The organism is Kocuria sp. 2SI, assembly GCF_005502825.1.
Taxonomy (GTDB): Bacteria; Actinomycetota; Actinomycetes; order Actinomycetales; family Micrococcaceae; genus Kocuria; species Kocuria palustris.
The window spans coordinates 1-56,833 of the sequence record NZ_SCNB01000006.1; the positions used below are offsets into that span (position 1 = coordinate 1).

The 56,833-nt window shown below is 71.0% G+C and carries 50 protein-coding genes (1 of these 50 cut by a window edge); 19 read left to right on the top strand and 31 right to left on the bottom strand.

Translation table 11 applies throughout. The features are described 5' to 3' along the window. The 4 genes from FFS25_RS04760 to FFS25_RS04775 form a co-directional block, all read left to right on the top strand. A partial coding sequence (locus FFS25_RS04760) for a DUF4245 domain-containing protein (protein WP_212742717.1) occupies positions 1-708 on the top strand: 708 nt, incomplete at its 5' end. A gap of 53 nt (positions 709-761) precedes the next feature. Beyond that, positions 762-1,484, top strand: a complete 723-nt coding sequence (locus tag FFS25_RS04765) for a carbonic anhydrase (protein WP_235586797.1) — start codon at positions 762-764, stop codon at positions 1,482-1,484. A 57-nt stretch (positions 1,485-1,541) separates the two neighbouring features. After that, entirely contained in the window at positions 1,542-2,954 is a 1,413-nt protein-coding gene (locus FFS25_RS04770; RefSeq protein ID WP_006213409.1) for a class II fumarate hydratase, read from the top strand. 204 nt (positions 2,955-3,158) lie between these two features. Continuing rightward, positions 3,159-4,904: a pyruvate dehydrogenase gene (locus FFS25_RS04775; protein ID WP_058871772.1), complete on the top strand. Its 1,746-nt coding sequence runs from the start codon at positions 3,159-3,161 to the stop codon at positions 4,902-4,904. A gap of 62 nt (positions 4,905-4,966) precedes the next feature. Here FFS25_RS04775 and FFS25_RS04780 read toward each other — a convergent pair whose 3' ends face one another. Both FFS25_RS04780 and FFS25_RS04785 read right to left on the bottom strand, forming a co-directional pair. Further along, on the bottom strand, positions 4,967-5,485 hold the full coding sequence (locus FFS25_RS04780; RefSeq protein ID WP_024289988.1) for an NUDIX hydrolase: 519 nt from the start codon (positions 5,483-5,485) through the stop codon (positions 4,967-4,969). A 133-nt stretch (positions 5,486-5,618) separates the two neighbouring features. Further along, complete coding sequence (locus FFS25_RS04785; protein ID WP_006213412.1) at positions 5,619-6,131, bottom strand: prepilin peptidase; 513 nt, start codon at positions 6,129-6,131, stop codon at positions 5,619-5,621. Positions 6,132-6,225: 94 nt separating this feature from the next. Between FFS25_RS04785 and FFS25_RS04790 the strand changes: the two genes are divergently transcribed. Next, complete coding sequence (locus FFS25_RS04790) at positions 6,226-6,987, top strand: hypothetical protein (protein WP_006213413.1); 762 nt, start codon at positions 6,226-6,228, stop codon at positions 6,985-6,987. A gap of 96 nt (positions 6,988-7,083) precedes the next feature. Further along, on the top strand, positions 7,084-8,364 hold the full coding sequence (locus FFS25_RS04795; RefSeq protein WP_137802117.1) for a glycosyltransferase 87 family protein: 1,281 nt from the start codon (positions 7,084-7,086) through the stop codon (positions 8,362-8,364). Positions 8,365-8,403: 39 nt separating this feature from the next. Here FFS25_RS04795 and phoH2 read toward each other — a convergent pair whose 3' ends face one another. Further along, positions 8,404-9,801, bottom strand: coding sequence for an RNA 5'-3' helicase PhoH2 (gene phoH2, locus FFS25_RS04800; RefSeq protein ID WP_006213415.1), 1,398 nt, complete (start codon positions 9,799-9,801; stop codon positions 8,404-8,406). 195 nt (positions 9,802-9,996) lie between these two features. Further along, on the bottom strand, positions 9,997-10,758 hold the full coding sequence (locus FFS25_RS04805) for an isoprenyl transferase (RefSeq protein ID WP_006213416.1): 762 nt from the start codon (positions 10,756-10,758) through the stop codon (positions 9,997-9,999). Positions 10,759-11,024: 266 nt separating this feature from the next. Between FFS25_RS04805 and trhA the strand changes: the two genes are divergently transcribed. After that, on the top strand, positions 11,025-11,822 hold the full coding sequence (gene trhA, locus FFS25_RS04810; protein WP_006213417.1) for a PAQR family membrane homeostasis protein TrhA: 798 nt from the start codon (positions 11,025-11,027) through the stop codon (positions 11,820-11,822). 32 nt (positions 11,823-11,854) lie between these two features. On the opposite strand, the gene FFS25_RS13555 is transcribed toward trhA, so the two are convergent. Together FFS25_RS13555 and mca are read right to left on the bottom strand one after the other, a co-directional pair. Beyond that, the gene (locus tag FFS25_RS13555) at positions 11,855-12,223 is read right to left on the bottom strand and encodes a hypothetical protein (protein WP_006213418.1); all 369 of its coding nucleotides are present in this window, start codon (positions 12,221-12,223) and stop codon (positions 11,855-11,857) included. 55 nt (positions 12,224-12,278) lie between these two features. After that, positions 12,279-13,202, bottom strand: a complete 924-nt coding sequence (gene mca, locus FFS25_RS04820; RefSeq protein WP_051990387.1) for a mycothiol conjugate amidase Mca — start codon at positions 13,200-13,202, stop codon at positions 12,279-12,281. 197 nt (positions 13,203-13,399) lie between these two features. On the opposite strand from mca, the gene FFS25_RS04825 reads away from it, so the two are divergent. Both FFS25_RS04825 and greA read left to right on the top strand, forming a co-directional pair. After that, positions 13,400-13,831: a DUF4307 domain-containing protein gene (locus FFS25_RS04825; RefSeq protein WP_058871773.1), complete on the top strand. Its 432-nt coding sequence runs from the start codon at positions 13,400-13,402 to the stop codon at positions 13,829-13,831. Positions 13,832-14,062: 231 nt separating this feature from the next. Continuing rightward, complete coding sequence (greA, locus tag FFS25_RS04830; RefSeq protein ID WP_006213422.1) at positions 14,063-14,569, top strand: transcription elongation factor GreA; 507 nt, start codon at positions 14,063-14,065, stop codon at positions 14,567-14,569. A gap of 95 nt (positions 14,570-14,664) precedes the next feature. On the opposite strand, the gene ilvA is transcribed toward greA, so the two are convergent. Both ilvA and FFS25_RS04840 read right to left on the bottom strand, forming a co-directional pair. After that, the gene (ilvA, locus tag FFS25_RS04835) at positions 14,665-15,912 is read right to left on the bottom strand and encodes a threonine ammonia-lyase (RefSeq protein WP_006213423.1); all 1,248 of its coding nucleotides are present in this window, start codon (positions 15,910-15,912) and stop codon (positions 14,665-14,667) included. 193 nt (positions 15,913-16,105) lie between these two features. Continuing rightward, a complete protein-coding gene (locus FFS25_RS04840; protein ID WP_235044707.1) occupies positions 16,106-17,725 on the bottom strand; it encodes an AI-2E family transporter in 1,620 nt (539 codons plus the stop codon). 123 nt (positions 17,726-17,848) lie between these two features. On the opposite strand from FFS25_RS04840, the gene FFS25_RS04845 reads away from it, so the two are divergent. After that, positions 17,849-18,451, top strand: coding sequence for a nitroreductase family protein (locus tag FFS25_RS04845; RefSeq protein ID WP_006213425.1), 603 nt, complete (start codon positions 17,849-17,851; stop codon positions 18,449-18,451). A gap of 99 nt (positions 18,452-18,550) precedes the next feature. On the opposite strand, the gene FFS25_RS04850 is transcribed toward FFS25_RS04845, so the two are convergent. The 5 genes from FFS25_RS04850 to galU form a co-directional block, all read right to left on the bottom strand. Further along, positions 18,551-19,387 carry a Bax inhibitor-1/YccA family protein gene (locus FFS25_RS04850; RefSeq protein WP_006213426.1) on the bottom strand — a complete coding sequence of 279 codons (837 nt, stop codon included), beginning with the start codon at positions 19,385-19,387 and terminating at the stop codon, positions 18,551-18,553. Positions 19,388-19,537: 150 nt separating this feature from the next. Beyond that, positions 19,538-21,259, bottom strand: coding sequence for a CYTH and CHAD domain-containing protein (locus FFS25_RS04855; RefSeq protein WP_006213427.1), 1,722 nt, complete (start codon positions 21,257-21,259; stop codon positions 19,538-19,540). A gap of 134 nt (positions 21,260-21,393) precedes the next feature. Further along, entirely contained in the window at positions 21,394-22,251 is an 858-nt protein-coding gene (locus FFS25_RS04860; protein WP_137802118.1) for a hypothetical protein, read from the bottom strand. Positions 22,252-22,413: 162 nt separating this feature from the next. Next, complete coding sequence (locus tag FFS25_RS04865) at positions 22,414-23,049, bottom strand: GNAT family N-acetyltransferase (RefSeq protein WP_006213429.1); 636 nt, start codon at positions 23,047-23,049, stop codon at positions 22,414-22,416. After that, positions 23,046-23,975: a UTP--glucose-1-phosphate uridylyltransferase GalU gene (galU, locus tag FFS25_RS04870; protein ID WP_006213430.1), complete on the bottom strand. Its 930-nt coding sequence runs from the start codon at positions 23,973-23,975 to the stop codon at positions 23,046-23,048. Before galU ends, FFS25_RS04865 begins: the two co-directional genes overlap by 4 nt. Before the next feature lie 249 nt (positions 23,976-24,224). Here galU and FFS25_RS04875 point away from each other — a divergent pair, with 249 nt between their 5' ends. The 3 genes from FFS25_RS04875 (at position 24,225) to FFS25_RS04885 (ending at position 26,421) form a co-directional block, all read left to right on the top strand. Continuing rightward, positions 24,225-24,869, top strand: coding sequence for a 5-formyltetrahydrofolate cyclo-ligase (locus FFS25_RS04875; RefSeq protein WP_157796605.1), 645 nt, complete (start codon positions 24,225-24,227; stop codon positions 24,867-24,869). 102 nt (positions 24,870-24,971) lie between these two features. Continuing rightward, complete coding sequence (locus FFS25_RS04880; RefSeq protein WP_006213433.1) at positions 24,972-25,244, top strand: FmdB family zinc ribbon protein; 273 nt, start codon at positions 24,972-24,974, stop codon at positions 25,242-25,244. 142 nt (positions 25,245-25,386) lie between these two features. Further along, on the top strand, positions 25,387-26,421 hold the full coding sequence (locus FFS25_RS04885; RefSeq protein ID WP_137802119.1) for an SAF domain-containing protein: 1,035 nt from the start codon (positions 25,387-25,389) through the stop codon (positions 26,419-26,421). Here FFS25_RS04885 and FFS25_RS04890 read toward each other — a convergent pair. The 10 genes from FFS25_RS04890 to groES all read right to left on the bottom strand — a co-directional run bounded on the left by FFS25_RS04890 (position 26,390) and on the right by groES (position 41,494). Then, positions 26,390-26,611: a hypothetical protein gene (locus FFS25_RS04890; protein ID WP_006213436.1), complete on the bottom strand. Its 222-nt coding sequence runs from the start codon at positions 26,609-26,611 to the stop codon at positions 26,390-26,392. The two genes, FFS25_RS04885 and FFS25_RS04890, sit on opposite strands and share 32 nt — an antisense overlap. Further along, positions 26,608-30,765, bottom strand: a complete 4,158-nt coding sequence (locus tag FFS25_RS04895; protein ID WP_006213437.1) for a hypothetical protein — start codon at positions 30,763-30,765, stop codon at positions 26,608-26,610. The genes FFS25_RS04890 and FFS25_RS04895 overlap by 4 nt, the downstream gene beginning before the upstream one ends. 115 nt (positions 30,766-30,880) lie before the next feature. Next, a complete protein-coding gene (gene guaA / locus FFS25_RS04900; protein WP_006213438.1) occupies positions 30,881-32,539 on the bottom strand; it encodes a glutamine-hydrolyzing GMP synthase in 1,659 nt (552 codons plus the stop codon). Positions 32,540-32,583: 44 nt separating this feature from the next. Next, positions 32,584-33,171, bottom strand: coding sequence for a DUF3817 domain-containing protein (locus FFS25_RS04905; RefSeq protein ID WP_006213439.1), 588 nt, complete (start codon positions 33,169-33,171; stop codon positions 32,584-32,586). Next, positions 33,168-34,190, bottom strand: a complete 1,023-nt coding sequence (locus FFS25_RS04910) for an SURF1 family protein (RefSeq protein ID WP_058871778.1) — start codon at positions 34,188-34,190, stop codon at positions 33,168-33,170. Before FFS25_RS04910 ends, FFS25_RS04905 begins: the two co-directional genes overlap by 4 nt. 106 nt (positions 34,191-34,296) lie before the next feature. Next, on the bottom strand, positions 34,297-35,418 hold the full coding sequence (locus FFS25_RS04915) for a GuaB3 family IMP dehydrogenase-related protein (RefSeq protein WP_040560356.1): 1,122 nt from the start codon (positions 35,416-35,418) through the stop codon (positions 34,297-34,299). A 43-nt stretch (positions 35,419-35,461) separates the two neighbouring features. Beyond that, on the bottom strand, positions 35,462-36,988 hold the full coding sequence (gene guaB, locus FFS25_RS04920) for an IMP dehydrogenase (RefSeq protein ID WP_006213442.1): 1,527 nt from the start codon (positions 36,986-36,988) through the stop codon (positions 35,462-35,464). Positions 36,989-37,112: 124 nt separating this feature from the next. Further along, entirely contained in the window at positions 37,113-39,212 is a 2,100-nt protein-coding gene (locus tag FFS25_RS04925) for an acyltransferase family protein (protein WP_058871779.1), read from the bottom strand. 215 nt (positions 39,213-39,427) lie between these two features. Beyond that, positions 39,428-41,035, bottom strand: a complete 1,608-nt coding sequence (groL, locus tag FFS25_RS04930) for a chaperonin GroEL (protein WP_058871780.1) — start codon at positions 41,033-41,035, stop codon at positions 39,428-39,430. 162 nt (positions 41,036-41,197) lie between these two features. Further along, the gene (gene groES, locus FFS25_RS04935; RefSeq protein ID WP_006213446.1) at positions 41,198-41,494 is read right to left on the bottom strand and encodes a co-chaperone GroES; all 297 of its coding nucleotides are present in this window, start codon (positions 41,492-41,494) and stop codon (positions 41,198-41,200) included. Between the two features lie 404 nt (positions 41,495-41,898). Between groES and FFS25_RS04940 the strand changes: the two genes are divergently transcribed. From FFS25_RS04940 to FFS25_RS04960, 5 genes are all read left to right on the top strand, one after another. Beyond that, the gene (locus FFS25_RS04940; protein WP_006213447.1) at positions 41,899-42,903 is read left to right on the top strand and encodes a siderophore ABC transporter substrate-binding protein; all 1,005 of its coding nucleotides are present in this window, start codon (positions 41,899-41,901) and stop codon (positions 42,901-42,903) included. A 134-nt stretch (positions 42,904-43,037) separates the two neighbouring features. Further along, positions 43,038-44,036, top strand: coding sequence for an ABC transporter permease (locus tag FFS25_RS04945; RefSeq protein ID WP_058871781.1), 999 nt, complete (start codon positions 43,038-43,040; stop codon positions 44,034-44,036). 14 nt (positions 44,037-44,050) lie between these two features. Then, positions 44,051-45,088, top strand: a complete 1,038-nt coding sequence (locus FFS25_RS04950; RefSeq protein ID WP_137802120.1) for an iron chelate uptake ABC transporter family permease subunit — start codon at positions 44,051-44,053, stop codon at positions 45,086-45,088. Next, positions 45,085-45,840, top strand: a complete 756-nt coding sequence (locus FFS25_RS04955; RefSeq protein ID WP_006213450.1) for an iron ABC transporter ATP-binding protein — start codon at positions 45,085-45,087, stop codon at positions 45,838-45,840. The genes FFS25_RS04950 and FFS25_RS04955 overlap by 4 nt, the downstream gene beginning before the upstream one ends. 60 nt (positions 45,841-45,900) lie before the next feature. Continuing rightward, positions 45,901-47,229, top strand: coding sequence for a class I SAM-dependent methyltransferase (locus FFS25_RS04960; RefSeq protein WP_171004102.1), 1,329 nt, complete (start codon positions 45,901-45,903; stop codon positions 47,227-47,229). A 145-nt stretch (positions 47,230-47,374) separates the two neighbouring features. Here FFS25_RS04960 and FFS25_RS04965 read toward each other — a convergent pair whose 3' ends face one another. Next, entirely contained in the window at positions 47,375-48,835 is a 1,461-nt protein-coding gene (locus tag FFS25_RS04965) for a glycoside hydrolase family 3 N-terminal domain-containing protein (RefSeq protein ID WP_082676993.1), read from the bottom strand. Between the two features lie 107 nt (positions 48,836-48,942). Here FFS25_RS04965 and FFS25_RS04970 point away from each other — a divergent pair, with 107 nt between their 5' ends. Then, positions 48,943-50,085 carry a glutamate--cysteine ligase gene (locus FFS25_RS04970; protein ID WP_058871784.1) on the top strand — a complete coding sequence of 381 codons (1,143 nt, stop codon included), beginning with the start codon at positions 48,943-48,945 and terminating at the stop codon, positions 50,083-50,085. 73 nt (positions 50,086-50,158) lie between these two features. Here the strand turns inward: FFS25_RS04970 and tsaD are convergent, their stop codons facing one another. The 7 genes from tsaD to tsaE form a co-directional block, all read right to left on the bottom strand. Beyond that, positions 50,159-51,286 carry a tRNA (adenosine(37)-N6)-threonylcarbamoyltransferase complex transferase subunit TsaD gene (tsaD, locus tag FFS25_RS04975; protein ID WP_058871785.1) on the bottom strand — a complete coding sequence of 376 codons (1,128 nt, stop codon included), beginning with the start codon at positions 51,284-51,286 and terminating at the stop codon, positions 50,159-50,161. Next, positions 51,283-51,849, bottom strand: a complete 567-nt coding sequence (gene rimI, locus FFS25_RS04980; protein ID WP_137802121.1) for a ribosomal protein S18-alanine N-acetyltransferase — start codon at positions 51,847-51,849, stop codon at positions 51,283-51,285. Before rimI ends, tsaD begins: the two co-directional genes overlap by 4 nt. Then, complete coding sequence (gene tsaB / locus FFS25_RS04985) at positions 51,846-52,595, bottom strand: tRNA (adenosine(37)-N6)-threonylcarbamoyltransferase complex dimerization subunit type 1 TsaB (RefSeq protein ID WP_137802122.1); 750 nt, start codon at positions 52,593-52,595, stop codon at positions 51,846-51,848. The genes rimI and tsaB overlap by 4 nt, the downstream gene beginning before the upstream one ends. A 34-nt stretch (positions 52,596-52,629) precedes the next feature. Continuing rightward, complete coding sequence (locus FFS25_RS04990; RefSeq protein WP_137802123.1) at positions 52,630-53,469, bottom strand: polysaccharide lyase family protein; 840 nt, start codon at positions 53,467-53,469, stop codon at positions 52,630-52,632. After that, positions 53,466-55,031 carry an alkaline phosphatase D family protein gene (locus tag FFS25_RS04995; RefSeq protein WP_249933778.1) on the bottom strand — a complete coding sequence of 522 codons (1,566 nt, stop codon included), beginning with the start codon at positions 55,029-55,031 and terminating at the stop codon, positions 53,466-53,468. Before FFS25_RS04995 ends, FFS25_RS04990 begins: the two co-directional genes overlap by 4 nt. Before the next feature lie 140 nt (positions 55,032-55,171). Then, on the bottom strand, positions 55,172-56,353 hold the full coding sequence (locus FFS25_RS05000; RefSeq protein WP_249933779.1) for an amidohydrolase: 1,182 nt from the start codon (positions 56,351-56,353) through the stop codon (positions 55,172-55,174). A gap of 131 nt (positions 56,354-56,484) precedes the next feature. Further along, positions 56,485-56,833 carry the 3' portion of a tRNA (adenosine(37)-N6)-threonylcarbamoyltransferase complex ATPase subunit type 1 TsaE gene (gene tsaE, locus FFS25_RS13715; protein ID WP_058871790.1) on the bottom strand. 251 nt of this gene lie beyond the right edge of the window, so the window shows 349 of its 600 coding nt (coding positions 252-600); its start codon lies beyond the right edge, outside the window — the gene reads right to left on this strand; the stop codon is at positions 56,485-56,487.

Consider the following 56,833-nt stretch of genomic DNA (forward strand, 5'->3'; position numbering starts at 1 on the left):
CCCACCGACCCCGCGCCCCGACGGACCCCCGAGGGGCGGCCCGTGCAGACAGCAGGCCCGGAGCCCGAGGCGCAGGAGGCTCAGCCGCAGCAGGCCGGCCAGGACCGCAGCAGCGGCGCCGACCAGGAGCCGCCGGTCGTCCCCCAGCTGACGCAGAAGCAGGCCAAGCGCGTCAATGCCCCGGCACGGGCCATGGTGCTGTCCATGGTGGTGCTCATCGCGATCGTGCTGGTCTTCTTCTTCCTGCAGCCGCGCCCCGATGCCCAGACCTACCGCCCGGACGTCGACGTGCAGCGCGAGGCCGGCTACGCGGCCGACGTCGCGGACTTCGATCCCCTCGTCCCCGACCTCGGCGAGGGCTGGAGCCCCAACTACGCCCGCTGGGAGGGCCAGCAGTCCGACGGCGTGGACTCCTGGGACGCCGGCTGGGTGACCCCGCGCGGCGGCTTCATCGGGCTGATCCAGACCGATCAGGCCAACCCCACCTGGACCCTCGAGCAGATCGACTCGCTGCCGCAGGCGGACACCGTTGAGGCCGGAGGCATCGAGTGGGAGGTGCACTTCGGCGAGGACGATGACGACGAGCAGCGCACCGCCTGGATCGGCGAGGTCGAGGGCACCACGGTGATCCTGCAGGGCACCGCCCCCGACTCCGAGTTCGACCACGCCGCCCAGGCCGTCGCGGACGCCGCCGACGACAGCGCCTGAGCCGCGCCCTTTCCCTTACACCCGCCTATTTCCATCCAACCCAGGAGGATCCCATGACCGCCGCAACGCCCACGGACGCGCAGACCGCCCCCGAGCAGCCGACGGCGACCGCGCCTACTGCCGCCGCAGCGCAGCTGACCCCTCGCCAGGCCTTGGAGAAGCTGCAGGCCGGCAACCTCCGGTTCGTGGAGGGCACCTCGGAGCACCCGAACCAGAACGCCTCTCGGCGCGAGTCCCTGACGCAGTCGCAGAACCCGTTCGCCACGATCTTCGGCTGCTCGGACTCTCGCGTAGCCGCAGAGATCATCTTCGACCTGGGCCTGGGCGACACCTTCGTGGTCCGCACCGCCGGGCAGGTCATCGACGACGCCGTGATCGGAACTCTCGAGTACTCGGTCGAGGTGCTCAACGTCCCGCTGATCGTGATCCTCGGCCATGACAGCTGCGGAGCCGTCACGGCCACGCGCGAGTCGGTGCGCAGCGGCGAGATGCCGCGCGGCTTCCAGCGCTCGCTCGTCGAGCGCATCACGCCGGCCGTCCTCGACAGCCAGCGCGCGGGCCGGGACTCGGTCGACGAGATCGTGGAGGCCAATGTCGAGATGGTGGCCCACCGCATCCTCGATCAGTCCCGCTCGATCGCCTCCGCCGTGTCCACGGGACGGGTCGCGATCGTGGGCATGTGCTACAGCCTGCAGCACGGCCGCGCCAAGCTCACCTTCGGCCACGGCTCGTGGCTGGACGTCCCCGAGCACGGCGGCGTCGAGCACCAGGGCTGATCTGCGGCCGGGCCGCTCCGCCCAGCGAGCGGCCCGGCGGGACTCTAGACTGGCCCCATGACTGAGAACACGTCCGAATACCGCATCGAGCACGACACCATGGGCGAGGTCCGCGTACCCGCGGACGCCCTCTACAGCGCTCAGACCCAGCGCGCCGTCCAGAACTTCCCGATCTCGGGCAAGACCCTGGAGCGCCAGCACATCCGGGCGCTGGCCCAGGTCAAGAAGGCCGCCGCCAAGGCCAACCAGGAGCTCGGCGTCCTGGACGCCCAGCGCGCCGAGGCGATCCGCAGCGCCGCGGATCGCGTGGCCGCCGGCGAGTTCGACGACCAGTTCCCGATCGACGTCTTCCAGACCGGCTCCGGCACCTCGTCCAACATGAACACCAACGAGGTCCTCTCCAAGCTGGCTTCGGACGAGCTGGCCTCCGCGGACGTCACCGTGCACCCGAACGACCACGTCAACGCCTCGCAGTCCTCGAACGACGTCTTCCCCACCTCCGTGCACGTGGCCGTGACCTCCGCGCTGAGCAACGAGCTGATCCCGGCCATGGAGACGCTGGCCGCGTCGCTGGAGAAGAAGGCCGAGGAGTTCTCGGGCATCGTGAAGTCCGGACGCACCCACCTCATGGACGCCACCCCGGTGACCCTGGGCCAGGAGTTCGGCGGCTACGCTGCGCAGGTGCGCTTCGGCATCGAGCGCGTCCAGTCCTCGCTGCCGCGTGTGGCCGAGGTCCCGCTCGGCGGCACCGCTGTGGGCACCGGCATCAACACCCCGGACGGCTTCTCGGCGCGCGTGATCGAGCTGCTCGGCGAGGAGACGGGCCTGCCGATCACCGAGGCGCGCAACCACTTCGAGGCGCAGGCCAACCGCGACGGCCTGGTCGAGGCCTCCGGGCAGCTGCGCAACATCGCGTACTCCTACATGAAGATCAACAACGACCTGCGCTGGATGGGCTCCGGTCCCAACACCGGTCTGGGCGAGATCGCCATCCCGGACCTGCAGCCGGGCTCGTCGATCATGCCGGGCAAGGTCAACCCCGTGATCTGCGAGGCCGCGATCCAGGTCAGTGCCCAGGTCATCGGCAACGACACCACCGTGTCGCTGTCCTCCACCAACGGCGCGTTCGAGCTCAACGTGGGCATCCCCGTGATGGCCGCCAACCTGCTCGAGTCGATCCGCCTGCTGGCCAACACCTCCACGGTCATGGCCGAGAAGATGATCGACGGCCTCACCGCCAACGAGGACCGCTGCCGCTTCCTGGCCGAGGCCTCCCCCTCGATCGTGACCCCGCTGAACAAGGCGATCGGCTACGAGTCCGCCGCCAAGATCGCCAAGTACGCGGTGGCCAACAAGGTCACGGTCCGCGAGGCGACCGTCGAGCTCGGCTACGTGGACGGCGAGAAGCTCACCGAGGACCAGCTCGATGCCGCCCTGGACGTCACCACCATGATCGGGCAGTACAAGTGATCATCCCGCTGAGCTGACCCGCGCAGCCCCACGGCCGCCCCTGCCGCGCTCACGCGAGGCAAGGGCGGCCGTCGTCGTCCGCTGACAGCGTGATGTCAGCCGCCTCACGATCGTCCCGTCGCCGATCGCTGCGTGCTTACGATGGTGTCATTCCAGACTCTGCGCGGGCCGCCCCCTGAAGCGACCGCGCCCGAAGGAGACGATATGAAGCTCGCAGACCAGATCGTGGCCCAGCTCCAGCAGGCCGGCGTCCGCCGGATCTACGGGATCGTGGGCGACAGCCTGAACCCCGTGGTCGATGCCGTGCGCCGCACCGGAGGTGCCGCCCACGGCGGGATCGACTGGATCCACGTCCGCCATGAGGAGGGCGCGGCCATGGCCGCGGCCGCCGACGCCCAGCTCACCGGTGAGCTGGCCGTGTGCGCCGGTTCCTGCGGCCCCGGCAACCTGCACCTGATCAATGGGCTGTACGACGCACAGCGCACCGGGGCGCCTGTGCTGGCCATCGCCTCGCACATCCCCTCGGCGCAGATCGGGCAGTCCTTCTTCCAGGAGACCCACCCGGACCGCCTGTTCAACGAGTGCTCCGTGTACTCGGAGATGATCTCCACGACCGACCAGTCCCCGCGCGTGGTGCGATCGGCGATCCAGAAGGCCACGACCCTGCACGGCGTGTCCGTCGTGACCCTGCCCGGCGATGTCGCCGATCTCGAGGCGACCGCCGAGACCCCGCAGTGGAAGCCGGTCATGGGCGCCAGCGTGGTCCCGGACACCGACTGCCTGGTCGAGCTGGCCGGGGTCCTGAACAAGGCCGACAACGTCGCCCTGTTCGTCGGCGACGGCGTCCGCGACGCCCACGACGCCGTGATCGAGCTCGCCGATGTGCTGGGCGCTCCGATCGGGCACTCGCTGCGCGGCAAGGACGCGATCCAGTTCGACAACCCGTTCGACGTCGGCATGACCGGCCTGCTCGGCTACGGCGCGGCCGCGGAGGGCATGGAGGATGCCGATGTCATGGTCATGCTCGGCACCGACTTCCCCTACGACCAGTTCCTGCCGGACACCCTGACCATCCAGGTCGACCGCGACGCCTCCGTGCTGGGGCGCCGCACCCAGGTCGACTACCCCGTCCACGGCGACACCCTGGCCACCGTGCAGGGGCTGCTTCCGCTGCTCAAGCGCAAGCGCAGCCGGTCCTTCCTCAAGAAGACCCTCAAGCGCCACGACCGGATCATGAACCATGCCGTGGGCGCCTACACCCGCAACGTCAAGAGGCTCTCCCCGATCCATCCGGAGTACGTGGCCAGCGTGCTGGACGAGGTCGCCGCGCAGGATGCGGTGTTCACCGCCGACACCGGCATGACCAATGTGTGGCAGGCCCGTTACATCCGCCCGCTGGGAACCCGCCGGATCATCGGCTCCTTCAAGCACGGCACCATGGCCAACGCCCTGCCGCATGCGATCGGCGCGCAGTTCGCCTACCCGGACCGGCAGGTCATCTCCATGTCCGGCGACGGCGGCCTGTCCATGCTGCTGGGCGAGCTCGTCACGGCGGCCACCTACCGGCTGCCGCTGACGGTCGTGCTCTTCAACAACTCGACGCTCGGCATGGTCAAGCTCGAGCAGCTCGTGGACGGGCTGCCCGACTTCGGCGTGGACGTCCCGGACACGGACTACTCCCAGGTCGCAGCCGCCATGGGCTTCCAGTCCCGGCGCGTGGTCAAGGCCAAGGAGGTCGAGCCCGCCCTGCGCGAGGCGCTGGCGCACCAGGGTCCCTCGCTCGTGGAGGTCATCACCGACCCGAATGCCCTGTCCATGCCGCCGCAGATCTCCTCGGACCAGGTCTTCGGCTTCGCGACCGCGATCAGCAAGGTCGTGATGAACGGCGGAGCCGGCGAGGCCGTCTCGATGGCGCGCTCCAACCTGCGCAACATCAACGCGCTGCGCTGATCCGACCGGCAGACCGCGAGCCGTCCCCGTCCTCTTCGGAGGCGGGGGCGGCTCTTCTGCTCTCAGCTCCGAGGCGGCTCGTGGGCGCCCGTGGGGTCCTGGGAGGGACCGGGCTCCGTGGAGAACCGCGTGGTGCCGTCGAAGTCCATGGCGCAGCGGATGCGTCGCAGCAGGTCCTCGCGCATGGGCGGCAGGTCGTCCAGGTCGAACCAGTCGATCTCCGTGGACTCGTCGTCGTTCACGCGCGCGGTGCCGCTGACGTAGCGGCAGCGGAAGGTGTGGTCCAGGAACCGGCATCGGTCGCCGTTCGGGAAGACGACCTCTCCCCCGGCCTTCACACCGGCCAGGCCCTCGACTTCGCAGACCACGCCGGCTTCCTCGAGGCACTCGCGCACGGCAGCGGCCGCGGGCTCCTCGCCAGGATCCACGATGCCGGTGATCGGCGCCCAGTTCCCGTTGTCCGCACGCCGCCCCAGCAGGATCCGACCCTCGTGCAGGACCACGGCGGTCGCTCCGGGAAGCCAGAGCAGATCATGACCGATCTTCTCGCGCAGGGACAGGATGTACTCGGGAGTGGGCACGGACTCCTCCTTCGATCAGTGGCGGGCCGCCCGACGACGGCCCGCGCAGCGGCAGCACCTCAGCGTCCCACAGCAGCCCGGGCGCCGACCGAGAGGCAGCGCCTCGTCCGCGATGTACGCTCGGGCCGCGCTTTCAGACCACGACGAGCGCGGCGGAAGCACCCGCGATCATGGCCGGTCCGAACGGTATGCGCGTCTGCAGGTCGCCGCGATCGCGCACCACGACCACCAGAGCGGCCAGCCCCCCGAGCACGAAGGCAGCCGCGGTGGCCCACAGCAGCAGCCATAGCGAGTCGAAGCCCAGCACGGTGCCGAGCAGCCCGGCCAGACGGACGTCGCCGGCGCCCAGAGCCCCGCTCGAGCCGCGGCGCAGCAGCCAGTACAGCCCCCACAGCGCAGCCGCCCCGATCACCATGGCGAGGATCCGCGCGGGCTGCCCGGCCAGCAGCCCGGCTCCTGCCAGCCCCGCCGCGGCGGCGATCCACGCCGGGCGCACGATGTCCCCGGGCAGACGGTGCTCGCGCAGGTCCACCACCACGAGCCAGGTGCCCACCACGGCGAGTCCGGTGAGCACGAGCAGCAGCAGAGCCGCAGCAGCCCACTGCGCGGCCCCGCCGTCCAGAACTCCACCCAGGATCGCCCCCATGGACTCGAAGCTAGCCGAGGCGGCAGCTGCGAGGGAGGCCGTGCGAGCAGCTGTGGACAGCAGTGACCACGCTGCGAAGACCTAGGATGGTTGCATGACCCCGTCTGCGAGCGGTCGTCCCTGCGCCGCCCCCGCCACCGATCCGGCCGAGTTCGCCGCCCTGTGCCGGTCCTCCCCCTGGCGCTGGGGCACGGTGCGCTTCACCCTGAGCTGGCTGGGCCCCGAGACCGCCCCCGTGCGCTGCTGGATCCGCCGCCCGGAGGATCTGCGCGTGGAGGCACTGGACGGCACCGCGCTGTACACCTCCACGGATCTCGTGGGCTCGCGCGACGACTTCTACGTCTCCGCTCGCCCCGAGTCCTGGCTCGTGCCTCCTGGACTGCTCAGCCCCATCTACACCCGCTCGGGGCTCGTCGAGCGCCGTCCGGAGGCGGCCTACGGGGACCCGGTCTTCGGCGGCGGCCGGTGGCAGGCCGTCCTCGATCCGGTCGAGCTGGCAGGGCCCGCCCCGCAGCCGCTCTACCTCGCGGAGCGGGCCCCAGCGGCCCTCACCGAGATCCGCAGCGCCGTCGATGACGACGGCCGCCCCGTGCGCCGGGCCGTCGTCCGCCCGCTCGTGGGCTATCGTCCTGTGGAGCCCGGGCATCCGCTGGCTCCCGCACCCACCGCCGTGAGCATCGACGAGCAGACCGGGATCTGCACCGCGTCGGAGGTGCTCGAGGGCCCCGAGGCCGGCTCCGGTCACCGGCTGCGGATCGAGGCGGTCGACGACTACCTCAACGACGACCTGTTCACCCCCGTGTCCTTCCGGCTCACCGACGTCTCCCAGCACCTGCCGTGGAGGCTGCGGGGCTGAACAACTTCCGAGTCGCCCGCACGCCTGCCCGAGACCAGAGCTGCCGGCCCGGAAGCTCCACCGAACGATCCGCTCCCCACCGAAGGCGCCGCGCCCATGCCCCCTGCCGTCCTCGCCGACGAGTCCTCCCCGTCGGCCCCGTCCGTGCTCCAGCGCCTGCTGATGTGGGCGGGGCTGCTGATCTTCACCGCCGTGTTCATCCTGGTGGTCCACAGCCAGCGTGAGGCCCCCGGGCTGGACATGCAGGTCTACTGGCGCGCGGCCCAGATCCTGCACGGCCAGAACCCGACGACTGACTACCTCTATGCCCCGAGCCTCGTGGAGGCCGGGAAGATCGAGCTGCCGTTCACCTACCCGCCCGCGGCCGCGATCCTCTTCCATCCGCTGGGGGCCATGTCTCTGGAATCGGCGTGGTCCGTGCTCAAGGCGGTCAATGCGGGGCTGATCGGGGTGTTCGTCGGAGTCGTGCTGCGCCTGGCCCCGATCTCGCGCGGCTGGTTCCTGCTGCGCCCGGTCCCCACGCTGCTGGCCTATGCGACGGCGCTGGGTCTGGCCTGGCACCTCTACCCCGTCTGGTTCACGTTCATCTTCGGGCAGATCAATGTCCTCCTGGCCGTGCTGATCCTCGCGGATCTCGGCCGTCGACGCAGCGGGGGCGCCGGCTCGGGCGTGCTCACCGGTCTGGCCGCCGGCCTGAAGATCACCCCGGCGGCCATGGGCCTGGTCCCGCTCGTGCTGGGCCGGTGGCAAACGATCATCGGCATGGTCCTCGGCGTGCTGATCACGGTCCTGGGCGCGGCCGTGGTCCTGCCCCGCGAGGTGCTCGACTACTTCACGCACCAGCTGTTCTCGACAGATCGTGTGGGCGACGCCGGACGGATCTCCAATCAGTCGCTCAACGGCATGCTGCATCTGTGGGGTCTGCCGGATGCCCTGGTCACCCCCCTGTGGCTGCTGCTCTCGGTCGCCGTGATCATGCTCGGAGGGCTCGGCATCCGCCGCGCGGCGCGAGCCGGCGACCCGTTCTCCGCCGTCGTGCTGGGCGCGCTCGTGATGCTGCTGATCTCCCCGATCTCCTGGGAGCACCACTGGGTGTGGGTGCTGCCGCTGCTGTTCGCCCTGGTCCCGGACCGCCCGCGCAGCGCACCGCCTGCCGAATGGGCACCGGCCGCGGTGCTGGCGCTGATGATCCTGGTGGCCTTCAGCGACAATCCGTCGGTCATGGCCGCCGAGTACCTGGGCGACCGCGGGGCCGACGTGGTCTTCAACGGTCCCCCTGCGCTCGAGCGGCTCGGAACCGTCCCCCTGCTCGTCTCCATGGTCGCTGGAGCCTGGGTCGCGCTGCGGCCCCGGCGGGCATCGGCCGAGGACGCCTGAGCCCCGGCACGAGCTCCGGCCGGGGCTGAGGCGGTCGGCTCAGACCTCGGTGCGCTCGAGCACCTCGGTGACCAGCGCCGCGATCGGCGAGCGCTCGGAGCGGGTCAGGGTCACGTGCCCGAACAGCGAGTGGCCCTTCAGCGCCTCCACGACCGCCGCGATCCCGTCGTGACGGCCCACGCGCAGGTTGTCGCGCTGGGCCACGTCGTGGGTGAGCACGACCTTCGAGTTCTGCCCGATGCGAGACAGCACCGTCAGCAGCACGTTCTTCTCCAGGGACTGCGCCTCGTCCACGATGACCCAGGCGTCATGCAGGGAGCGGCCGCGGATATGGGTCAGGGGGAGCACCTCGAGCAGCCCGCGCGCGCTGATCTCGGCCATCGCGTTCTCGGAGACCACCGCGCCCAGGGTGTCGTAGACCGCCTGGCCCCACGGGCTCATCTTCTCCTCCTCCGAACCGGGCAGATAGCCCAGCTCCTGGCCGCCCACCGCGTGCAGCGGGCGGAACACGATGATCCGGCGGTGCTCCTGTCGCTCCAGGACCGCCTCGAGCCCGGCGCACAGCGCGAGCGCCGACTTGCCCGTGCCGGCGCGCCCGCCGAGGGAGACGATGCCGACCTGCGGATCCACCAGCAGGTCGATCGCCATGCGCTGCTCGGCGGAGCGGCCGCTGAGCCCGAAGACCTCGCGGTCCCCGCGCACCACGCGGGTGCCGCCGTCGGGGCGCAGCCGGGCCAGAGCGCTGCCGCGGTGCGAGTGCAGGATCAGTCCGGCGCCCGAGGGCAGCCCTTCCGAGCCGGGGACGCGGACGTCCTCGTCGGCGTAGAGGCGGCTCACGAGCTCGTCGTCGACGTCGAGCTCGACCATGCCCGACCACTCGTGCTCGTCGTCGCCGATCCACTCGGCGCGGTACTCCTCGGCGTCCAGGCCCAGCGCAGAGGCCTTCACGCGCATGGGCAGGTCCTTGGAGATCACGCAGACATCGTGGCCCTCATCGGCCAGGTTCCGGGCCACGGCCAGGATGCGCGAGTCGTTGTCGCGCAGCCGGAAGCTCAGCGGCAGCACGGTCTCGCTGATGTGGTTCAGCTCGATGCGCAGCCGACCGCCGTGATCGCCGAGCGGGATCGGGCGATCCAGCCCACCATGATCCACGCGCAGCCGGTCCAGCAGCCGCAGGGCCTTGCGCGCGAAGTACCCGAGCTCAGGGTCGTGGCGCTTGGCCTCCAGCTCCATGACCACGACGACCGGCAGCACCACGTCGTGCTCCGCGAAGCGCAGCACGGCCCGGGGATCCGAGAGCAGGACCGAGGTGTCCACCACGTAGCAGCGCACTCCCGCGCGCGGGGTCTCAGCGCTCGGCTCAGGCCGCGGCGGCGCCTGCTCCGACGCTTGCACGGGGCCCTGCTGACCAGTGGGGTGGGTGGTGGTGCTCGTCATCGCCGCATCCTCCTGCCGTCGGGGCGCCCGGATGGCTCATCCTCCGGTCCGCCTGGCTCCAACGTGGCACAGCGGCGCAGTGCCCGGACTCCGCTGGCATGAACGCAGCATGAATTGCACGTGTGTGATTCACCGGAGCGGGACAGGGTGCTCCCGCGATCGTCGGGCGCGGACCGGCCGCGTCAGCCGCGCTGATCAGCCGCCGAAGCGGCGATGGCGGTTCGCGTAGTCGCGCAGCGCGCGCAGGAAGTCCACGTAGCGGAAGTCCGGCCACAGGGCCTCGCAGAAGTGGTACTCCGAGTAGGCGGACTGCCACATCAGGAAGCCGGAGAGCCTCTGCTCCCCCGAGGTGCGGATCAACAGGTCCGGATCCGGCTGCCCGCGCGTGTAGAGGTGCTCGGAGATGTCATCGACGCTCAGCCGCTGGACGAGCTCGGCCACGTCCTCGCCGCGCTCGAGCGCCCCCGCGAAGATCTCCCGCACGGCGTCGACGATCTCCTGGCGCCCGCCGTAGCCCACCGCGATGTTCAGGTGAGGGCCTTCGTTCCCCACGGTCGCGCGCTCCAGCTCGCGGATGGAGCCGCGGAGGTCGTCGGGGAGCATCTCGAGAGCGCCGACCGCCTGGACCTGGCACAGGCTGCGGGTCTGCAGCGAGCTCATCAGCTCAGCGATGATCTCCAACAGCGGTCCGAGCTCCTCGGCCGGGCGCTTGAGATTCTCGGTGGACAGGACGTACAGCGTGACGTGCGGGATCTCCAGATCCCGACACCAGCCCAGGAACTCGATGATCTTCTCGGCTCCGGCACGATGGCCGTCTGCGGTCGAGCCTCCGGACTGCTCCGCCCAGCGCCGATTGCCGTCCACGAGCACCCCCACGTGCCCGGGCAGCTGCTCGGGCGGCAACCCTGCCTCGAGCCGCTGCTCGTACAGGCGGTACAGCGGGCGGGTCTTGGACACGCAGTCCCTCCATCTGGCGGTTCGGCTGCGGGCCTTGCGGCCCGGCACCCCTGTCCGGCCCCGCACGGTCTCTCATGGACCGGTGACGCCGCTGCCCCAAAGATAGCGCGGGCGCTGCTGGAGCAGCGGCGCATCGACCGCGCCGCCCATCCCGTCCTCTCTCGGCTGACGATGCACCCAGCTCGATCGCAGGCCGTCGGCCTAGCATGGACAGGATCCGCATCGCACCGCTGCGCAGATCCTCAGTGACGTCCCCGGGAGGCTCCATGTCACCGCACACCGCCGAGGCGCCGCAGGGACGCCGTGTGCAGAATCACCGCGACGAGAGCCGGGCCTCGGGCGGGCGCAGGCGCCGTCGGCTCGAGCTGCCCACCGTGACCCGCTCCGTGGCCGCGTCCCGTCTGCTCTCGCGGCTGGGCTTCTCGGAGCGGCATCCCCCGGTCGAGCGCAAACCGCTGATGCGCGGCTGGATCCATGCGGCGTTCACCCCTGTCGTGTTCGTGCTGGGTTTGATCGCGGTGCTGCTGGCGCCGAGCCTGGAGCTGCGGTTCGCCTGCGCGATCTTCGGCGTGACCGGGCTGCTGCTGTTCGGGGTCTCCGGCATCTACCACCGCAGCTACTGGTCCCCCCGGGTCACGGGCTTCCTGCGCCGGTTCGATCACTGCAACATCGCCCTGCTGATCGCGGGGACCTACACGCCGCTGGCGATCGCCCTGCTCGAGGATCCGCGGGCGCTGCTGATCATCATCTGGTCCTGCGCCGCGGGCCTGATCGCCTTCCGCCTGCTGTGGATGGGCGCCCCGCGCTGGCTCTACACGCCGCTGTACATCGTCATGGGCTGCATCGCGGTGGCCTACCTCCCGGTGTTCTGGCCCGTGAGCTCAGCGGCCACCGTGGCGCTGTCCGTGGGTGGGATCGCCTACATCGCCGGCGCGGTGGTCTACGCGCTGAAGCGCCCGGCGATCGCGCCGCTGCACTTCGGCTTCCACGAGGTCTTCCACTCGTGCACCGTGATCGGATTCGTGTGCCACTGGAGCGCGATCGTCGTCGCGATGTCCGCCTGAGCGGCACTGGCACGACTGCTCCGCGGGCGGCTTCAGGGCCGCTCGCCCGGAGCGTCCCTCTCGGCGCGCGCATCGTCCTGCTCGCGGGCACCCGGAGGTCCGCCGCGGGAGGTGCCCGTGGACGCGGCTGATCCGGCGGGCTCGTCCTCCTGCGCCGCCTCCGGGGACTGGAGCGCAGCCCCCGACTCGGCCTCCTCGCGGGCGCGCGCGTAATCGGCGCGGTAGCGGAGGCGGCGCTGGCGGCGCACCATGTCGACGATCAGCAGCACGACGACGGCGACCATCACGAAGGTGATCAGGAAGCCGAGCAGCCCGGGGCTGACCTGCTCGGCCTCCAGGCCGGGGCGCAGCTCACCCGGGTCGGTGGCATCGTTGTAGTTCTGCAGCGGCAGGCTGAGCATGGAAGCGGTGATCTCGTCTCTTCGAAGGTTCTGGGGCTCCGCGGGCGCGGGCCCCTCAGATCTGCCAGGAGGGGGCGTCCTCGGGGTCCGGGTGGACCTCGTCCACGATCCCGGTGAACACGCAGGTCTCCGGCAGCTCGGCGTCCACGCGGGTGTCGGCGAGCACGTAGTCCTCCCACGGCCAGGCCGCGGCCTGGTCCTGTGGGGACATGGCGAAGAACCACGACTCCGGGGCCACCTGGGTCGCATGCGCCCGCAGGGCCTCGTCGCGCACCGGGAAGCAGTCGGCGCAGTGGATCTTGGTCGTGGTGACGTGCTTGTTCGGCGCGGAGTCGTTGCCCTCCGTGTCCCGGGCCTCGAGCCGACGCGCGATGCGCTCGGCGAACGGGGACTCCAGGCCCTTGGCGGTCAGGGCCTCGTGCAGCGCCTGGAGGCGATCCAGGTCGAAGGCGCGGTCGTAGTAGAACTTCAGCGGCTGCCAGGCCTCGCCCAGCTCCGGCAGGTGCTCGGGATCCCCTGCCTTCTCCCACGCGCGCATGGCGACGTTGTGGGTCTGGATGTGATCCGGGTGCGGATAGCCGCCGTTCTCGTCGTAGGTGAGGATCACGTGCGGGCGGAACTCGCGGACCAGCTGGATCAGCGGGGCGGCGGCTCGGTCCACCGGCTGCAGCGCGAAGCATGCCGGCGGCAGCGGCGGCAGCGGATCGCCCTCGGGCAGCCCGGAGTCCGTGTAGCCGAGCCAGCGGTGGCAGATGTCCAGCGCCTTGGCCGCCCGGTCCATCTCCTGGCGGCGGTAGCCCGCCAGGTCGCGCCGGGCGTGGGGCACGGACTCCATGGCGGAGTTGAGGATCGAGCCGGAATCGCCGCCGGTGCAGGTCACGACCATCACGTCGACGCCCAGACGGCGGTAGTGCGCCATCGTGGCGGCGCCCTTCGACGCTTCGTCGTCGGGATGGGCGTGGACGGCCAGCAGACGCATGTCGGAGTACGAGGGCAAGGTCCTGAGATCCTTTCCGGTGAGGGGCGCTGAGCACGAAGCATTCGTGATCAGCGGGCGACGCGCTTCCGGCTCCGGCCGACAGCACGCACACCCTGCGATCCTACGCGCCTCGGCCGGGCCTTCCCTCGGTGCCCGGACCGACCGGGACGTCCGAGGCCGGCACTAGACTGGAAGGCATGCCGCACACGAGACAGCCCGCAGCCGCGAGCGAGACGTCGGTGCTGCAGCAGCGCTATGGCCTCCGTCCCCGCCGCCGGCTGAGCCCTCGTGCTCGCTGGGGTCTGATCGGGGCCGCGCTGCTGGTGGCCACCCTGTTCGTCGTGTGGATCGTGCAGGCCCGGTCCGCAGCGCCGAGCTCCAAGGACGTGGGCTTCGACCTCATCTCCTCGGCCCAGGTCACCGCCGACTTCGAGGTCACCCGCGATCCCGATCAGGCGGTGCGCTGCGGCGTCGAGGCGCTGAACGAGGACTGGGCCGTCGTCGGCTACGAGGAGATCTCGCTGCCCGCGAACTCCCAGGCCGAGCGCACGACCGCCCACCGCCTGGCCATCCGCACCACCAATCCGGCCAACACCGCCCGGGTCGACAGCTGCTGGAACCTGGGCTGAGCCCCGGACGCGAGCACTCGGCCTGACACGTGCGCCGTGGATCGGTGTGCCGAAGATCGCACCCCTTTCCGATAAGATGAGCCTCCTGCCTGTTCCGCCGCGCCCGCATCCCAGCGATGCGCAGCGCAGCCCCCTCAGGCAGCGGCACCGCCCGAGCAGACCGCAGAGGCCCCGCGCCCCGGCGTCGGGTGCCGTGCCGGCAAGACCACCGCAGACAGAGAGAAGAGCACCGTGTCCGAGACCCCCGAGACCGAGGGCGCCTGGCTCACCCAGGAGGCCTACGACCGCCTCAAGAAGGAGCTCGACCACATCTCCGGGCCGTACCGTCAGGAGATCGTCGACCGCATCGAGGCGGCTCGCGATGAGGGCGACCTCAAGGAGAACGGCGGCTACCACGCCGCCCGCGAGGAGCAGTCCAAGAACGAGGGCCGCATCCAGCAGCTGACCAATCTCCTGGAGAACGCGACGGTCGGCGAGTTCGCCGAGGACAACGGCGTCGTCGAAGCCGGCATGATCGTCACGGCGAAGATCGCCGGCAACGAGATGACCTTCCTGCTGGGCTCCCGCGAGGTCGCCGAGGACCTCGTCGGGGACTCCGACCTGGAGGTCTACTCCCTGCGCTCCCCGCTGGGCGCGGCCATCGCAGGCCACAAGGCCGGCGACAAGGTGAGCTACGAGGCCCCCAACGGCAAGTCCATCGAGGTCGAGATCCTCGAGGCCAAGCCCTTCCGCGGCTGAAGCCCCGCACACGGCGAAGGCGCCGTCTCCCGTTCGGGAGACGGCGCCTTCCTCATGCCGACCCGCAGCGGGTGCGGGCTGCGGGAGCGCTCAGCTCAGTGCACGACGACGGGCTCGTAGCCCTCGGCCTCCAGGGCGGCGATCACGGCGCGCGAATGCTCGTGGCCCTTGGTCTCCATGTCGATAGTGATGGAGACATCGCCCATGGACAGCGAGCCGCCGATGCGGGTGTGGTCCACGCCGGTCACATTGGCGTCCAGGCCCGAGATGATCCCGGAGATGCGGGTCAGCTCGCCGGGGCGGTCCACGAGCATCATCTTCAGGGTCTGATAGCGCCCAGCCGCCGCCAGACCGCGCTGGATCACCTTGAGCATGAGCATGGGATCGATGTTGCCGCCGGAAAGCACCACAGCCGTGGTGCCGAGGTCTCCGTGGACCTCCTGGAGGCGTCCGTCGAGCAGCGCGGCCACGCCGACCACACCGGCCGGCTCGACCACGAGCTTGTTGCGCTCGAGCAGGAAGATCAGCGCCTCGGCCAGGCGGTCCTCCGAGACCGTCACGACGTCGTCGACGAGGTCGCGGATGATCTCGAAGGGCAGCTCTCCGGGCTTGCCCACGGCGATGCCGTCGGCGATGGTCGAGACCCTGTCCAGGGAGACGATGGCGTCCCCGGCCAGCGAGGGCGGGTAGGCGGCGGCGTTCTCGGCCTGCACGCCGATCAGCCGCACCGGGCGTCCGCCGTTGGCGGCTCTGGCCTTCAGGGCGACAGCCAGACCCGCAAGGAGCCCACCTCCGCCCACACCCGTGAGCACGGTGTCCACTTCCGGGACCTGCTCGAGGATCTCGAGGCCCAGCGTTCCCTGACCGGCCACGATCTCCGCGTTGTCGAAGGGGTGGATGAAGACCATGCCGGACTCCTCGGCCACCCGCTTGGCCTCGCTCAGCGCCTCGTCCACGGTCGAGCCGAAGAGCACGACCTCAGCGCCGTGATCCTGGGTCGCGGCGATCTTGGGAAGGGCCGCCACCCGAGGCATGTAGATCCTGGCCCGGATCCCGAGCTGGCTGGCCGCCAGCGCCACCCCCTGGGCGTGATTGCCTGCCGAGGCCGCGATGACCCCGCGGGCCTTCTCCTGATCGGACAGCCCGGCCATCCGCACGTAGGCCCCACGGGCCTTGAAGGAGCCGGCGCGCTGCAGGTTCTCGGCCTTGAGCCAGACCTCGGAGCCCAGCTCCCGCGAAAGCGCCCGGGAATGCGCCACAGGAGTCCGCTCGATGACGCCGTCGAGCAGCCGCGCGGCGCGCTCGATGTCCTCGAGCTGGACGGGTAGCTCGGACAGCGACATGGGGTCCTCCTGAACCTGGGTGCTGCGGCACCCGATGGACGTGCTCGACCCCGGTGCGGGCCGCCATCCATCCTAGGACGCGACGATGGGCCGCCCCGACACCGTCTGCGGTGCCGCTGCGACCCATCGACGAGCTCCCGACGAGGCGCGTCGTCCTCAGCGGAGGCGACTGCGCTGCGGCGGCCCCGGCCGATCAGACCCGGTGGGAGCCTCCGCGGCCGTCCGCCTCGGAATCGAGACCATCCTCGGAGCCGCCCTGCTCGGGCGGAGTCGGATCGGCGTCGTCGACGCCCGCGACCACCCGGTCGCCGGGAGTGGGCTGGCCGACGTCGTCTCCCAGGCCCTGCGGCATGCGCGCCACCTGCGCCTCCTCGAGCTCGCCCGCCTCCTGCGTGGGTCGGGGCTGCGAGACGTCGGTCTCCTTGGCGGCGCCGTGGTGCTCCTTCTGCCGGGCGTGACGACGGCGCTCGGCCTCGGACACCCGGTCGGCGGCCTCGAGGGCGCGATCGCGCTCGCGCTGCGTGACGTCCTTCTCGGCCTCCTTGTTGCGGGACTTGGCCTCCTCATTGCGGCGGGTGCGGCTGAAGCGGCGGAACTGCTGGAGCACCTCCTCGCGGGTGAGCTCCTTGGCCTTGGCCTTTCGGCGTATCTCCCACGGATACAGATAGGGCTGCCAGGCGATGTCCGGGTCGTGCTCCCATCCCCTGCTGGAGAGATAGCGGATCACGGAGTTGACCATGGCCAGCAGCGGCACCGCGAACAGCGCGCCCAGGATGCCCGCGACCACGGATCCCGAGGCCACGGCCAGGAAGACCGCCAGCGGGTGCAGGGAGACCGCCTGGCCCATGATCAGCGGCTGCAGGACGTTGCCCTCGAGCTGCTGCACGATGATGACGACGGCCAGCATGCCCAGGGCTGCCATCGGCCCGTTGGCCACGAGCGCCACGAGCACGCCGATCGCACCGGTGACCACAGCGCCCACGAGCGGGATCCACGAGCCGATGAACACCAGGATCGCCAGCGGCACCGCCAGCGGAACGCCCAGGATGAACGCTCCCAGGCCGATGCCCACGGCGTCGATGAACGCCACGAAGCCCTGCACCCGCACGTACTGCCCCAGCGAGATCCAGGCCTTGCGGCCCGAGCCGTTCACCGCGGCCTGAGCCGGCTTGGGGAACAGCTTCACGATGAACAGCCAGATCCGCTCTCCATCGGAGAGGAAGAAGATCAGGGTGAAGATCATGATGAAGAAGCCGGTCACGAAGTTGCCGGCCGTCGAGCCGAACGACACGGCCCCGGAGAGGATCGACCCGGAGTTGTCCTGCAGCCAGCCCATGCCCTGCTCCACCAGGTCGTTGAGCCGGTCCGTGGACACATCGATCGGGAGGTCCTCGATCAGCCCGATCAGGGCGTTCACACCGGCCATGGCCGAGTCGCTGAGCTTGCTGAAGCCGGAGATGATCTGCTGCCCCGCAAGGGCCAGCAGGCCGAAGACAACCAGGATCAGGATCACGATCGAGCTCAGAGAGGCCAGGATGCCCGGGAACCGCAGGCGGCGCAGCGCCTGGGACAGCGGGGCGATCAGACTCGCCACGAGGGCGGCCAGCAGCACCGGGATCAGCACGGTGGTCACCGCCCCGAGCAGGCGCCCCAGCACGTAGATTCCGGCGATGATGACGATGATGCGCCAGGACCAGGCTGCGGCCACCCGCACGCCTGCCGGAACGCTCTGGCCGTCGCTCACGCCCTTCCTGGGCATCTGGATATCTGGCTCGCGCTCATGATCGGGCGAGGATCCGGTGGTTGATGTCATGGGCTTCATCATGGCACCTCCGGGGGACAGCACAGGGGCAGGACAGGCAGTGGCCTTCACCTCGTCATCCCCGATTCTCCGACGCACAGGGGCGCAATGTCCCGAAGGTGGGATGATGGCTCCATGGTCGCCCCGTTCCTGAGAATCCTGTCCCAGCGTCGACGCGCCATCGCTCTGCTCCCAGAGGCCCCCACGCGCGCTGAGCTGGAGCAGATCGTCCGGGCGGCCGCGGGACGAGCGGCCTCCGAGGACACGAGCTCCTGGCGCCTGATCGCCACCACTCGCGCACAGGCCCCGCAGCTGGCCGCCGCGCTCTCCGGGCTGCGCTCCCTGCCGGACGTCGGCGATGGCAGCGCACCGCTGAAGGGCAAGCAGCTGCGCCGTCTGGCGGCCTTCCGCGGCTCGCTGGCCTTCGCCATGCGAGGCGGCATGGCGCTGGCCCTCGTCTTCCGTCCCGCCGAGGACGCTCAGCTGTCCCGCAAGCGCCAGCGCATGGAGGCACTGGCCGCGCACACCGTTCTGGAGGCTGCGCTGTGCGGCGTCGGCTGGGGCGTGCAGTGGGCACCGCGCGAGTCGCCCGACCAGGAGGTCCTGCACGACTTCTACGGCCTGCAGGAGCGCGAAGAGATCCTGGGGTGGCTGTTCATCGGCCGGGTCCCGGCCGCTGAGGCGCGGGAGGCCGCTGCGGGGCCCGAGCCGCAGACCCCGCTCGAATTCCTGGACTGACCCGAGCGACGAGAAGTGCCCGGCCCCCACCGGCGAAGGATCGCTTGGTGGGGGCCGGGCCCTGTGCTGCGCAGGATGTCTCCCGCGGCGCGAGCTGTCTCAGTCGTTGCTGTTGAACAGCGCCAGGATGCGCAGGATCTCGACGTAGAGCCAGATCAGCGTGACCGTCAGGCCGAAGGCCGCAGACCAGGCGTACTTTGCCGGCACACGGCCGATGCCGTTGCGGATGTTCTCGTAGTCGAGCACGAGCGAGTACGACGCCAGCAGGATGGCGATCGCACCGATGAGCAGGCCCAGCGGCAGGTCGGTGCCCGGGATGCTGACGTCCGAGCGCATGTTGAAGCCGGCGAAGACCGACAGGCCCAGGTTGACCAGGCCGAACACGAGGTAGCCGAGCATGGCGACCAGCACGATCTTGGTCAGCACGGGGCTGGAGCGCAGGATGCCCAGCTGGTTGAGCACCAGCACGACGGCGGCCACGCCCAGGGTGCCGATGACGGCCTGGAGCACGATGCCCTGGTAGGCGCTGGCCTCCATGATCATGGACAGCCCGCCCAGGAAGGCTCCCTGAGCCGCGGCGTAGGCCATGATCAGCACGGGCGAAGGCTCGCGCTTGAAGGCGTTCACCAGGCCGAGCACCAGGCCGATGATCGCGCCGGGGATCGCCAGGGCCGGCACGTACCAGCCCACGACCGCCATGACGATCACGGTGCCCAGGGTCATGGCGGTGCGCATGACGACGTCGGTCATAGTCATGCGGCCGGTCTGCGCAGGGCCTGCCGTGGGCTGGTCGTACATGCCCTGCAGCTTGTCCGCGCTGGCCGTCTGACCGGCCCCGCCAGCGTAGTCGTAGATCCGGCCGTTCTGCTCGTACTGACCCTGCTGGGGTCGGGCGCCCTTCTGAGCGCCGAAGTCGCGGAGCATGGGATTGCTCATGCAATCATCCTTTCCTGTGCCCGCATATGTCCTGTGGGGCAGTCGAGGGCGGTAGTGGGGGCTGTGTTCAGGCTAGCAGTTGCTCCCGGGGGCCGCTCGAGCGTCCCCCGAGGGCGAACGGCTCGTGGGAGCCTCACGCGCTGCGGGGCTTCAGTCCTCGTCCTCGAACTGGTCGAAGAGCTCCTCCAGGATCAGGACGCTGTCCTCGGTCGATGCCTCGAGCAGCGCGCGCTCCCGGCCGTGCAGGATGCCCACGCCGTAGCGATCGCCGCCCTTGCGCACGAGCGAGCGCGCCGCGGAGGCGTACCAGACGTCCATCACGCGGCAGTCCATGAGATCGCCGCAGGTCTCGAGGTAGCCCTCCGCGCTCGGCAGGATCGTCGTCTGGGACTTGCGGGCGCGCAGCGGCGTGGCGTCGAAGACCTCGGCGCCGAAGCTGAACAGGCGCAGTGCACGGCGCACCGCGTGGACGTGGACCAGCACGTCGTCGAGCTGCACCACTTCGACGGGAACGGGACCCAGCTGCCTGATGGTCTCGAGCCACCGCTCGGCCATGCGGGAGCCGAGCTTCTTGGGCGAGCGCTCGGCGGCGGAGTCGCTGAGCCGCGCCCGGCCCAGCACCTCTGCCAGGTCCCGCAGCGACTGCTGGTGACCGCTCGAGAGCAGCCGACGGCGCGCGGAGGCGGCCTGGGCCTCACGATTCTCCCGGGCCATGGTCTCCAGATGCGCCGCTGCGGAGCGGGAGAGGGCCTCCCCCGCGTCCTCGGCGCGCAGCGGCAGCAGCTGCTCCACGACCTCGGCATCGCGCAGCGCGGAGAGCTCCTGGCTCATCTCGCGCACGATCCGGCCTGCCTCGGCCGCTTCCTGGGGATTCGCCAGATCCGGGCCGAGCCCGATGAGCAGGGCCTCGCAGGTGCGCGCCGCGCGGCGCAGGCCGTGCACGGCCGGCTCCGCCCCGATCCGCACCAGAAAGTCCATCCACTGGATCTGTCGGACGGCTCCGAACAGCGCGGTCCGCACGATCTGCCCGGTGCTCGGCTCGGACTCCGGCTCCGGGACCGCCTCGGCCCGCTTCGCCTTCTTGCCGCCGTCCTTCTTGTCCTTCTTCCCCTTCTTGCCCTTCTTCCCGCCGTCCTTCTTGTCCTTCTTCCCCTTCTTGCCCTTCGAGGAGGCCTTCTCGGCACGGTCCTCGGAGGAATCCTCCGGCTGGGTGCCCGGCAGCTGCTCGCCGTCGGGGCCGATCACCGTGACGGCCTCGGCGTCGTCCTCGGCGCCCAGGGTGCGCGCGATCTTGGCTGCGGAGGCGGACGGACGCAGCCCGGCCGCCAGCAGCACTGTCTGGATCTCGTCGAAGACGGCCTGGGGATCTGCCTGGGTCCCGTTGACCAGCTCGACCTCGTGCTCCTGCCACACCCGGGTGATGCCCGTGGCGGATTCCGTGCCGCGGACGTCGTCCAGGCAGATCTCGGCCACGCGGCCGTGCTCCGGGTCGTGCACCTGCAGCACCTGGCGCTCGTTGCGCAGCACGGCCAGAGGCTCGAGGGGCTGATCGTCCAGCAGGCCCGAGATCAGCTGGCGCATCTGCGCCGGCAGCCGATCGGCGGTGCGCAAGAGGGGGACGTGGACCTCGTGCTTGACGCCGGCGGCCCGGTACTTCAGGTGCCACCCCTCGTCCGGACCGCCGCGACGACGGCGCAGCGCCAGCCCGAAGGCGGCCAGGCTGCCGGTGGCGGTGTCGTAGTAGGTGGCCTCGAGGGAGCGGACATCCTGCTCCGGCTCCACCTTGAGGCGCGGCATGTCATCCCACACCGGCTCGGCCCCTGCGGGCACCTCGTACTTGCGCTCGATCTCGGGCTGGGTGCTGGGGGTCATCGCCGGATCTCCTCTCGGGAGGTCGTGGAGGTGCTGTGGCTTCTGCGGGTGGGAGCGGAATGTCGTCGGCCGCCTCGCCCGATGGCGATGCGGCCGACGACGTTCTCGAAGGGTATGCGGGCTGGCAGGCCGGCTCAGGCCCGGCGCCGCGACAGGACGTCGTCGAGGTCGATCGAGACGCCGGGGCGCTCGGTCTGAGGCTGCGGAGCCTGGGCTGCCTCGCGCAGCGGGCGTCCGGAGGACTTGGGTGCGGCCGGAGCCTGCATGGGCTCGACGGCCGGACGGGGCGCCACCGCGACGCGGGCATAGGTGGGCTTGGGCACCGCGACGGGCTCCCAGGTCTGCCCGCGATCCTGCGAGGACTCCTGAGCCACGCGACGGGCGACGGCCCTCAGCTCCTCGTGGGTGGGCACGAGCTGACCGGCAGCCTGGGTGCGCACGCCTGCCGGACGCGCGGCGGAGCGCTGGAGGTCGGCGCGCGGCGGGACGTACGGGGCGGCCGTGGAGGAGCGGACGACGCTGCGGACGGCGTCCTGCTCCTCGTCCTCGAAGCGCAGGTCGTCCAGGAACTCCTGATCCTCGGGAAGGTCCAGTTCCCGGCGGTCCGCCTGCTCGCGGCGCTCGGCCTCCCGGGCGACGTGCTGCTCGTTGTCGAACAGCGCTCGGTCCTGCGCCTCGGCCCGCCCTGGCTGGCCCTCGACGGCAGCCTCAGCACCGAGCGCGCTGCGGGCGCTGCGCACGGAGGTGCTGGCAGCCGGCGCAGCGGCGCGCTCCTGATCCGCGACGTACACGAGGGCTGCGATGCTGCCCGTGCCCAGCAGGAGCAGGAAGACCGGCCAGGGCCAGGTCACGGCGGTGAAGGGGGCCAGAAGACCCAGCACAACGGCCAGCGCGAGGCTCACGGCGCCCAGCAGGAACACTGAGGTGCGATCCCACCTGATCGCCAGGCCGTCGAAGACGCCGGCTGAAGGCTGGGTGTCGCTGCTCGGCATCTTCCGGGCTCCTCGGATTCTCAAGGTGATGAGGCGGTTCGTCTGGTGCCGGATCCGCTGCGGGTCGAAGACGGCGCGGAACGGCGGCACGTTCAGGTGCTCGGCCCATGATCCCATACTCCGCCGGGAATGCGTCGCAGCGAAGCGCCGCGCGACGCACCTTCAGGACTCCACGACCATCGGCCTGCTGGTGCCGGTGAAGCGCTCGACCAGGCCCCCGGCAGCGAGCTCCGGGGCCGTCAGCGCGAAGCTGCGGTGATCGCTCCAGCTCCCCGCGATGTGCAGGTAATCCCGCCGCAGCCCCTCGTCGCGGAAGCCCAGCTTCTCGACGATGCGCAGGGACGCTGCGTTCTGCGGGCGGATGTTGATCTCGACCCGGTGGAGGCGACGATGCTGGAAGCAGTAGTCCACGGCCATCGCGACCGCCATGGGCGCGATCCCGCGTCCGGCGCACGTGGCGTCGACCCAGTAGCCGATCGAGGCGCTGCGCGCGGCTCCGCCGGTGATCGACGAGACGGCGAGCTGGCCGGCCATCGGCCAGGAGCCGTCCGGGCGCCGCTCCGCGATGACCCACGGCAGGCTGCGTCCCGCTCGCGCCTCCCGGTCCTGCTCCCGCACGAAGCGCCGGAACGACGGCAGCGCCTCGGAGGGCTCTGGGTTCGTGGCCTCCCACGGGCCCAGCCACTCCCGGTTCTCCCACCGCACCGCATCCCACTCGCCGCGATCGCGCGCGACGAGGGGACGCAGCCGCAGGTCGCCCCAGGACAGCCGCACGGGCCACTGAACCCGCGGGCTCACGCCTGGTCGGCGTCCTTGCCCTCGAGGCCCTTGGCGAACTCGATCAGCCATGCGCGCAGCTCCGGGCCGAGGTCCTCGCGCTCCGAGGCGATGGTGACATTGGCCTTGAGGTAGGACAGCTTGTCGCCGGTGTCGTAGCGGCGGCCGCGGAAGACCACGCCGTACACGCCGCCGCCCTCGCCCTCCTGGGCGGCCAGCTCGGCCAGGGCGTCGGTCAGCTGGATCTCGTCGCCGCGGCCGGGCTCGGTGTGCTCGAGCACCTCGAAGACGCCCTGGTGCAGGACGTAGCGCCCGATGACCGCGAGGTTCGACGGCGCCTCGGCGGGCTCGGGCTTCTCGACCAGGCCGTTGACGCGGACGAAGTCCTCGCCCTCGACCGCGGAGACGTCGGCGCAGCCGTAGGCGCCGATGCTCTCCTGCGGGACCTCGAGCAGGGCCACGACCGAGCCGCCGGTGCGCTGCTGGACCTCGATCATCTCGGAGAGGAGGTCCTCCTTCTCGTCGATGAGGTCGTCGCCGAGAAGCACCGCGAAGGGCTCGTCGCCCACGTGGGTCTTGGCGCGCAGGACCGCGTGGCCCAGGCCCTTGGGGTCGCCCTGGCGCAGGTAGTGCAGGTCGCCGAGCTCGGAGGCGTGCTCGACGGCTTCGAGCAGCTTGTCCTTGCCGGACTCCTTGAGCTGGGCCTCCAGCGACGGGATGCGGTCGAAGTGGTCCTCGAGGGCGCGCTTGGAGCGGCCCGTGATCACGAGCAGATCGGTCAGACCGGCATCGACGGCCTCCTGCACCACGTACTGGATCGCGGGGCGATCCACCACGGGCAGCATCTCCTTGGGAGTGGCCTTCGTGGCGGGCAGGAAGCGGGTGCCCAGCCCGGCGGCGGGCAGGACGGCCTTGCGGACGGTGCGCTTGGGGTTCTCAGAGCTCATGCCTGAAGGCTAACGGAACGCCCCCTGCGGGCCCCTTATGGGTCGCATCACCCCGCGAGCCGTGTTGGCGGACCGGCCTCCCGGCTGTGGGCCGTCGCGCTGTGCCCGCCGCTTTCGCAGCCCCGCTGCCAGCGCCGTCTCGTCGCCCCAGGGGGCATCGCAGCGCCCAGCAGCACATCGGATTTCATCGAGGCCGGTGCCACAGTGTGGACAGAGGCGTCGGCTTCATGAACTGCCATGATGGGGCTCATGACCGGCTCCGACGCCCCTCAGACGCCAGTGCCCTCAGTCCGTGAGCGCAAGCGCGCGCTGCGTCGACGTCTGCGCGCGGACCGTGCGGGGACTTCCGTGCAGGAGCGCTCCCGGCAGGTCGTCGGCTTTGCCACCGGGCTCGAGCAGCTGCTCTCCCGGCATCCCGACGGCCCCGTGCTCGCCTTCCTGCCGCTGCCCGAGGAGCCCCCGCTCACGGAGGCGCTGCGGGAGCACATGGCGCATCGGAGCCTGCTGCTGCCTGTGACCCAGCCCGGACGCAGGATGCTGTGGACGCCGTGGCTGGACTCCACGGGCTTCGCCCCGTCCGGGCCCGGGGGCCTGCCCGAGGCGGTCGGGCCCCTCAGCGAGGCTCCGCAGGATCTCGGACTGGTCCTGGTGCCCGCCCTGGCCGTCGACGCCGAGGGCCTGCGCCTGGGCATGGGCGGCGGGTTCTACGACGCCTTCCTGCAGTCGCTCGCCCCTGGGACCCCCGCGGCGGCCTGCGTCTTCGCCCGGGAGGTGCTGCCTCCTGGCGCTGTTCCCGGCGAGCCCTGGGACGCCCGGCTTCACTTCGCCCTGACCGAGACGGGGCTGGTCGATCTGCAGGGCTCGGCGGCGAGGGCCGAGAGCACAGGCGCATAGAATCGAGGCCGATCCGAAGCCGCCGTCGTCTCCTCAGCAGAGGCCGCCGCGGCCCCGCCCTCGGCACGCACCGTGCCTCGCCGTCGTCCGGAAGGTCCCTCCATGCCCGTCTACGCGTACAAGTGCAAGAGCTGCGGCCACCAGCTCGAGGTCCGCCAGTCCTTCTCGGACGCCCCGCTGAGCGAGTGCCCGCAGTGCGGCGGCGAGCTGCGCAAGCAGTTCAACTCCGTGGGCGTGGTCTTCAAGGGCTCGGGCTTCTACCGCAACGACTCCCGCGCGAGCAGCTCCTCGTCCTCTGCCTCATCCTCGGAGTCCAGCACCTCCGGCACGAGCTCCTCGAGCTCCGCCTCCTCGAGCTCGAGCTCGTCGGACTGACCCGCTGATCGCGGCTGTGCCTCCGATGTGCGGCTGCTCCGAGGCTCCACAGCCGCGCATCGGACCGCCTTCTCGGGCCGCCGCTCCCCCACCGGCACAGCAGCCGCGCCAAGGGACTCGAGGCCCCGCCTAGCGTGCGGGCATGACGATCCGACGGGGCTCGGCCCCCTCCCCCGGCCGCCGTGCGCGACTCGGCGGCCGCGGCACAGCGCGGAGGAGACCCCGCTCCGCTCCACGACGACCGCGCTATCCGCTGGGGATCACGCTGCGCACGGCCCTGTCCCGACGCCGACGCCTGATCGCCGCTGTGCTCCTGAGCATCGCCGCAGCCATCGCGGTGCTGCAGATCAGCCCGGCCTCCCAGCGCACTGTGCCCACGGTGGTGGCGACCCGCTCCCTGGGCGCCGGCACGGTCCTGTCCGCCGATGACCTCCGGGTGGCCGACTACCCGGTCGATCTGGTGCCCGGCGAGTCCGCAGCAGGCACCGCGGACACCGCAGCCGCCCCGGCCCCCGACGACCAGGGCAGCTCCGTCGGGACACGGCAGCCAAGCACGGATCCCCTCAGCACCCCGAGCGAGGGACTGGCCGCAGATGCGGCCGGGGACTCCCCGGGAGCGGATCAGCAGATCGAGACATGGGTGGGGCGCACCCTGGCCAGCGCGGTCGTCGAAGGACAGCCGCTGACCGGCCCGTCGGTGCTCGGACCGGATCTGCTCTCGGGGCAGCCGCCCGGCACCACGGCCGTCACGCTGCGCGTGGCTGATTCCGCCACACTGACCCACGTGCGGCCCGGTCAGCACGTGGACCTCATCCGCGCCGATGCCGATCTCCCGGCTCCTTCGCCGGGCCCCGCAGCCGATGACCGGACCGACGGCGATACCGCCGACGCGTCCGAGGACGGGGCCGATGGCTCCGAGCAGACCGGTGCCTCCGAGACCTCGGCGCGAGTGGCCGCGCAGCTGCCGGTGCTCTGGGTGGCCGATCCGGCTGAGCCTGCAGACGGCCTGCTGGCCTCCACGCCGGAGAGCCAGGACGACCTTCTGGTCGTGGGCGCAGATGCCGCCACGGCCGAGCGCCTGGCGGCTGCCCCGGAGGGCGAGCTCGTGCCGGTGCTCGTGGCCGCGCCCGCGGATGCTGAGGCGCTCAGCCCCAGTGCGGAGGCCGCTGGGCGTTGAGCCAGTCGTCGCGCTGGGCGTCGTCCGGGACCTCGTCCAGGGTCTCGGGGGTTGGCTCGTGCGCTCGATCCGAGGCTGCAGGGCGCTGCTCAGCGCCGCCGGACCCGGCATCCGGCCCGGGTGCCGGGCTGCCGCCGACCGCTCGGCGCGTGCCGCGCGGCGGGCGCCGCCGAGGCTTCTGCGGGCTCACGATCGGCCCGTCGTCCCGGCCCCGTCCACGCCAGTGGTGCCGGTATCAGCCGGCAGCCCCAGGTAGCGGCAGATCAGGCCGGCCACGGCGTCGGGCTGGGTGAAGACCTCGATGGTCCACAGCGTGAGGTGGTTCCAGCCGCTGCGCTCGAGCTGCTGCGGGCGCAGCCGCGAGCGCTCGCGCACCGACATGCGGGCCACCTGCTCGGTGCCGTCGGAGACCACGGCCACCGGGATGCGCACCGGGTCGCCGCTGGAGCGCTGACCCACCACGGCTCCGGCCGACAGCGACTCGGCGGTCTCGGACCAGGCGATCAGGTCGATCGCGTCCTCGTGGTGGTGGCGCACCGCCGCGCCGCGCTGCACCAGACGGCGCGAGAGGTCCTGCACCAGGGCGTCCTCGTGGACGGCGGCGTCGGCCAGCTCCATGGGGTCGTGCACCAGGATCGGCTGCGTGGCCGGCTCGGCCGCGGGCTCGTCGTCCGGCTCGGTCCGGGCGGGCTCCTGAGCCCCCACCAGCGAGAGGTGCGGGCGCTTGGGACGGTCCTGCGCCTCGGGCCGCTCAGCGGCCTCGACGGGCTCCGGCGGCTCGTGGGCCGCCTCGGCCTCAGGGGCCTCGGCCCCGGCATCCCCTGCCTCCGAAGTCCCGGCGGCGTCCTGGAGATCTTCCTGCCGCTCGTCCTTCTGGGCCAGCAGCGGCTCATCGGCGGCGCCGATGCGGATGTGCCCGGCCTCCTCGATGCGCAGCAGCAGGCGATGCAGATCGCGAGCGCCGTTGTGCAGAGAGCTGGGCTCCAGCTCCTCGGGACGGATGGACGAGACCACGATCGTGTTCAGCCGCGAGCGCGTCATCCCCAGGACGAAGCCCCGGCGGCCGTCGCGGTCCGAGAGCTGCCCCAGGTAGGGCAGCACGCGATCGTGATCGGTGCGCCCGAAGCCCACGCTGAAGATCACGGTGTCGCGCTGCAGCCCCACGGCCCGGTGCAGATCCACCACGCGGAAGGACTCGGGCCCGGGCCGGAAGAACTCCGCGAGCTCGGGGCGCTGCCCCAGCACGGCGCTCACGCCCTGGGCGACGCGTGCGGCATGGCGGGCGCTCGGGGTCACGACGGCCAGCGAGCGCTCCGGGTGCAGGCGCGCGTGGCGGATCACGAGCTGGACCACGCGGCGCACCTCGGCGTTCGGGGACTGCACGCCCTCGTGCCCGGCGGCCAGCTCGCCGTAGCCGTCGGCGACGTACTCGACCTCCAGGCGGGAATCGCCCTCGGTGAGCGCGGCGCCGGAGGGCAGGCGAGTGAGCTGCCCCCCGTAGAAGTCCGCGTTGAGCTGATCGAACAGGTGAGCGTCCATGTCCCGGTACAGCACGCGCAGCTGACGGCGATCGACGACTCGCGAGAGCGCGTCGAACGCGGAGTCCACCTCGGTCACCGGCCCGGAGGACTCCCCTGTCATGGGCGCCACGGTGAAGGGCTGCGGGCGGCCCAGGGCGGGATCGCCGAAGACGACGACCTGGCGAGCACGGGTCACGGCGGGCAGCACGGCCGCCAGCGGCGTCGACTCCCCGTCCAGGACCACGACGGCGTCGATCTCGAGGTCATCGGGAAGCGCAGCCGAGAGCACGAGCGGGCTCGCGGTCCACACGGGGGCCAGCGCACGGGTGAGGTCGCCGCAGGCCTTGAGCAGCTGCGGCAGCGGGGCGCTGCCATGGCGCAGCATGTCGCGCAGCTCCCCGGCGGCCTCCGGCTGCTCCCGCAGCAGACGGCGCCAGCGCTGGGCCTGGGCCCAGATCAGGCGCTGCGGACCGGAGGAGATGTGCGCGGAGTCGGCGCGGCGGAAGTCCTGCTCGGCGCGGCGCAGGCTCGAGCCGTCCGTCATGGGCAGCAGGCCGTCATCGGCGGCCATGGCCTCCAGCGAGGACTGCCACCAGGCCAGATCGAACTCCTCGGCCACCCGGTGCCCGGGCACGCGCCGAGAGGTCAGGTCCTCGACGAACTCGCCGAGGCCGCGATCGCGCAGGCCCTCGAGCAGCAGTGTCCGCTCGGGGATGGTCTCCAGATTGGCCTCATCGTCGATCAGCTGGGTGAGCACCTCGCGCAGCTCGGCGACGTCGAGCTCCAACAGGCCCCCGCCCGTGCGGGAGCCCTCCAGGGCGATCATCAGGCCCTCGAGGTCCTCGATGAAGCGCTGCTGGATCTCGGCGACGTCGTCGACCGCGTCCGAGATCTCGGGCTTCTCGATCGTGGTGGACCAGGAGCGCCAGCGGTCGCGCTCCGACTGGACCTTGACCAGGGAGGCGTGCAGGTCCGAGAGGTGGACGCCCGGTCGGATGTACTCCTTGGCCGCCTTGCGCAGCCGCGAGCGCTGCAGCCCGGACATCTCGATCGCGTGATCGCGCCGCCAGGACGAGGCCGCCGTGGCCGCGATCAGGTCCGTCACCGGACGGTCGAAGATGTCCGGGGTGAAGGAGCGCAGGGAGGACTCGACCTCCTGCAGCAGGCGCAGCTGCTGGCCCCATTCGGGGATCGTGGCCCCGGCGCGCATCCCCGAGACCGACATCACCGTGCGCATCCCGGTCTCCAGGGTGGTCAGCTCGAGCAGCAGCGACTGAGCCAGGTGACGGGCCTGCCGGGTCTCCTCGTCGTTGACCAGGCGCGCGCCCTCCCACGGCCCGTCGAGGGTCGCGGCGTCGAAGGCTCCGAGCTCCGCGGCCCTCTCGAGCTGGCGGGTGATCTCGGCGCGGTGGGCGGCGGCGTCGAGCACCCCGCGCGAGAACCGGACCCGGGTGGTGGGCCCGTCCGGGCGGGAGGTGAGCTCGGCCAGGGCCTGCATGGCCTGATACGCGGAGGCCTCCACGCGCGGGCGCTGGCGGTGCAGGGCCTCCATGTGCCCGGCCAGCAGGTCGCGCACGGAGCGCAGCCGGTTGTGCAGGGCGCGCAGGTCCGGCTCCTGGGCGCGCTCGGCGCGCGTGATCGACTCGACGAGCTGACCGGCGACGTCCTCGCCCGTCAGGTGCGAGCCCAGCTGCAGCACCGACGACGACAGCCCGAGCATCTCGAAGCCTCGGTGGAAGTCGGCCAGGGCGGCCCGGCGCTCCCCCAGAACGAGCACGGAGCGGCCCTGGGCCACGAGCGCGCCGACGGTGTTCACGGCGGTCGCGATCTGCCCGGTGCCGGGGGCTGCGGTGACCACGAAGGAGTCGCCCTGCGTGGCGAGGTCCACGACCTCCTGCTGGGAGCTGTCGGCGTCGAGCAGCAGCAGCTCGGAGTCCGGATCGCGCTGATCCAGCGGCGCGGAGCGGTTCTGCAGCGGCTGCGGCTGCGGGATCTTGCCGACGGCCGTGGACTTCAGGCGGGCCAGGTCGCGGATCACGTCGGTGCGCGCGGGCACGTGCTCATCGGCGGGACGGTCGTGCAGGTCCGCGAAGGTGGAGACCAGGAGGCGGTGCTCCACGTGCATGCCCGGGACCTCGGAGGCGACCATGCGCAGGGACTCGAGCACCGGTGCCGGATCCAGTCGGCGCGTGCCGTAGGCCAGGCGGGAGATCTCGCCGGTGGTCAGGTCCACCCCGTGATCGGCCAGCAGGCGCCGGACCATGGCCGGGTTGAGCTGAGCGGGGCCCACGATCTGCAGATCGAAGTCATCGCCGTCCGAGCGCGGGCGGATGGTCACGGGGGCGAGCAGGACCGGGGCGATGAACCGCCGCTGCGTCGAGTGCCGGTCGCCGTGGCCGCGCTCCCCCGCCTCGTGCGGGCCCTGTGCGTCCTCCGCACGGGGACGCGGCTCCGCCTGCAGCCAGGAGGCGGTGCCGGCCGCCAGGTAGGCGGCATCGAGCCCGTGCTGGGCGGAGAGCTCGTGGATCTTGGTGCGCAGGATCCGCGCCGCGCGCGACGCCCGCTGCAGCCCCGCCTGCTCGCGCATGATCGTGGACAGGCGGGTGGGGCGGCCCATCATCAGCTGCGCCTGCCCGGAGGAGTTGGCCTCCGTCAGGTCGATGCAGACGTTGTCGACCTGGTTGAAGTCCAGCAGCGTGTCCGGGCCGGTGTAGGCGTCCATCTGCCGCGTCCAGGCCTGCAGCGAGACGGTCTCCTGGCCGCTGCGGTGGGAGGACGCGGAGCCATGCGGAACGGGGGCTCCGGACTCGGACGAGGGGGACATGCTTCTCCTAATGGGTGAGCGCCGCGGCCTGGGCGGGCCGCGGCGTCGGGTACTGCTCAGTCGGCGCGGGAGACGCCGCCTGCGGGAGGCGGCAGGGCCGTTGCGGCCCCGCCGCTCACTCCCACTCGATGGTTCCCGGCGGCTTGGACGTCACGTCCAGGACCACGCGGTTGATCTCCTGGACCTCGTTCGTGATCCGGTTGGAGATCCGCGCCAGCAGGTCCTCCGGGAGGCGGGACCAGTCGGCGGTCATGGCATCCTCGCTGGACACGGGGCGCAGCACGATCGGGTGGCCGTAGGTGCGGCCATCGCCCTGCACGCCCACCGAGCGGACGTCTGCCAGCAGGACGACCGGCATCTGCCAGACCTCCTGATCCAGCCCGGATTCGGTGAGCTCCTCGCGGGCGATCGCATCCGCGCGGCGCAGGATCTCCAGGCGCTCGCTGGTCACCTCGCCGATGATGCGGATACCCAGGCCCGGACCGGGGAACGGCTGCCGTCCCACAATCGACTCGGGCAGGCCCAGCTGGCGGCCGACCTCGCGGACCTCGTCCTTGAACAGCTCGCGCAGAGGCTCCACGAGCTCGAACTCGAGGTCCTCGGGCAGCCCGCCGACGTTGTGGTGGGACTTGATCGTGGCCGCGCCCTCGCCGCCGCCGGATTCGACGACGTCCGGATAGAGGGTCCCCTGGACCAGGTGGGTGACCTTGGCGCCCTCATCCGCAGCGGCCACGAGCACCGCCTCCTCGGCGGCCTCGAATGCGCGGATGAACTCGCGGCCGATGATCTTGCGCTTGGTCTCGGGGTCGCTGACTCCCGCCAGGGCATCGAGGAAGCGCTCGGACTCCCGCGCCACGTGCAGGTTGACGCCGGTCGAGGCCACGTACTCCGTCTCGACCTGCTCGACCTCGTCCTGGCGCATGAGCCCGTGGTCCACGAGCACGCAGGTCAGGCGGTCCCCGATCGCGCGCTGGACGAGCGCCGCGGCCACCGCCGAGTCCACGCCGCCGGAGAGCCCGCAGATCGCGCGGCCGTCGCCGACCTGCTCGCGGATGCGCTCGACCTGGGCGTCGATGATGTTCTCGGTGGACCACGTGGGCTTCAGCCCGGCGATCCCGAAGAGGAAGTGCTCGATCGTGGCCTGGCCGTGCTCGGTGTGGCGGACCTCCGGATGCCATTGCACACCGGCCAGGCGCCGCTGCTCGTCCACGAACGCGGCGACGGGTGCGCCGCCGGACGACGCCAGCACGCGGAAGCCCTGGGGGGCCTCGGTCACGGAGTCCCCGTGGCTCATCCAGACCTTCTGCAGGCGCGGGGAGCCGGTGAGGATCGAATCCGGTCCCGGCACGTCCTGGCCCTCGGGCGCGGTGTCCGCGACGCCCAGCGAGGCGTCGACGATCGTGGCGCCGTACTCGCGCGCGCCCGTCTTGGCCACCGTCCCGCCCAGGGCGTTGGCCATCACCTGGAAGCCGTAGCAGATGCCGAAGATCGGGATGCCGGCCTCGAAGAGCTCGGCATCGCGCACCGGGGCGCCCTCGGCCCACACCGACGACGGCCCGCCGGAGAGGATCAGCGCAGACGGCTTGCGCTGCAAGATCTCCTGCGTGGACAGCGTGTGCGGGATGATCTCCGAGTAGACGTCCGCCTCCCGGACGCGGCGGGCGATGAGCTGGGCGTACTGGGCTCCGTAGTCGACGACCAGGACCGGGCCCTGGGACCCGTGGGCTGCATCGGCGGTCTCGGATGCGGACGTGGTGCTGGGCTGAGATGTCACGGCCGACAGTCTAGGTCACCGCAGGGCTGCGGCCGGTCGGCGCCTCAGTACCGCTTGGCCGCCTTGGGGAACGAGGCCAGCTCCTGGGCGGTCGAGCGGTGGATCTTGCGCTCGACGATGAAGGACAGGAACGGCACCACGCCGCCCAGGGCCATGACGATGAACTGCGGGAACGGCCATCGCATGAGCATCCACAGGCGGAAGCACGAGAACAGGTAGACCACGTAGAACCAGCCGTGCACGATCAGCACCCAGGTGGAGATGTTGACACCGCCCTCGATGTCCATCAGCTCGTTGTCGCGCAGGCCCAGGGCCACGGGCTCCCCCGTGCCCGCCATGGTGCCCCCGGCAATGACGTCGAAGCCCATGGCGTAGCGCAGGATCATCTCGGCCACGAGCAGCAGCAGGAACGTGCCGGAGATCCAGGCACAGACCATGTAGAAGTTCAGCCACCACCTGATCTGGGACTCGGTCCCGCCGAAGCGCCGGCGCGTGCGCAGCGCCGAGTACTGCGGCAGCTGGCCCGGCTCGCGGGCCTTCGACGGATCCGCCCCCTCCGGCGCCGTGACGCGCACCCCGTCGGTGCGCTGCTTGGGCCGGGGCGTTCCCTCCTGCGGGACTCCCTGGGTCATCGCTGCTCTCCGCTCTGCGGGTCGATTCGCCCGCGGTCCTCCGGTTGGTCATCTGCACCGGCCGGGACGCTCTGGTCCGCGGCGGGCTGGTCGTCGAAGTAGAAGTACTCCCCGGCGACGGGATCGTAGTAGTAGAACCGCTGGGCCTGCTGATCCCAGGCGTAGGCCAGGGACTCGCCGTCGAGCTCGAACCAGGCCGCGGGGTCCTGGCTGCGCCGGTGGTCATCGCGCACGGAGGAGAACCAGATCCACAGCGCGAAGCCGGCGAAGACCACCCACTCGACCGCGTAGAAGATGTTCAGCGGATCCAGCGAGGTATCCGTGGGCTGCTGATCGACCGAGACGGCCTCCAGATCCGAGGACATCAGGCTGCCCACCTCCGGGAGGGTGCCGTCGTCGTCGGCCAGCCCGGTCGTGCCGTCCTGGGGCGCGGGCTGCGCTGCGGGGGCCTCTGCCATGGCGGTGACGAAGCCCGAGTAGATCGGTGCGTCCCACACATTGGTCAGCTGCGCCGGCGACAGGCTGGCGTAGCGGCCCGGCTCCTGGTCCTGGGTGGGCACCGGAGCCTCCTGCGGCAGCAGCCGCCCGGCCACGGAGATCTCCCCCTCGGGAAGCTGCGGGATGTGCTCGGGGTCATCCGTCCAGCCGCGCACCACGGGCAGCACCAGATCGGCATCGGCGTCCGACCAGTCGTCCTGCGTTCCCGGGATCTGCAGACCGGCCACGACCCACCAGCCGGAGCGCCCATCCTGCAGGCGGTCCTCGATCAGCACGGTCGAATCCGGCAGATAGGTGCCGGTGGCCTCCACGGCGGTGTCGACCTGCTCGAGGGTCGGGACGGAGCCGGGGTCCATGGTCTCGTCCAGCGGGCGGACGATCTCCTTGCCCGGGTCGTAGACGGTCTGCGCGTCCCGGCTGGATTCGAGCTGCCAGCGGCTGAGCAGGACGAAGACGAGGGCTACGCCCAGACAGACCGCCAGCACGAGCAGGGATCTGGGTCTGAGGGCGGTCCTGAGCACCGTTCCAGTCTAATGACGCCCCCGGACGCCGCCGAATCGCGCACAGGACGCACGACGGGGGCGCGCACCAGCGGTGCCCACCCCCCCGTCACCTGGTCCCGACGGCTCAGCCGTGGACGACGACCTCGGTGCGCTGGAAGGATTTCAGGTCCAGGTAGCCGGTGGTCGCCATGGCCCGGCGCAGCGCGCCGACCAGGTTGGAAGTGCCGTCGACCTGGCTCGAGGGCCCGTGCAGCAGCTCCTGCAGCGGCCCCGCAATGCCCACTCGGGTCCGCACGCCGCGCGGGACCTCGCCGTGATGGGCCTCAGCACCCCAGTGCCAGCCGCGTCCGGGAGCCTCCTCGGCCCGGGCCAGCGCGGTGCCCAGCATCACGGCATCGGCGCCCATGGCCAGGGCCTTGACGATGGTCCCGGAGGTGCCCACGCCGCCGTCGGCGATCACGTGGACGTAGCGCCCGCCGGACTCGTCCAGGTAGTCGCGGCGAGCCGCCGCGACGTCCGAGATCGCCGAGGCGCCCGCGGCGTGGATGCCGAGGACCTGCTCGGTGCGCATGGAGGCCCCTCCGCCGAAGCCCACGAGCACGCCGGCGGCACCGGTGCGCATCAGGTGCAGGGCCGGGGTGTAGCCGGCCGCTCCGCCGACGATCACGGGGACGTCGAGGTCGTAGATGAAGCGCTTGAGGTCCAGCGGCTCCTCGGCCTGGGACACATGCTCCGCCGAGACCGTGGTCCCGCGGATCACGAACAGGTCCACGCCCGCCTCCAGCACGGTGCGGTAGTGCTCCTGCGTGCGCTGCGGCGTCAGGGCGCCGGCGACGATCACCCCGGCCTCCCGGATCTCCCCCAGGCGCTGGGTGATCAGCTCCGGGCGGATCGGGGCGCGGTAGATCTCCTGCATGCGGCGGGTGGCCGCCGGGAGATCCTCGCCCGACAGGGACGCGATCTCCTCGAGCAGCGGCTCGGGATCGTCGTAGCGGGTCCACAGCCCCTCGAGGTTCAGGACGCCCAGAGCGCCCATGCGCCCCAGCGCGATCGCGGTGGCCGGGGAGGTCACCGAGTCCATGGGCGCGCCCAGGAAGGGGGTCTCGAACGTGTAGGCGTCGATCCGCCAGTCGGTCGAGACCTCGCGGGGGTCGCGCGTGCGCCGCGAGGGCACCAGGGCGACCTCGTCCAAGGAGTAGGTCCGACGGGCCCGCTTGCTGCGGCCGATCTCGATGTCGTAGTTCAGGTTCACGTCAGCGTCCTTGTCGTCAGCGCCGGGTCGGGTCCGATCAGCGCTTGTAGTTGGGGGCCTCGACGGTCATCGAGATGTCGTGCGGGTGCGACTCCTTGAGCCCGGCGGAGGTGATCCGCACGAAGCGGCCCTTGTGCTTGATCTCCTCGATCGAGCGGGCGCCGGTGTAGAACATGGTCTGGCGCAGACCGCCCTCGAGCTGGTGGATCACCGAGGACAGCGGGCCGCGGTAGGGCACCTGGCCCTCGATGCCCTCCGGGATCAGCTTCTCGTTCGAGCCCACGTCCGCCTGGAAGTAGCGATCCTTGGAGAACGACGTGTTCCCGGCCCGGGTCTGCATGGCCCCCAGCGAGCCCATGCCGCGATAGGCCTTGAACTGCTTGCCGTTGATGAAGATCAGATCGCCCGGGGACTCATCGGTGCCGGCAAGCAGCGAGCCGACCATGACCGAGTCCGCCCCGGCCACGAGCGCCTTGCCGATCTCGCCGGAGTGCTGGAGGCCGCCGTCGGCGATCAGCGGCACACCGGCCGGGATCGCGGCCTTGGCGGATTCGTTGATCGCGGTGATCTGCGGGACGCCCACGCCGGCGATGACGCGCGTGGTGCAGATCGAACCCGGCCCCACGCCGACCTTGATGCCGTCGGCCCCGGCGTCGATCAGCGACTGGGCGCCCTGCCGGGTGGCGGCCTGGCCGCCGATCACGTCCACGTGGGCGGCCGACGGCTCGGCCTTGAGCCGGGCGATCATGTCCAGCACGCCCTGGGAGTGCCCGTTGGCGGTGTCGATAAACAGGGCGTCCACGCCGGCCTCGACGAGCGTCATGGCCCGCTCCCACCCGTCGCCGAAGAAGCCGACGGCCGCACCGACACGCAGGCGGCCCTCGTCGTCCTTGGTGCTGCGCGGGTACTGCTCCGCCTTGGTGAAGTCCTTGATGGTGATCAGCCCGCTCAGCGCGCCCTGATCGTCCACGAGGGGCAGCTTCTCGAGCTTGTTGGAGGCCAGCAGCTTGAAGGCCTCCTCCTTGGGCATGCCCACGCGCCCGGTGACCAGAGGCATGGGGGTCATGACCTCTCGCACGGTGCGGGTGTCGAAGTCCGACTCCGGCAGGTAGCGGGTGTCGCGGTTGGTGATGATGCCGACCAGGCGGGTGCCGTCCTCGACCACGGGCAGGCCCGAGACCTTGTAGTAGCCGCAGAGGCGGTCGAGCTCGCGCAGGGTGGCCTCCGGGCTGACCGTCACGGGATCGGTGATCATCCCGGACTCGCTGCGCTTGACCAGGTCCACGTTCTCGGCCTGATCCGCGATCGACAGGTTGCGGTGCATGACGCCCATGCCGCCCAGTCGGGCCATCTGGATCGCCATTTTGGCGGTGGTCACCGTGTCCATGGCGGCCGAGATGATGGGCGTCTCGAGCTCGATGCGCCGCGACAGGCGCGTGCGCGTGGAGGCCTCCGACGGGATGACATCCGTGCTGCCCGGCAGCAGGAGGACGTCGTCGTAGGTGAGTCCGACGAAGCCGAACGGATCCTCGGACAGGGCGGTCGGGACGGGGGCTTCTGACACGGGGAGGACCTTTCCATCGACGGCACGGCCGACGCCCCGGCGGCTCCCGGGCGCGGTGCGGTTTCGAGAGGACAGTCTAGGACCCTTCACGGGCCCTCGGCCCCTCCGCCTGCCGAGGCGGCCCTCACTGCAGCTGCGGCAGAGCGGGCTGGTGCTCCACGACCACGCCGTCCTCGGCCAGGGCTGCGGAGAGGCGGTCGCCGAAGGTCCAGGCCAGCGAGCGCGAGTAGGGAATGGACAGGTGCCCGCTGTCCCACTGCACGTACATGTTCCCGATGACGGGCGGGCAGGTCCCCTCCGGGCAGATCTGATCGGTCATGTCCATCTCGGCGTACAGCGGCAGCTCCTCGGCCAGCGGTTGCATGGGATCGGGCTGTCCGAGCATGGGATGGGTCTTCTGGCACTGCGGAGCCTGCGCGGACCCCTCCTCCATGACGCATTCCGGCGGAGCCTGATCGAACCGCGGGATGTCGCGCACTCCCAGGACGCGGTAGCCCTCGCCCGTGACCTCGCGCACGCGCTGGTCGAAGTCCGGCTTGTAGTACTCGCCCCCGGCGTTGGTGAAGGTCGACTGGGTGATGATCAGATCCGGGTCGATCTGATGCACCAGGGGCATGGAGCCGTCGAGCCAGGGGCCGCACTCGTCATCGCGCTGGTCCTCGTGGCTCGTCCAATAGCAGCCGGGCCTGATGTAGCTGACCACCCGCCAGCCGTTCGCCTCGGCCACCGGCCGCAGGGCGTCCAGCCAGTGCTCGGAGTGCGAGTTGCCGATCAGCAGCACGGTCTGCGACGGGTCCTCCGCGGGCACCGATTCGCGGCACCACTGCTGCGATCCGACGGGGATGTCCCATTCGCTCGGGCATGCCGCGCCCCGGTCCGGCGCCTGGTCGTCGAGCTGGGCGGCCAGCGGAATCGTCGGGGCGTCGGGATCCGGCGCGGTCTGCACGTCGTCTCGCAGCACGAGCGCACCCGGGTTCGAGGCCGTGGGGCCGTCCGGGGCCTCGGCGACGTCCGCGCGCAGGCTCTGCTGCCAGGCGAGGACCGGCCCCAGACCGACCGCCAGACACACGACGACCGCTCCGGCCAGGCGCAGCTTGGTGGCCTCGGGCCACTTCCAGCTCTTCAGCGGCGTCTCGATGAGCTTGGTCGCCAGGATCGCCAGAGCGAGCGAGAGCACGATCAGCACCACCCCGGAGCGCGGCCCCGCCTCCGGGCGGTCGCGGATGACCAGGTAGGTGATCAGCAGCGGCCAGTGCACGAGGTAGAGCGCGTAGGAGGAGTCCCCCAGGCGCACCAGCGGCTTGGCGGCGAAGATCCGGTCCAGGCCGAAGCGCGAGTTCGTCTGCCCGGCGACCATGATGGCGGCCGCCGAGAGCAGGGGCCACAGGGCGATCCAGCCGGGGAAGGCCCCCTGCACATCGACCAGCAGGCCCACCAGCACCATCGAGACGAACCCCACCCACCCCAGCACCACGCGCAGCCACCGCGGGAGTCGGATGAAGGGCAGCGCCAAGGCCAGCAGCGAGCCCAGGGCGAACTCCCACAGCCGGGTTCGGGTGTCGAAGTAGGCGAACTCCTGCTGGGTGGCGGTCGTGACGATCGAGAACACGAGCGAGGCGGCGAAGATGGCGCTGAACAGCACCGCGAGCACAGGCACGGGCCGCAGGCGGGACCGACCACGAGTCAGCAGCCAGGTCAGTCCGAACAGCAGCGGCCACAGCAGGAAGACCTGGCCCTGGACGGACAGGGACCAGAAGTGCTGGAACGGGCTGGCCGTGGAGCGGTCGGCGGCGTAGTAGTCCACCGAGGTGAGAGCCAGGGCCCAGTTCTCGGTGTAGGTCAGGGTCGCCGCTGCCTGACGCAGGGCCTCCTCGACACGATAGGCCGGGAAGAACAGAGCGACCAGCACCAGGGTGCCCAGCACCGTGAGCACCGCCAGCGGCAGCAGCCGCTTGAAGGTGTGCAGCCAGTAGCGTCCGATCCGCAGCGGGCGCCCGCCCTCGAGCTTGCGCACGAACGACAGCGTCATGAAGAACGCCGAGATCAGCAGGAAGATGTCCACGCCGCCCGAGACGCGCCCGAGGAAGACGTGGTAGAGCACCACCATGATCACGGCGACGGCGCGCAGCCCCTGGATCTCCGGGCGGAAGCCCGAGTACCGGGCCACGGACTCCCGGCGTCGGGCGTCCTCTGCGCTGCGGTCTGTCTCCTGCTGCTCGGGCATGCCTCATCCTCCGTGCTGCGGCCACGGCAGCGGGTCATGCGGAAGCCTGCCTGCGCAGCCTCCGGGGGAAGTACGGGCGTCAACCTACCAGCGCGGGCCGCCCGCCCGCGGCAGCGACCGAGGTGCGCAGAAGGCCCGGCTCCCGCCGCGAGTGCGATGGGAGCCGGGCCTACCCTCGGCCTGCTGCGGCCGCTGTCAGCGCCGCAGCTTCCGGATCAGTGCTGGTGGCCGTGGCCGTCCTGATCGTCCTCCGCGGGCTTGTCGGTGACCAAGGTCTCGGTGGTCAGCACCAGGGCCGCGATCGAGGCCGCGTTCTGCAGCGCCGAGCGGGTCACCTTGACGGGGTCGATGATGCCCGCCGCCAGCAGATCGGTGTACTGATCGGCCTTGGCGTCGTAGCCGTGCCCGAGCTCCATCTGCTCCACGCGGGAGACCACGACCCAGCCGTCCTGGCCGGCGTTCTGCGCGATCCAGCGCAGCGGCTGGCGCAGGGCGCGGCGCACGATGTCCGCGGCCACGGCAGCGTCGCCGTCGAGCTGGGCCTTGACGTCGTCGATCGCCGCGGAGGCGTGGACCAGCGCCGAGCCGCCGCCGCCCACGATGCCCTGCTCGAGGGCCGCGCGGGTCGAGGAGACGGCGTCCTCGATGCGGTGCTTGCGCTCCTTGGCCTCGACCTCGGTGGCCGCGCCGACCTTGATCACGGACACGCCGCCGGCCAGGCGCGCCAGGCGCTCCTGCAGCTTCTCGCGGTCCCACTCGGAATCGGTGCGCTCGACCTGGCCGCGGATGTAGTCCACGCGCTCGGAGATCGCCTCGGCGGTGCCGCCGCCGTCGATGATCGTGGTCTCGTTCTTGGTCACGGTGACCGTGCGGGCGGAGCCCAGCTGCTCCAGGGAGACCTGGTCCAGGGCGATGCCCAGCTCGGAGGTCACCACGGTGCCGCCGGTGAGAACCGCCAGGTCCTCCATGATCGCCTTGCGACGGTCGCCGAAGCCCGGGGCCTTCAGGGCCACGACGTCCAGGGTGCCGCGCAGCTTGTTGACGACCAGCGTGGACAGGGCTTCGCCCTCGACGTCCTCGGCGATGATCGTCAGCGGCTTCTTGGTCTGCACGACCTTCTCGAGCACCGGCATGAGATCCTGCGCCGAGGAGATCTTGCCCTGGTAGAGCAGGACCAGGCCGTCGGACATGACGGCCTCCTGGCGCTCGGCGTCCTTGACGAACGACGGCGACAGGTATCCCTTGTCGAACTGCATGCCCTCGGTGACCTCGAGCTCGATCTCCGTGGAGGAGCCGTCCTCGATGGTGATCACTCCGTCCTTGCCGACGACCTCGAAGGCCCGGGAGATGAGCTCGCCGATCTCCTCCGACTGGGAGGAGATGGCCGCGACCTTGGCGACCTCGTCGCCGGAGACCTCGCGGGCGTCCTCGAGCAGGCGATCGGCGACCGCCTGGACGGCAACCTCGATACCCCTCTTGATCTGGCCCGGAGCAGCGCCTGCGGCCACGTTGCGCAGGCCCTCCTCCACGAGCGCCTGCGCCAGCACGGTGGCGGTCGTGGTGCCGTCGCCGGCGACGTCGTTGGTCTTGGTCGCAACCTCCTTGGCGAGCTGAGCGCCCAGGTTCTGGTAGACGTCCTCGAGCTCGACCTCGCGGGCGATCGTGACGCCGTCGTTGGTGATGACGGGGGCGCCCCACTTCTTGTCCAGGACCACGTTGCGGCCCCGCGGGCCGAGGGTGACCTTGACGGTGTCGGCCAGGCGGTCGACACCCTCCTTCAACTGATTGCGTGCGTCCTCGCGGAACAGCAGCTGCTTGGCCATGGGCCGGATTCTCCTTCGGGATCGACGGGCGCGGGCCCGTCGGGATGACTGGGGTCTTGATCGACGAGAGAGGGCGCCGACCACGCGGACCCGCGCAACCGCGGGGCACGCGGCGGGCGCCCTCTGCTCGGACCGCCTGAGGTGATCAGGGGGTCGTCAGGCTCACTTCTCGACGACGGCCAGCACGTCGCGCGCCGGCAGGACGAGGAACTCCTCGCCGCTGTACTTGACCTCGGTGCCGCCGTACTTGGAGAAGATCACGAGATCGCCCTCCTTGACGTCGACCGGGATGCGGTTGCCGGAGTCGTCGACGCGGCCCGGGCCCACGGCCATGACCTTGCCCTCCTGGGGCTTCTCCTTGGCGGTGTCCGGGATGACCAGGCCGGAGGCGGTGGTCTGCTCGGCCTCGACGACCTGGACGACGATGCGGTCTTCAAGCGGCTTGATGGAGATCGACACGATGTCTCCTTCTCTCATGGATTCGAAGTGTTGCTGAAGCTGTCACGGCGCCCCGCCGAGGTGCTGCTCCCCGCTGCTGCGAGGACCCCGGTGCTGGTGCGCCAGAGGATCTGCCAACCGTCGTCGCGGTGCCGATCGGCCCGAATCCCTTAGCACCCCCCGAGGGCGAGTGCTAACGCCACCTTAGAGACGGCGCTGGCAGTCGGTCAAGGCGAGTGCCAGCTGCGCACCGCGGAGGAGCGAACGCCCCGGAACGACTCCCAGCCGGCCCGCAGACTCCGGGGGAAGCCCTGGCAACAGCTGGGAGAATCCTCTAAGGTCACCAGTAAGGTAATGCTGACCTACTCAAGGTGAGGCTCACCTTGCTCCGCCACCACGTCGTCGACAGACAAGAGGATGCTCCCATGCCTGCACCCAGCCGCCGCTCCGGCGCCGCACTGGCCGCACTGCCCCTGGCCCTGGCCCTGGCCCTCGGACTCACCGCCTGCGGCGGCTCCGGCGACTCGGACAGCCAGAGCAGCTCCGGGGAGACCGACAGCATCGAGGTCGAGGACAACTTCGGCACCGAGACCGTCGCGCTGCCTCCGCAGAACGTGGTTGCCACCGACAACCGCACGTTCGAGACCCTGTGCGAGTGGGACGTCGAGCTGGCCGCGGCACCCAAGCCCCTGCTGCCGGAGACGGTCGAGTGCTGGCAGGGCGATGACGTCGTCGACATCGGCAATCACCGCGAGCCGGACCTCGAGGCCATCGCCGGCGTGGAGCCCAGCCTGGTGGTCAACGGCCAGCGCTTCGGCGACTACCACGATCAGATCGCCGAGCTCGTCCCGGATGCCGCGATCGTGGAGTTCGAGCCCCGCGAAGGCGAGGACTTCTTCGAGGAGCTCAAGCGCCAGACCTCGGCCATCGGCGAGATCTTCGACAAGACCTCGGAGGCCGACTCGCTCAACGGCGGCCTGGACGATGCCGCCCAGCGCGTGTCCGACTCCTATCAGGAGGGCGACACCGTCATGGCCGTCAACGTCTCCGGCGGCGAGATCGGCTACATCGCCCCGGGCGTGGGACGCACCTTCGGGCCGCTGTTCGACGAGTTCGGCTTCACCCCGGCCCTCGAGGTCGAAGGCGCCTCGGACGACCACCAGGGCGACGACATCTCCGTCGAGGCCATCGCCGACTCCGACCCGGACTGGATCGTGGTCCTGGACCGCGACGCCGGCGTGAGCTCGGAGGAGGGCGCCACCCCCGCCGCCGAGGTCATCGAGCAGTCCGAGGCGCTGCAGGACGTGACCGCCGTGAAGGAGGGCAACATCTACTACGCTCCGGCGGACACCTACACCAACGAGGGCATCCAGACCTACACCGAGATCTTCAACGGCCTGGCCGACGCCTTCGAGTCCAAGAGCAGCTGACCTGCTGATCTGTCAGCGGCGGCACCGGCGTCGAGGCCCGACGCAGGTGCCGCCGCTGAGGCATGCGCCTCGTGCCCGGCCTTCCGGGACGAGGCGCCGCCTCCGCACCGCCCGACCATGCTGAGGGGACCCCGATGACCGAAGCCCGCACCGGCGCCGAGGCGAGCACCCGACGATCCGGGCTCGCCGCAGCCCTGCTCGACTGGAAGCTGTGGCTGGCGACCGCAGCGGTCGCAGGGCTGCTGGTCCTGTCCCTGTTCACGGGGGTCTACGACCTCGGTTCGGAGGGCGGCGCTGAGATGCTCGGCATCACCCGCCTTCCCCGAACGATCGCCCTCGTGCTGGCCGGGGCGGCCATGTCCATGTCCGGGCTGGTCATGCAGCTGCTGACGCAGAACCGCTTCGTGGAGCCCACGACCACCGGCACGACCGAATGGGCGGGGCTGGGCCTGCTCACCGCCATGATCGTCTTCCCGTCTGCCACGCTCATGACGCGCATGGCAACCGCCATCCTCTTCGCCTTCATCGGCACGATGGTCTTCTTCCTCTTCCTGCGCCGGGTGTCCCTGCGCTCGTCGCTGATCGTGCCGATCGTCGGCATCATGCTCGGCGCCGTGGTCGGCTCCGTCTCGACCTTCATGGCGCTGCAGACCGACATGCTGCAGAACCTCGGCGTGTGGTTCGCCGGCAGCTTCACCTCGGTGCTGCGCGGACAATACGAGGTGCTGTGGATCGTGGCGGCCGTCGTGGTCGTGGTGTTCATCGTGGCCGACAGGCTCACGGCCGCCGGGCTGGGCGAGGACATCGCCACGAGCATCGGGCTGAACTACAGCCGGATCATCCTCTTCGGCACGATCCTGATCGCGATCGCCACCGGAGTGGTGACCGTCGTGGTCGGCAATCTGCCGTTCCTGGGGCTGATCGTGCCCAACATCGTCTCGATGATCCGCGGCGACGACCTGCGCTCCAACCTTCCCTGGGTCTGCCTGCTGGGCATCGCGATCGTCACCGTGTGCGATCTGCTGGGGCGCACGCTGATCGCCCCGTTCGAGATCCCCGTCTCCGTGATCCTCGGCATCGTCGGAGCCGTCGTGTTCGTCGCCCTGCTGCTGCGCCAGCGCCGCAGCGCCTGATGGAGGACCCCCGGATGACAGTCGCCAGACCCACGACCGCCAAGGCCCAGCGCTCGAGCGCCGGGGCCTTCGCGACCCCCGCCGCCCGCCGGCGCTACGTCATCGTGGTCGTGGTGCTGCTCGCGCTGTCCGTGTTCTTCGCCGGCGGTCTGCTGGCCTGGGACAACCCGCTGCCGTTCGGCACGCCGGGGTTCTGGCGCATCGCCGAGCTGCGGCTGACCAATGTGATCGTGATGGGCGTGGTGGCGTTCTGCCAGGCCATGGCGACCGTGAGCTTCCAGACCGCCACCAACAACAGGATCATCACCCCGTCGATCATGGGCTTCGAGTCCCTGTACGTGGCGATCCAGACGGGCGTGGTCTACTTCGCCGGAGCCGCCAGTCTGGTGGCCTTCAGCGGCATGACCCAGTTCGTGGTCCAGGTGACCCTGATGGTCCTGCTGGCCACCGCCCTGTACACCTGGCTGCTCGCCGGGCGCCGAGGCAGCATGCACGTCATGCTGCTGGTCGGCATCATCATCGGCGGCGGCCTGGGCTCGGTGTCGACCTTCATGCAGCGTCTGCTGACCCCCAGCGAGTTCGACGTCCTCAACGCCCGGCTCTTCGGCTCCGTGTCCAACGCGGATGCGAGCCTCCTGCCGATCGCGATCCCCCTGTGCCTGGCCGCGGGGCTGGCGCTGTGGCTGTCGGCCCGGCGGCTGAACGTCGTGGCCATGGGCGCCGACGTCTCGAACAACCTGGGGCTGAACCACCGCTGGGAGACCATCCGGATCCTGTTCCTGATCTCGATCCTCATGGCCGTCTCGACCGCCCTGGTAGGCCCGCTGACCTTCCTCGGCTTCCTGGTGGCCACCCTGGCCTACCAGTTCGCCGACACCTACGACCACCGACGGATCTTCCCGGTCGCCATGCTCATGGGCTTCGTGGTGCTCTCCGGGGCCTACTTCCTGATGCACCACGTCTTCTACGCCCAGGGCGTCGTCGGGATCATCATCGAGCTCGTGGGCGGCTCCGTCTTCCTGTACGTCATCCTGCGAAAGGGACGCCTGTGATCACCCTGAACACTGTCCGCAAGCACTACACCGACGAGGTCCGCATCGGCCCGGTCGACCTCGAGATCCCCACCGGCGGCATGACCGCGCTGGTGGGGCCCAACGGCGCCGGCAAGTCGACGCTGCTGACCATGATCGGACGCCTGCTCTCCCTCGACGAGGGCGTCATCAGGGTCGCGGAGATGGACGTCGCCAGGACGAAGTCCAAGGACCTGGCCAAGATCCTGTCGATCCTGCGGCAGGAGAACCACTACGTCACCCGCCTGACGGTGCGCCAGCTCGTGGGCTTCGGGCGCTTCCCCTACTCCGGGGGACGGCTGAACGTGGAGGACGAGCGGATCATCTCGAAGTACCTGGACTTCCTGCACCTCACCGAGCTGCAGAACCGGTACCTGGACGAGCTCTCGGGCGGCCAGCGCCAGCGCGCCTATGTGGCCATGGTCCTGGCCCAGGAGACGGATCACGTGCTGCTGGACGAGCCGCTGAACAACCTCGACATGAAGCACTCGGTGCAGATGATGCAGTTCCTGAGCTCCGCCTGCCGTGAGCTCGGCCGAACGATCATCATCGTGCTGCACGACATCAACTTCGCCGGGCACTACGCCGATCACATCTGCGCGGTGAAGGACGGGCAGATCGCCCGCTTCGGCACGCCGGAGGAGATCCTGACGGACGAGGTGCTCACCGAGGTCTTCGACACCCCCATCACCGTGATCGACGGCCCCAACGGCCGGCTCGCCTCCTGCTACTGATCCTCGCGTCGCCGCGCAGCTCCGTCGATCACCGTCCGCTCAGAGGCTAGGGTCGAGGACGTGGAAGAGACCCCCTCCCCCGAGACCGCCGCCGCGTCCCTGGCCGCGCTGCTCACGCCCGAGGGCATGAGACTGCTCGACGGGCTGGGCCCCTATCGGGAGGACGAGGCCCTCCAGCAGATCTCGCGGCTGCGCGCCGAGGGGTTCGCCCCCGAGCTGATCTCCGCGGCCATGACCCAGTCGCGGCTGCGCACCGCCGCGGCCGCCAAGTTCGGCGAGTTCGCCCAGCACATGCTCTTCACCCAGGACGGCCTCGAGCAGGCCACCCGGCTGAGCGTCTCAGCCGTCCACGCCAGCCGGTACGTCCAGGCCGGTGTGCGCCGCGTGGCCGATCTGGGCTGCGGGATCGGCGCCGACGCCATGACCCTGGCCTCCGCCGGGCTCGACGTCACCGCCGTGGAGCTCGATGAGACCACCGCCGCCGTGGCGACGGTGAACCTCACGCCGTTCCCCGAGACCCGCGTGGTCCAGGCCGACGTCCAGAGCCTCGACCTCGACGAGCTGCCCGGCGGGCGCCCCGAGGCGCTGTGGCTCGATCCGGCCCGCCGCGAGACCGCCGGAGCCTCCCGGCGGATCTTCGATCCGGAAGCCTTCTCCCCTCCCCTGTCCTTCGTCGAGGCGCTGGCCGATTCCGGGATGCCGGTGGGCGTGAAGATGGGTCCAGGCCTGCCGCACGCGGCCGTGCCGGAGGGGTGCGAGGCGCAGTGGATCTCCCACCGCCGCGATGTGGTCGAGGTCGTGCTGTGGTTCGGAGCACTGGCCCGCCCCGGGATCCGCCGCGCCGCCCTGGTCATGGGCGAGCAGGGCCACCACGAACTCGTCTCCTCCGCTGAGTTCCCCGAGCCCTCCGACGGCCCCCCGGAGCATGCGGCGCAGACCGAGGCGCCCGAGACCGAGAGCGTGTCGTGGCCGCCCGTCACCGCCGGGAATGTGCTCTGGGAGCCCGACGGCGCCGTGATCCGCGCCGGGCTCGTGCAGGATCTGGCCGGCCGCCTCGGCGCCCGCCTGGTGCACCCGCGCATCGCCTATCTGACGGCACCGGGCCAGCCCGAGCGGGACCCATCGACCCCGTACGCCCGGGCGTACCGCGTGCGCGAGGTCCTGCCGCACACCGTCAAGGTGCTCAAGACCTGGGTGAAGCGCCACCGGGTGGGCACCCTGGAGATCAAGAAGCGAGGCACCGACGTCACGCCCGAGCAGCTACGGCGGCAGCTCAAGCCGTCCGGGCCGAACCGCGCCACGCTGATCGTCACCAGGCTGTGGGAGGCCGACGACCAGGGCCGCTCCGGCGAGCGCCGTGCGGTCCTGGTCGTCGAGCCGATGAGCTGATGCCGCACCACCGCACCCCATCGCTGCTGATCGGCTGCGGATCTGCGGCCTCGGCGCTCCCGTTCGTCGAAGCCGCAGCTCCGCATGTCGTCGACGTCGATCAGCTGCCGATCTGCGGCCTCAGCGCCGCGGCGGGCAGCCGGGCTCAGCCGTCGAAGCGCGCGGCCAGCTCCTGATGGCTCCCGGGCTCCGCGGGCTCGACCGGGGCCGACTCCTGGGCCTGGTCATAGCTCATCTGCATGGCCACCACCCGGGTGGCGGCCTCGTCCAGGCGCTGCTGCGGGATGGCCCCGGACTCCACGGCCTGCACGATGTCCGCGTGCGCTGCGGCCTCGTCCTCGGGCATCACCAGCAGATCCGCGCCGGCCTGCAGGGCCGCACCGGCAGGGGTGGTGACCCCCGAGTCGACGGGTCGGCCCGGTCCCACGACGTCCTTCAGGGCCCCCATGTCGAGGGCGTCGGTGACGACCGCCCCCTGGAAGCCGAGGTCCTCGCGCAGCGCCTGGTAGGCCTTCGGCTCCAGCGTGGCGGGCACCTGGTCGTTCCAGTCGCTCACGGCGATGTGCCCCATCATGATCGTCGGGGCGCCGGCGTCGACCGCGGCCCGGAACGGTGCCCAGTCCTCATCCTTCAGGGTCTCGACCGGGGTCTGCTGGACCGGCAGCCCCACGTGGGAGTCGGTGCTGACGGAGCCGTGGCCCGGGAAGTGCTTGGGCGAGGAGATCAGTCCCGCATCGGAGAGTCCGCTCATGGCGGCCACGGTCTGCTCGGAGACGATCTCGGGGTCGTCGCTGTAGGCGCGGTCCTGGACGACGGCGTCGTCGGGGCTGGTCACATCGGCCACGGGGGCGAAGTCCATGGTGAAGCCGAGCCCGGCGAGCTCTGCACCCATCCCGGCGGCCGCCTCGCGGGTCAGCTCCGGATCGTCCGCGGCGCCGACGGTCTGCGCGGAGGGCCAGACGGTCAGGGGCTCGGCCAGGCGGGCGACGGAGCCGCCCTCCTGATCGACCCCGATGATCCCGGACCAGCTGCGCTCCTCGGGGCTCAGAGCCGCACCGACCCGGTCGTTCTGCGAGCGCATGGCCTCCACGTCGACGTCCGAGGCGCCGCCGCCCGCGCCGGCTTCCTCCGTGATCCCCTGCCCGTCGGCGGTGGGGACGTTGGCCCCCATGACGATCACACCGCCCAGGTGCAGATCCCCGATCTGGCTGATCTGGGCATCGACCGAGGCAGGGTCCGCCCCGCTCCAGGTGGCCAGGAGAACCTGCCCGGCCTTCTCCTCGAGCGTCATCTCGGACACGGCTTCCTCGGCCGCGGCACGGGTCTGCTCATCGGGCAGCAGTCCGGCGGCCTGCTCGCCTGAGCCGGCCTCGGAGCGGGCGGAGGATTCCGACGGGCTCGCGGCACTCGCCCCGTCCGAGGCGGCCCCGGAGGCCGTCGTCCCTTCCGACGGCGCCTGCTGGCTTCCGCAGGCGCTCAGCGCGAGCCCACCGGCGAGGACAAGGCCGAGCCCGGCGCGACGGGCGCGAAAACGGGCACGGACAGCTGCGGAGTCCGGCAGGGCGTGGGTGCGACGGTCGACGGGGGGAAGTTCATGACGCGGCATGCCGACCAGGGTAGCGATCCGTACCGCGAGGGCTGTGCGCTGTTCTACAGTGGGATCCGCTCGGTCGCCGCCGAGCGGATCCCCGGACGTCCTGCCAGCGAGGTGCCGTGAACATCGAATTCAGCTCATCGCCGCAGTCGACACTGGGCATCGAATGGGAGGTCGCGCTCGTCGACGCCCAGACCGGCGCGCTCGTGCCCCGGGCCGAGGAGATCCTCGCGGCCGTGCACAGCCAGGTCCCCGAGCGCGCCGAGGACGGCGATCACCCCATCCTGACCGGTGAGTTCCTGAACAACACCGTGGAGATGGTCACGGGGGTGTGCCGCAGCGTCGGAGAGGCCGTGGGCCAGCTCGAGCAGATGCTCGGCGAGATCCGTCAGGTGACCGACCCCCAGGGCATCGAGATCTACCCCGCGGGAACTCATCCGTTCTCCCGCTGGCAGGACCAGTCGGTCGTGGAGAAGGACCGCTACTTCACCGTCCTGGACCGCGCTCAGTACTGGGGGCGGCAGATGGTGATCTTCGGGATGCACGTCCACGTGGGCGTCGACTCGCAGGACAAGGCCCTGCCGGTCCAGGACCACCTGCTGGCCCATTACGCCCACCTTCTGGCGCTGTCAGCCAACTCTCCGTACTGGAACGGCTTCGACACCGGCTACGCCTCGCACCGTGCCCAGCTCTTCCAGCAGCTGCCGACCGCGGGCATCCCCTACTCGTTCCAGACCTGGTCGGACTTCGAGCTGTGCGTCTCCGATCTGCTGGCCACCGGCGTGATCGACGACATCAGCGAATCCCGCCTCGATGTCCGCCCCGTGCCCAAGTACGGCACGGTCGAGATGCGCTTCTGCGACTCCCCCACCTCCGTGCGGGATCTGAGTGCGATCGCAGCGCTCACCCAGTGCCTGGCCGAGGAGGCCTCGCGGATCGTGGACTCGGGGCGCAAGGTCGAGCAGATGCGCCCGTGGCTGATCCGAGAGAACAAATGGCGCGCAGCCCGCTACGGGCTGGAGGCGATCATCATCCGGGACAACGCCCTGGAGGAGCTGCTGGTCACCGACGACCTGGCCGACATGCTCGAGCGCCTGCAGCCGATCGCCGTGGACCTGGGCTGCGTCGAGGAGCTCGCCGGGGTGGCCCGGATCATCGCCGAGGGCACCGGCTCCACTCATCAGCGCGCCGCCGTGGCCGCCCACGACGGCGACCTGCGCTCCGCCGCCCTCGACGTCGTGCAGCGGGCCCGGCGGGGCTGAGGCACCGAACTCCCGCACGACGACGGCGCCCGAGCTCTCCCGACAGGGAGGGCTCGGGCGTCGTCGGTCCTGCTCAGGCCTGCAGCGCGGCTGCGGGCATGGACACCGTGGCCACGGGCAGCCCGGGATCGGCGGTGAACTCGAGCCCGGTCGGCTGCGCCCCCACCGAGACCAGCCGCGAGCCCAGAGCCGCCACCATGGCGCCGTTGTCCGTGCACAGGCTCAGCGGCGGAACCACCAGGCGTATGCCGTTCTCGGTGCAGCGCTGGGCGGCCAGGGCGCGAAGTCGCGAGTTCGCCGCCACTCCCCCGCCCAGCAGCAGGGTGGACAGCCCATGCTCGCGCGCAGCCAGCATGGCCTTGGACGTGATGACATCGGCCACCGATTCCTGGAAGGAGGCGGCCACATCAGCGACCGGGACCTCCTGGCCCTCGGCCTCGAAGGCCTCGACCACCCGGGCCACCGCGGTCTTGAGACCGGAGAACGAGAAGTCGTAGCGGTGCGGGCCAGGGGCCTCCGCGCTGCCCATGTACTTGCCGGCGGCCAGACCGCGCGGAAAGCGGAAGGCCTTCGGATCCCCCTCGGCGGCCGCGCGGTCGATCACGGGGCCGCCCGGGTAGCCGAGTCCGAGCAGGCGGGCGACCTTGTCGTAGGCCTCTCCGGCGGCGTCATCGATGGTCGAGCCGAGCATCTCGACGTCCTCGGCGATCTCCCGCACGGCCAGGATCTCGGTGTGCCCGCCGGAGACCAGCAGCGCACCCAGACCGGGCACCAGGGAGCCGTCCTCCGCGATCAGGGTCGGGGCGCCGTCGTCGTCGGGATCCAGCAGGCCCACCGAGACGTGGGCGACCAGGTGGTTCACGGCGTACAGCGGCTTGCCCGTGGCCAGTGCGAGCGCCTTGGCGGCAGAGACGCCCACCATGAGGGCACCGGCCAGACCGGGGCCTGCGGTCACGGCGATCGCATCGAGATCCTGCAGGCGCACCCCTGCGGTGCGCAGCGCCTCCTCGATCGTGGGCGTCATGGCCTCCAGGTGGGCGCGGGCGGCGATCTCGGGAATGACCCCGCCGAAGACGGCATGCTGGTCCATCGAGGAGGCCACGGCATTGGCCAGCAGGCGCCGCCCGCGCACGATGCCCACGCCGGTCTCATCGCACGAGGTCTCGATGCCCAGGACCAGGGGGCTGTCGGTCGTGGTCATCGCGGGTCCTCCCGGGGGTCGTCGTGCGCTGCGGCGGACAGGTCCATGTGGCTCGTCAGGTCGGTCGTGCTCGGCGGGTGCCGAGTGCCGACTCCCTCGGAAGCACCTCCGTCGGCGCTCAGCGGGGCGAGCATGATCACGGCCGTCTCCCCGTCCGGGTAGTAACGCGGGCGCTGGGCGATCTCCGCGTAACCGAAGCGCCGGTAGAGCGACTGCGCCGTCTGGTTGGACTCGCGCACCTCCAGCAGGACCTCCTGCGCACCGCGCCGACTCGCGATCTCGTGCAGCGCCTGCAGCAGGGCGGAGCCCAGGCCGCGCCCGCGCAGCTGCGGGATCACCGCGATGTTCTGCACGTCGGCGGTTTCTGCCACCACCATCACGCCGGCGTATCCCACGATCCGCTCGTCCTGGACCGCCACCAGGTAGCGGCGGGTCTCATGCGAGATCTCGGCGGCGAGCATGTCCTCGGACCAGGCGTCGCCGGGGAACAGCTCCCGCTCCAGGCGGTGCAGTGCGGCGACGTCCTCGAGCGCCGCCGTGCGCAGCTGCCACGGCCCGCTCATGCTCCGGCCTTCTTCCGAGGCCCGGGCACCTTGGCGTCCGACTCGCGCAGGTACAGCGGAGCAAGGTCATGCGAGAGCTCTTGGCCCGCGGCCAGCGCCTCGGCGGCGGCCATCCCCAGCGACGCCGCGCTCGCCTGCCACTGCGACGGCGCCTGCTGCGGCCCGCCCGGCACCGGCTCGACGACGGCCTGCGGCAGCTGCTCGGCGTAGAGGCCGGCACCGCGGCCGTAGACCGGCAGCTCGGGCAGCTCCTGGGCAGGACCGACGCGAGGCCCGTCGACGAGCAGCGGCGCCCCCGTGCCCTGCAGTCGGTACTGCGCCGAGTAGACCTCACGGCGCCGGGCGTCGGCGGCCACGACGAAGGACGACGGCGGCTGCGGAAGCGCCGCGACGTCTAGGGCCAGAGCGGCCAGGCTCGTCATCCCCCAGACCGGCAGGTCCCAGGCGTAGCCGAGCACGCGCGCGGTGACCAGTCCTGCGCGCAGGCCGGTGAAGGGCCCGGGGCCGGTGCCGACCAGGATTCCGGACAGGTCCTCGGGCGCCGTCCCGGACCGCTGCAGGACGTCCTGGACTGCCGGGGTCAGGACCTCTGCGTGGCTGCGGGTGTCCTCGGTCGACCACTCGGCCAGCACCCGGGCCTTCCCGGGCGAGGCGCCGTGGTCGCCGGAAGGGAGTCCTGGATCGTCGTCGATCTGCAGGAGCGCGACGGAGGCGGCGGAGGAGGAGTCGAGGCACAGCAGAAGCACCTGGTCAGTCTAAGCCGCCGCCTCATGTCCCCGCTCAGCGCGCGAACAGGCCCAGAGCGTCCCAGGCCACCCAGCCGCCCTCGGCGAGGACGAACTCGACGGTGTTCTCACCGGCGCGCAGGGTCCCGGCCGGGAGCTCGAGCTCGTGGCGCGAGCGCTTGAGCGGCGAGCCGGTCGCCGTGGCATCGCCCTGCCGCGAGCCCTTGTTCGACCCCCGCGGCAGCTCGATGCCGCGCACCGGCGTCCCGTTGACGACGATGTCCAGCCTCCCGCCCAGCGAGGTCGTGTCCACGAGCCACAGCGCCAGATCAGTCGTGCCCGGGGCCTCGTCGAGCTCCACGACCCAGCGGGCCCGATAGGACTTCCGGCCCGCCCAGGCGTCGCCGGGACCGGGCAGCAGGTACGGCCAGGCCTGACGGGGCTCGTCGTCGACCTGGCGGAACTCGATGAGCGCCTGAGGGTAGGCCTTCGGGATCTTCGCGTAGTCCTTCGGGGCGAACTGCAGCTCGTGGGTCCTCCCGTCGAAGGAGCCGATCGCGGCCAGCTCCGTGCCGGTCTCGGTGACCGAGGCCTGCGAGGCTGCGATCAGCGGCCGGCTGGACAGGGACAGGCGCCCCGCATCGCTCACGGCGATGACCGTGAGGCTGTGCTGCTCCCCAGCGGGGTCCAGCCCGTCCAGCACGAAGCGCGGGAAGACGGTCCGGCCCACCAGGTGCTCCGGGTCCGGCTCACGCCCCCTGCCCCGGGGCGCTCCCGAGTAGATCCGGTAGTGATCGATCAGCGGCTCCCAGGGCAGCGCCTGCCACCGCAGCTCGAGGCGGCCGATCCCCGCCTCGGCCTCGAGGTCCTGGACGGTCTGCGGGCGAGGGCTCATGCTCGGTCCTCTCCGGCCGGGGCGAGTCCCGGCTCTCCTGCTCGGGTGCTGAAGCGCGCCGAGAGCTCCTTGGGCGCTGTGTCATCGGCCTCGATCCAGGGCACGACCCAGAAGCTCGAGGTCATCTCCTGCGGGGTCAGCCGGACGTGGACGTAGCCGCGGCGCCCGTCGTAGTGGCGCACGTAGGGGTGGCGGGTCCAGTCCGCGGTGTGGGCATCGGTCTCGGACCCATCCCCGTCGGAGGCCATCGACGTGCAGACCAGCTCGACGCCGATCGTCTCGGAGGACGGATCCGCGAAGTCCTCCTTGAGCTCGGCGGCCACGTGCTTGTGGATGTCACCGGTGAGCATGACCGGGTTGGAGACCTCGGACATGGCCGCCATCAGGCGTCGGCGGGCTGCCGGATAGCCGTCCCACATGTCGGTGCGGTCCTCGGAGACGGCCGTGAGCACGACCCCGTTGGCCAGCACGTCCCAGGTGGCAGTGCTCTGCGAAAGGCGGCCCTCGAGCCAGGACTCCTGCTGGGCGCCCAGGATCGTGCGCTGCTCCCGGTTCTGCTCCTGGGCATCGGCAGGCTCCGGATCGCGGAACTGCCGCGAGTCCAGGAGGCTGAAGCGCGCCAGCGTGCCCACGTCGAAGCCGCTCGTGATGTCCGCGTCCGGGCCGGTGGGCAGGGCCTCGAGGTCCAGGGGCATGTTCTCGTAGAACGCCCGGTAGGCCACCGCGATCTGATGCTCGAAGTCCTCCGGGGACACGTCCTTGCCGGAGACCGCCGCGGCGTAGTTGTTCTGGACCTCGTGGTCGTCCCACACCGCCACGGCCGCCGCCCGTGCATGCACGGCCTGCAGGTGCGCATCCGACTTGAAGAGGCTGTAGCGCAGCCGGTACTGCTCGAGGGTCTCGATCTCCACCTCGTGCGCCGGCGCGACGCTCGCGCCCTGGCGCCACAGGTTGTCCGCTGTGATCCCGTACTCGTAGATGTAGTCCCCCACGAAGACCACGAGGTCCAGGTCCTCCTCCTGGGCCAGGTGGCGGTGCGCGGTGAAGTGCCCGTGGTACCAGGCCTGGCAGGAGACCAGGCCGAAGGAGAACGCGTCGGTCTGCTGTCCCGGGGCCGGCAGGGTCCGGAACCGCCCCACCGGGCTGACCTCCTGGCCGGATCGGAACCGGTACCAGTACTGCGTGTCCGGAGCCAGCCCCTCCACGCGAGGATGCACGGAATGCGCCAGCTCGGGCTGGGCCAAGGCATTGCCCCGCCGCTGCACGCGGGTGAACTCCGGGTCCCGGGAGACCTCCCAGCGCACCGGCGCCGGCCGCAGCGGCATCCCTCCGTGCCCGTCCTCGGCCAGCGGGTCCGGGGCCAGACGCGTCCACAGCACGGCGCCATCGGGGCGCGGTGCGCCGCTGGCGACTCCCAGCCCGAACGTCGCCCCGGCTGCCTCCCCGGACTCGCTCGCCTCGGCAGGGGCGCTGATGCCCAGGGCGAGCGCGGTGCCGGTCAGGCCTCCGAGCTCCAGGAGCCGTCGTCGGTTCAGGGTGTGCGGGGCCATGGTGGGTGACATGGGTCCTTCGTGGGGAGGGGGTTGCGGGGGAAGGCCCCACCGTCCCCGCCTCAGGTTTCCCGTACCCGAACTGGCGCTGAATGCCCCTGGACCTGCCGGTCACGAGTGGTTGAAGACGTCGACGCATCGGCTGGGGCCGATCAGATCGTGCGGGTCCCCGGGCCGTCCGCGCCTGCGCAGTGCCGTCGGCCGATCAGAGATTCCTCCACCCGGACGCTCGAGGCCGCACCTTCGCATCCCATAAGTGCTGAGGGACTGCGAAGCTGCGGCCTCGTCGGAGAGCGGGTCAGCCCAGCCAGGCCAGCGCGGCCGCCAGGTGCGCCTTGGTGCCGGACTCGAGGGTCGGATCGATGTCCGGGTAGAAGTACGACGAGTGGTTGGGGGCGATCTGGTCCGCGGGATCGTCGCTGGACTCGGCCCTCTCGAGGCGGCCCTTCGAGACGCCGCCGACCGTCCAGATAGGTGTAGGGGACGCCGAAGGCGCTCGGCACGATGCTGAAGTCCTCCGAGGCGGTCTGCGGACTCTGCTCGAACACGGCATCGCCGAACTGGGCGCGCAGGGCCTCGGTGACCTTGGCGCTGACGTCGTCGTCGTTGTGGGTGAGCGGGTACTGGTCGTAGTAGCGGAACTCGGGCTCCTGGGGGCAGCCGGCCGCCTCGCACTCGCCGCGCACGATCCGCTCCAGGGCGGTGATCATGGTGGAGCGGACATCCTCGTCGTAGGTGCGCATGTTCAGCAGCAGCGTGGCCGTGGCGGGGATGATGTTGGACTTGGACCCGGCCTGGATCGAGCCCACGGTCAGCACCGCGAACGACGACGGCGGGATCTCCCGGGACACCACCGTCTGCAGTCGCATCACGATCGTGGAGGCGAGCACCACCGGGTCCACGCTCAGGTGCGGCATGGAGCCGTGGGCGCCGAAGCCGTGCAGGGTGATCTCGATCGAATCGCCCGCCGAGAGGATGGGCCCCGCCTTGGTGCCGATGGTGCCGGCCTCATGGGTCATGACGTGCTTGCCCAGCACCACCTCGGGGGCGGGGACCTTCTCGATCAGGCCGTCGTCGACCATGGAGCGGGCACCGGCGGCGATCTGCTCGCCGGGCTGGAACAGCGCGATGAACGTCCCGGACCATGCCTCCTGGTGCGCCGCCATCGCACCGGCAGCGCCCAGCAGCGCGGCCACATGCATGTCATGGCCGCAGGCGTGCATCAGCGGGACGGTGCGGCCGTCCTCGTCGGTGGTCGTCTCGGTGGAGGCGCAGTCCAGCCCTGTCCTCTCCTCGACCGGCAGGGCGTCGAAGACGGCGGACTGATCGCTCATGGGCTTCTCCTGGGGGCGGTTCCTCGACGCTGGTCGCTGCGCGCTGCCGGGGTCGCTGTGTGCTCCGACGCTGCTCCCGGCCGACGACGACGCCCGCCGGAGCACCCGCCCCGCGCACGGGCAGCGTGAGCTCAGTCCTGGTCGGCGAAGTCGTGCAGCGCTTTCGGCACACGGTCCCAGCGTGGGCCGATGCCGCGCAGCCGCAGCGTCCGCGGCTCGTCGACGGCCGCAGCTTCGTCCTCGTCGTGTTCCGCGGCGAACTCCGCCAGCACGTCCGACAGCGAGCGCTGCCCTCCCTGCGGCCGCTCGATCTCGATCTCCAGCCGAGAGTCGCTGAGCGCCTCGACTTTGCCGCGCCCCCACTCGATGACCGTCACCCACTCGGCGAAGGTCTCCTCGAGGTCGATGTCCTCGACCTGGGCCGCATCGGCCAGCCGGTACGCGTCCACGTGCACGAGCCCCGGGGCGCCGGGACGGGGG

Bases quoted from the DNA above. Each gene is read 5' to 3' on its own strand.
- tsaD (WP_058871785.1), bottom strand. From the start codon at position 51,286: ATGACCACGACCGACAGCCCCCTGGTCCTGGGCATCGAGACCTCGTGC.
- FFS25_RS04965 (WP_082676993.1), bottom strand. From the start codon at position 48,835: ATGCCGCGTCATGAACTTCCCCCCGTCGACCGTCGCACCCACGCCCTG.
- FFS25_RS04790 (WP_006213413.1), top strand. From the start codon at position 6,226: ATGACCCCGTCTGCGAGCGGTCGTCCCTGCGCCGCCCCCGCCACCGAT.
- FFS25_RS04895 (WP_006213437.1), bottom strand. From the start codon at position 30,765: ATGTCCCCCTCGTCCGAGTCCGGAGCCCCCGTTCCGCATGGCTCCGCG.
- FFS25_RS04875 (WP_157796605.1), top strand. From the start codon at position 24,225: ATGACCGGCTCCGACGCCCCTCAGACGCCAGTGCCCTCAGTCCGTGAG.
- FFS25_RS04990 (WP_137802123.1), bottom strand. From the start codon at position 53,469: ATGAGCCCTCGCCCGCAGACCGTCCAGGACCTCGAGGCCGAGGCGGGG.
- FFS25_RS04885 (WP_137802119.1), top strand. From the start codon at position 25,387: ATGACGATCCGACGGGGCTCGGCCCCCTCCCCCGGCCGCCGTGCGCGA.
- FFS25_RS04840 (WP_235044707.1), bottom strand. From the start codon at position 17,725: ATGACATCAACCACCGGATCCTCGCCCGATCATGAGCGCGAGCCAGAT.
- FFS25_RS04925 (WP_058871779.1), bottom strand. From the start codon at position 39,212: ATGCCCGAGCAGCAGGAGACAGACCGCAGCGCAGAGGACGCCCGACGC.
- FFS25_RS04995 (WP_249933778.1), bottom strand. From the start codon at position 55,031: ATGTCACCCACCATGGCCCCGCACACCCTGAACCGACGACGGCTCCTG.
- rimI (WP_137802121.1), bottom strand. From the start codon at position 51,849: ATGAGCGGGCCGTGGCAGCTGCGCACGGCGGCGCTCGAGGACGTCGCC.
- FFS25_RS04850 (WP_006213426.1), bottom strand. From the start codon at position 19,387: ATGAGCAATCCCATGCTCCGCGACTTCGGCGCTCAGAAGGGCGCCCGA.
- FFS25_RS04905 (WP_006213439.1), bottom strand. From the start codon at position 33,171: ATGACCCAGGGAGTCCCGCAGGAGGGAACGCCCCGGCCCAAGCAGCGC.
- FFS25_RS04945 (WP_058871781.1), top strand. From the start codon at position 43,038: ATGACCGAAGCCCGCACCGGCGCCGAGGCGAGCACCCGACGATCCGGG.
- mca (WP_051990387.1), bottom strand. From the start codon at position 13,202: ATGCGTCTGCTGGCCGTCCACGCCCATCCCGACGACGAAGCGTCGAAG.
- FFS25_RS04860 (WP_137802118.1), bottom strand. From the start codon at position 22,251: ATGCCGAGCAGCGACACCCAGCCTTCAGCCGGCGTCTTCGACGGCCTG.
- FFS25_RS04855 (WP_006213427.1), bottom strand. From the start codon at position 21,259: ATGACCCCCAGCACCCAGCCCGAGATCGAGCGCAAGTACGAGGTGCCC.
- galU (WP_006213430.1), bottom strand. From the start codon at position 23,975: ATGAGCTCTGAGAACCCCAAGCGCACCGTCCGCAAGGCCGTCCTGCCC.
- phoH2 (WP_006213415.1), bottom strand. From the start codon at position 9,801: ATGACGAGCACCACCACCCACCCCACTGGTCAGCAGGGCCCCGTGCAA.
- FFS25_RS04940 (WP_006213447.1), top strand. From the start codon at position 41,899: ATGCCTGCACCCAGCCGCCGCTCCGGCGCCGCACTGGCCGCACTGCCC.
- FFS25_RS04770 (WP_006213409.1), top strand. From the start codon at position 1,542: ATGACTGAGAACACGTCCGAATACCGCATCGAGCACGACACCATGGGC.
- FFS25_RS13555 (WP_006213418.1), bottom strand. From the start codon at position 12,223: ATGCTCAGCCTGCCGCTGCAGAACTACAACGATGCCACCGACCCGGGT.
- groL (WP_058871780.1), bottom strand. From the start codon at position 41,035: ATGGCCAAGCAGCTGCTGTTCCGCGAGGACGCACGCAATCAGTTGAAG.
- FFS25_RS04775 (WP_058871772.1), top strand. From the start codon at position 3,159: ATGAAGCTCGCAGACCAGATCGTGGCCCAGCTCCAGCAGGCCGGCGTC.
- FFS25_RS04880 (WP_006213433.1), top strand. From the start codon at position 24,972: ATGCCCGTCTACGCGTACAAGTGCAAGAGCTGCGGCCACCAGCTCGAG.
- FFS25_RS04765 (WP_235586797.1), top strand. From the start codon at position 762: ATGACCGCCGCAACGCCCACGGACGCGCAGACCGCCCCCGAGCAGCCG.
- trhA (WP_006213417.1), top strand. From the start codon at position 11,025: ATGTCACCGCACACCGCCGAGGCGCCGCAGGGACGCCGTGTGCAGAAT.
- ilvA (WP_006213423.1), bottom strand. From the start codon at position 15,912: ATGTCGCTGTCCGAGCTACCCGTCCAGCTCGAGGACATCGAGCGCGCC.
- FFS25_RS04795 (WP_137802117.1), top strand. From the start codon at position 7,084: ATGCCCCCTGCCGTCCTCGCCGACGAGTCCTCCCCGTCGGCCCCGTCC.
- FFS25_RS04825 (WP_058871773.1), top strand. From the start codon at position 13,400: ATGCCGCACACGAGACAGCCCGCAGCCGCGAGCGAGACGTCGGTGCTG.
- FFS25_RS05000 (WP_249933779.1), bottom strand. From the start codon at position 56,353: ATGAGCGATCAGTCCGCCGTCTTCGACGCCCTGCCGGTCGAGGAGAGG.
- FFS25_RS04845 (WP_006213425.1), top strand. From the start codon at position 17,849: ATGGTCGCCCCGTTCCTGAGAATCCTGTCCCAGCGTCGACGCGCCATC.
- FFS25_RS04950 (WP_137802120.1), top strand. From the start codon at position 44,051: ATGACAGTCGCCAGACCCACGACCGCCAAGGCCCAGCGCTCGAGCGCC.
- FFS25_RS04785 (WP_006213412.1), bottom strand. From the start codon at position 6,131: ATGGGGGCGATCCTGGGTGGAGTTCTGGACGGCGGGGCCGCGCAGTGG.